The organism is Amycolatopsis sp. NPDC088138 (genome assembly GCF_044741685.1).
GTDB lineage: Bacteria > Actinomycetota > Actinomycetes > Mycobacteriales > Pseudonocardiaceae > Amycolatopsis.
Genome location: NZ_JBIUTB010000003.1, coordinates 870563 through 924072 on the forward strand (window position 1 = coordinate 870563; position 53510 = coordinate 924072).

The window sequence follows — 53510 nt, forward strand, 5'->3', positions numbered from 1 at the left end:
TGAAGCCGGCTGCGGCGGCATCCGCGGCACCACCGGCGAAGCCACCCGCGTCGCCACCGGTGCCAACTGCTGTACCGACCACGCCGGCCGAACCACCGGCACCTGCAGCCGCAGAGTCCGTACCGATTGCCCCGGCAGTCGCGGCGGTCCCTGCGACTGCAGTTGTCCCGCCAACCCCGGCCGTCACCGCCGGCCGGGCGTCATCAGTGGCTGCTCCCCCAGCCACCGGCGCCGCCCAGGCCTGCATCAGTTCCGCGTAGCGGTGCGACCTCACCAGCAGGTCGGCGTGACGGCCCACCGCGGTCTCGCGGCCGTCCATGACCAGGACACGGTCCGCGCGCAGCGCGGACGACAGCCGGTGCGCGATCACCACCAGCACACCACCCCGCGCGGCGAAGGCCCGCTCCGCGCGGGCTTCCGACACCGGGTCGAGATGGGAGGTGGCTTCATCGAGGATCACGAACCGCGCCGAACCGGCGTACACCCTGGCCAGCGCGAGCAACTGCGCTTCGCCCGCGGAGACGCCTTCGCCACCGTGGCCGATCTCGGCGTCGAGACCGCCCAGCCGATGCAGCAGTGCGCCCGCGCCCACTGCCGCGGCGGCGGCGGTGAGCGCGTCGTCCGAGGCTGAAGGGGCGAACAGGGCGACGTTGTCGCGGACCGTTCCCGCGAAGACGTACGCCTCCTGCGGGATCAGCGCGACAAGCTCGTGGCGCAGCGCGGCGGGCACGTCCCGGACCGGGACACCGCCGAGCAGCACCCGGCCTTCCTGCGGCGTGAGCATGCCGGTCAGCAAGCCGGCCAGTGTCGACTTGCCGATTCCGCTCGGGCCGACCACGGCGAGGTGCTCCCCCCGGCGAAGCCCCAGGTCCAGACGACGGACCACGGGTTCGGCCGTCGCGCCCCAGCCGAACGTCAGGGCGCAGACCCGGACGTCGGTGCCGCACGGGGTCGCCGTGCCGTCCTGCTTGTCGGGCAGCTCGGCCGTCTCCGACAGACGGCGGAGCGCGACCAGCAGGCGCAGCACCACGGTGCCGGCCGTGGCTGCGAGGCCGCGCAACGCGGGTTGCATCGTCGTGGCCAGGTAGACCAGCGCGCCCAGCGCCGCGCCCGCGGTCAGCGCACCACTGGCCACCAAGCCTGGGGCGAGCGACAGGGCGAGCAGCAGCGGCACGAACCCGCCGAGCGAGATCACCAGCGACCGGAGGGCACTCGACCGCGCGACCCGCACGGCGGCCGCGGCCTGGGCGTCGACGGCGTCGTACACCGCCAGCGCGGCGATCGGCTCGGCGCCGCAGGCCACGACGTCGCGCATCCCGGCCAGGGACGCGCCGGCCGTCGCGGCCGTGTGCTCGTCGGCCAGGGCCAGCGCGCGCTGGCGGCGCGCCAGCGAAGGAAGGAGACAACCGAACACGACCAGGGAGGCGACCACCGGCACCGCGACCGGGAGCACCAGCGCGCCGGCGACAGTCATCAACCCGGCCAGGGCCGAGGCCGTCGTCACCAGCATGGCGCGGGCCTGCACCAGCAACCCGGCCGTCGCGTCGCGAACGACCTCGACGTGCTGGGTGATCCGGGCGACCCCGCTCGAGTCGGGCTGGTTGCGCGGCGGGGACTCGTCGTGCAGGACGCCACGCACGACGGCCGTCACGAGCGCGTCGCGCAGCGGTTCGACGACCTTGCCGAGCTGGTGCCAGACCATCCGCGAGCCGAACGCGCCCAGGACCGCGGCCAGGCCGAACAGCGCCAGCCAGCCGAGCCCGGTGCCCGGGTCGCCGACGGCGAAACCACGGTCCACGGACAGCTCGACCAGCCGTCCCGAAAAGAAAGCAGGGAGCCCTTCGAGCACCGAACACACGAGCAGCACGACGCCACCACGCCACTGCCCGGTGAGCGCGGACCAGTACAACCGGCGCAGGCTCACTCGTCGTCCTCCGTGAAGACGCCGCGGTACCCCGGCTCCTGCCAGAGGGACGCGTGCGGGGCGACCGCGCGGATCCGGCCCTCCTCCAGCCAGACCACGAGGTCGGCGCGGGCGGCGGTGCCGGCCCGGTGGGTCACGACGACGCGTGTCCGGCCGGGCAGCGCGGCGGCCAGGTCGCGCTCGACCGCGGCCTCGGTGACCGTGTCGAGGCTGGCCGTCGCGTCGTCGAAGATCAGCACGCGCGGGTGGTGCACGATGGCGCGGGCCAGCCCGAGGCGCTGGGCTTCGCCGCCTGACAACGGCGTTTCGGCCAGCGGGGTGCGGTAGCCGTCGGGCAGGCGGACGACGACTTCGTCGACCTGCGCGGTCCGGCAGGCGCCGCGGATCGCGGACTCGCCGGCCCACGTGCCGTAACCGACGGCGTCGGCGACCGTCGCGCCGAGCAGCGCGGGGCGTTCGAACGCGTAGCCGACCACCGCGCGCAGCTCCTCGCGGCGGATCCGGGAAAGGGGACGTCCGTCGAGCAGGACGTTCCCCTCGTCGGGCGTGACCAGCCCGCCGAGCACCCCGGCGAGCACGGACTTCCCGGCGCCCGAACGGCCGACGATCGCGACGCACGTCCCGCCGCGGATGGTCAGGTCGACTTCGGCCAGGGCGCCCGTGACGCCAACCCGGCGCAGGTCCAGCCGGCCGGCGCCGGGCCGCAGCGGGAGCTTGCCGGGCGTGGGTACGGGCTCGTCGAGGACCTCGACGAGCCGTTCGGCGCAGCCGCGCGCCCGCGACAGCATGGTGAGCAGCGGGATCTGGGTGACGAGACCGAGGGCGAGCGCGACGTAGCCGAGCACCGCGACGACGTCGCCGACGCTGAGCCGGCCGGCGAGCACGCCGAAGCCGGCCGTGGCCAGCACGGCCAGCTCGACCGCCGGGGTGAGCAGGCCCGCGCGCCAGACCATGCGGGCCTGCGTGCGCCAGATGCCCATGCCGGCGAGGGTCAGCTTCGGCAGCGGGCGCAGCACTCGTTCGGCTTCGCGGTCGGCGGTGCCGGACGCGGCGATCGTGCGGAGGCCGGCGACGGCGTCGACCATCCGGGCCGCCAGCTCACCGGAAACCTGTTGGTAGGCAAGGACATCGTCGGTCGTGTGCTTCAGGTGGCTGCGGGCGAGCAGCAGTCCGAACGGGATGCTGCCGAGGAACACGAGCGCGAGCCGCCAGTCCAGCAACGCCAGCAGCACCACGGCGCCGGACGAGATGACCAGCATCGAACCGCACTGGACGACGATCGTGACGATGCCACCCGCGCCGACACAGTCGCCGGTGAGCCGGCTGATCGCGTCGCCCTCGGCGATCTTCGAGCGGGTGCCGAGTGTGAAGAGCTTGTCCGAGAGCGTGCGGCGCAGCCACGCGGACGCGGTCGCGGTCACGCGGGTGGTCAGGATGCCGCCGACGACGTCGGCGGCGATCTCCGCGCCGCCGACGATCAGCAGCCAGGAGACCTCGGGACCGCTGGGGCGGCCCGCGACCACGGCGTCCACCGCGGCCGCGAGCGCACTGGGCAGGAGCAGCCCGGCCGCGGTGGCGACCAGGGCCGTGACGACGATGGCGGCGAGTCTCGGTCGATCGAGGCCGGCCACCCGGGCCAGCAGCCGATCGGCGGAGCCGCGCATCTCACTCCTTCGGACGAGGTACCGCGAAGGCGGTTCCGGGGCCAGAATGAACGTGCGGGAGCGGCGCACTTGGCCTGTGCCGCTCCCGCACTGTTCACCTAGGCACTACTTGCGTGCGATCTGCCAGGTCAGTGGCAGGTCAGCAGCGAGAGCGTGCTGTTGGTGCAGGAGGCCAGCAGGCTCAGGTTCGACGGCGCGCCGCCGCCGCCACCGTGACCGCCACCGTTGCCGGCGAGCGCGTCCGGGGTCTCCAGGGCCTGCAGCTCCAGAACGAGTTCCATGGAACATCCTTTCGGTTGTACTTCGATTCCGCCGGTCCTCAGCGACCGGAGGTGTGGGGGGACGGCGTGCCGCCCAGGAAGGGCAGCACCTCCTTGCCGTCCAGGAGAGCGGCGAGCGCGAGGAGGATCCCCGCGCCGCCGGTGGTGACGTCCATCGACAACCGCAGCAGCTGGTTGCCGGGGAAGGCGAGCCCGCCGCGGAACGGCACCGCGTACCAGGCCAGCCGGGCCAGGTGCAGGTCGATCGCGTCGCGGACGCGCTGTTCGGGTGCCGCACCCATGCCGAGCGCGACCGCGAGCCCCAGCCGGCCGTAGAGCAGGCCGGGGTGGATCACGAACTCGCCGCGGCACGACTGGCGCAGCTCGGGCAGGCTCTCGCAGGCGGCGGCTTCGGGCTGGTGCCGCGCCAGCTGCTCGGCGACCACGAGGATCCCCGCGCTGCCGATGCCGGCGTACGGGAGCGTCCGCGTGGCGCCGTCTCGGACCTGCAGTGACGCGTCGTCGGCGAGCACGCATTCTTCGAGGTCCCGGCTGAGCGCCTGGTCGGCGAACGCCAGCCACGCGGGCTCACCGGTGCGCTCGAACAGCCGGATGAACAGCAGCGCCGGGCCGGACCAGCCGGACAGCAGGCCCGCGCGGGCGAACTTCCCGGGTGGCGCGGCGGTTTCGAGCGCCTCGGCCAGCCGGACCGCGGTGGTCAGCGCCTGCCTGCCGAACTCGTTGTCCTGCCGAGCCGCGGCGAAGTGCAGCTGCGTCAGGCCGATACCAGCGAGCCCGCCTTCGAGCGCGTGGTCGGTGGTCTGCTCGACCAGCCGCGCGGACGATGCCAGCAGCCGGCTCGCCTCGTCGTGGTGCCCGAGGTTCTCCAGCACGTAGGCGATGCCGTAACTGCCGTCGTAGAAACCGGGCCGGGTCGGCGGGTCACGGCGGACCGAGTCGATCAGCCAGCGCTCGTGCTCGGGGAACCGCCCGACGCCGGTGACGTCGAGGGCGTGCAGCACGCCCGCGGCACCGACGCCGAAGCAGGCGCCGCCGACCCGGAACTGCTCGATGTCGCCGGGGAACAGCCGGTCCTGACGCTCCGGTGTCGCGCTCGCGAGGATCGCCTCGGCGATCTGCTTGCGGACCAGCGGCCAGTCCGGTTTCTCCTGGTCGAGCTCGGTGTGGACCGGTGCCGGCTCCGTGGACTTCGCACGCGGAGCCAGCACCGAGACTGCGGCGTCGGCGTACCCCTCGGGCAGGCCGAAGCGGCGTTCGACGAAGTCGGCGATGCCGCGCAGCTTCGCCGGCGCCAGCTCCAGCAGCGCGGACAGCGGCAGGAAGATCCACAGCCGCAGCGCCGCCAGGGCGTGCTCGTCGATCTCGAAACCGACCCGGTCGGCCGGCGCGCGGAAGCCCGGGGCGCCGAGCGCGGGCCGCTCGCCGGACTCGACGTCCGCGGCCATCTCGAAGTCGATCAGCGAAACCCGGCTCTCGTCGTCTTCGTCGATCAGGATGTTCAGCGCGTGGAGGTCACCGAAGACGAAGCCGCGGGCGTGGATCGCCTCGATCGTCTCCTCGACCTTCGCCAGCACGGCCAGCGCTCGTTCGGCGTATGCGGTGAGGTCGGCTTCGGTGGTGTCGCGCCTGGTCAGCGGGTAGTTGCGGGCCAGCCAGTTGCCGAGCGACGTGCCGGGCATGTACTCCATGGCGAGGTAGTGGTGTTCCCAGACGGTGAAGGTCTCGATGGCGCGGGGCACCCCGGGGACGCCGGTCAGCCGGTCGAGCACGCTGTGTTCACGGCGCAACCGCTCGACGGCGTCGATCTGTGCCCGGTCCAGGCCGGCGTGCGGCCGCGCCTCCTTGAGGACGACCTGGTCACCGCCCGCTTTCGGGTCGGCGAGGTAGACGCCGCCGCCGTTGGAGAAGTGCAGCGAGCTCGTCACCCGGTAGGGGAACTGAGCCGGGTCGCCGGCCTTACGCGCAGCGATACTGCTCTGCAAACAGGGCGGGATCTTCACCCAGTCGGGCACGGAGAACGTCGGTTCCCGTTTGTCGGGAACGAGCCTGCCGTCCGGCTTGCGGATCGCCAGGACGCGGTTGCCGTCGTGTTCGACCCACTGCTCGGCGAATCCGCCGTAGCGCACATACAGGGGACCGTCCCCATAACGCAAGTCGCTCAGGATATAGGCCCCGTGCTCGCCTTCGAGGCGCACCGACAGATCGTCCAGGACGCGCTTCAGCTCGTCTTCATTCGCCGGATAAATCGTGATCAGTTTCCCACTGCCGTCACGGGGGGCGTATTTCGAGTTCCGGGCGAGCAGGATCAGCGCCGAGCGCAGGTGCTTGTAGGCGACGCGGTACTCGAGACAGTACTCGTGCACCTGCACGAGCACCCGGCGAGCGTTGTCCAGACCGGCGGAGACGTGGATTTTCCAGCCCTGACCGGGTAATTCGCGGCCTTCGGGGTGCAGCACGCGCCACACGCCACGCTGGGCGGTGACCCAGCCGGCGTCCGGCGCCGGCAGCGCCGTCGCGAACTCGCCGACCGACGCACCGATTTCCTGTTGTTCGTCGTAGAACAACGGATCGGCGAAGCAAAATGCTTCGTAGCGCAGGTCCATCGAGATAACCCCTCTGTGCGTTCCCCGGTGCAGCGCGGCCCGGGACGAGGAATATTCCCCCATGCCGGACGGGTCCACGCCAATCCGCCAACCCGGGGGTTCAACTGGGCTATCCGAGGTAGGCAAAAGAGGCACTTACCAGGCGGTAGCCGAACCCAGCGTGATTTCCACGCGGCAACCAACCACCCTGTCGGGGTGTAACACGAAGGTTTTTACGCCATTCCTGCAGGTCCGAACAAGACCCCGCCGGAATAAACCACCGAATTGGCAGAATGCCATCAAGGGCACCTCGTGATCAATTTTCCCGATAGTGCGAGGTCAGGTTGGCCGTCCGGTCCACTGTGGATCACCTCGCGTGGCCCCCGCCACGCCCGCCCCACACGGCCGACGGGCCGTCCGGTACCCCGGGGTAAGTTGACGCCGGCGGACCGGAAGGAGGAACGGGTGATCTTCGGATTCGCCGTGACGGTCGCCGTGGCTGCCACGCTCGTCGCGCTCTGGAGCTTCGTCCAGGCGGCCCGCAACCGGGAACCGGACAACCCGCTCCTGATCGCGCTCGCGGTCATCGAGGTGCTGCTGGTCGTCCAGCTGGTGATCGGGATCGTGCTGCTCGCCGGCGGCGAGCGCCCCGGCAGCCTGGCGACGTTCCTCGCCTACCTGATCGGCTGCCTGGTCGTGCTGCCCGCCGGCGCCGCCTGGGCGCTGGCCGAGCGGAGCCGGTCGAGCACGGTCGTGCTCGGCATCGCCTGCCTGGCCATCCCCGTGATGGTGCTGCGACTGAACGAGGTGTGGAGTGGAGCAACAGCGTAGGACGGCCACCGGCCCCGGACGGGTGCTCGTCGCCGTGTACGCGATCTTCGCGCTGGCCGCGACGTCGCGGGCCGGCGTCCAGATCAGCACGAAGTTCCACGAAGCGCCGCTCGCGTACATCCTCTCGGCGTTCGCCGCGGTCGTGTACATCGTCGCGACGATCGCGCTGGCCCGCCGCGGCGACGGCTGGTGGCGCGTGGCCCTGACGGCCTGCTCGATCGAGCTGCTGGGTGTGCTGACCATCGGCACGCTGAGCATCGTCGACGCGGCCGCGTTCCGGCACCCGACCGTCTGGTCGGTCTACGGCGAGGGCTACCTCTTCATCCCGCTGGTCCTGCCGGTCATCGGCCTGTACTGGCTGCGCAAGACCGCCCCGGCGCGCGTCACCGCCTGACCGCGCAGTCGAGGAGCACCCCGGCCGTGGCGGCGTCCGGCCCGATCCGGGCCGGCGGCACCGGACGGCACTGCTTCGCCTCCCAGCCGATCCGCCGGCTCAGCTCGGCCGCGTCTCCGGCGACGTCGGCACCACGTCCCGTCCCGCCGCTGCGGCCGATCTCGAGGTACACCTGCGGAAGCAGCACGTACCGCAGCTTCCCGGCCGCCACCCAGCCCGGCAAGTCCGCGGCGGCGGGCACCGGATCGAAGCCGAGGTAACCGCCGAGCGGCGCCACGTGCGCGTCCGTGTTCAGCAGGAAAGGGTCAGCGCCGTACGTCCCGCCCTCGACGGCGAGCGTGCTCCCCTTCGCGTACGCGAGCACTTCGCGCTGTCCGGGACTCAGCTCGTACGCGCTGTTCATGAAGCGGATGTACGCGGCTTCGCCACCTTCGCCCGTCTTGGCACCGACGACGCTGCTCATCGCCGACGTCGACGGCGGCCCGGCGCTCGGGTCGGCGGACTCCAGCACACTGACCGGTCGCACCGCGGTCTCGACGACGTAGGCCAGCGGACCGGCGAGGATCGTGGCCAGGCCCGTCACGATCGGCACCACCCGGGACCGCAGCAGGGCCGCGACGACCGTGAGCAGCGCCAGCGCGACGACGGTGTACCGCAGCCACGGCAGCCATTCGGGCGTCCGGTCCAGGATGACGAACGCGAGCGCGGCGGTCGCCAGTACCGCGGCGGGCAACACGAACCAGGCGCTGCGCCACCGCCACGCCGTGACCAGGCCGGCCGCCGAAAGCGCGGCGATCGCCGGCGCGAGCTCGGCGGTGTAGTAACCGTGGAAGATGCCGCCGGTGAACGAGAACACCGCGGCGCCGACGACCAGCCAGCCGCCCCACAGCGCCCAGCCCGCCTTGGTCTCGGGCGCGGCACCGCGGGCCCGGCACGCGGCGACGACCAGCGACCCGAGCGCGAGCGGCAGCAGCCACGCGATCTGCCCGCCGACCTCGGCGTCGAACAGCCGCAGCGGCCCCGGACCGCCGCCGAGGGCCGCGCCGACCGTGGCGCCGTACCCACCGCCGACGCCGGTCGCGCCGCCGACCAGCCGCGTCACGCCGTTGTAGCCGAAGGCCAGCTGCCACACCGAGCCGTCCGTGGTGCTCCCGACGAACGGCTTCGCGCCCGGCCACAGGCTCACGACGACCGGCCAGGACAGCGACACGACCAGCGTCACCACGCCGGCCAGGGCGAGCCTGGGAAGCCGGCGTTCCCGCGCGCCGAAGAAGTATGCCAGCGCGAGCCCTGGCAGCACGATCCACGCGGCGAGCATCTTCGTCAGGAAGCCGAGGCCGACGAACACGCCGGCCCACACCAGCCAGCGCGTCCCGCTCCCTTCGACCGCTCGCGTGACGCAGTACGCGGCGAGCAGCAGGAGGAGCACGAGCAGCGTGTCGGGCACGTTGTCCCGGTTGATCGCCGCGGTGATCGGCGTCAGCGCGAACAGCGCCGCGGCGAGCAACGCCGTCCCCGGGCCGGCCCAGCGGCGGACGACCCGGTGCAGCACGAACACCGCGGCGACGCCCTCGACGGCCTGGACCAGGGCGATCGCCCAGGGGTGGAAGCCGAACACGGTCACGCCGAGCGTCTGCGTCCAGAACGCGAGCGGCGGTTTGTCGACCGAGACGAACCCGGCCGGGTCGAAGCCCGCGAAGAAGAACGCCTCGACGTCCCGGGACATCGAATGCACAGCAGCGGCGTAGTAGGGCTGCAGCGTCCGGCTGCCCAGCGCCCAGCACCAGAGCGTCGCGGCGACGACCAGCACGGCCCCCAACGCGACGCGTTCACTCCTTGCCGTCATGACTCCCCCTCCGGATCCCCGTGTGAAGGACGCTAGGGCGGCGCGACGCCGGAGTCCTCAAGCCCGGGATTGATCCGGGATCTCCACCCATGGGTTGAGCACGGGAACAGTAGGTAGCCCACCTCCCGGCAATAAATGAGGGTTCGCCGGACGACTTTCGTCGGTTCCGGAAATTCGCCTAGTAAACGGACAATCCTCACGTTCGGTCCCCACCGGCTTTTTCCGTGCGGCTGTCCCCGTCGCACCCATAAGGAGTGAGCGTGAAAGTACGCTTCGGCAAATTCGTCCTGCTGGCCGCGAGTACGGCGTTGGCGGTGGTCGGCCTCGCCGGCCCCGCGACGGCCGAGACGTCGATCATCGGCGGCAGCAACGCCTCGAGCGGTCCCTGGGCGGCGCGGCTGTTCGTGAACGGCCAGCAGAACTGCACCGCGACGATCATCGCGCCGCAGTACATCCTGACCGCGAAGCACTGCGTCAGCAGCCCCGGCACGTACACGTTCCGGATCGGCAGCCTGGACCAGACCAGCGGCGGCACGACGGCAACCGGTTCCACGATCACCCGCTACAACGGCCCCGCCGACCTGGCGATCGTCCGGCTGACGACGTCGGTGAGCGCGACGTACTCGCCGCTGGGCAGCGTCGGCGACGTCGCGGTCGGCCAGAACGTCTCGGTCTACGGCTGGGGCGCGACCAGCCGGTGCGGCTCCGAGATCAACTGCCAGTCGCGGTACCTGAAGGTCGCGACGGTCCGGGTGAACTCGATCGGCTGCAGCGACTACACGGGCGGCGTCGCGGTGTGCGCGAACCGCGTCAACGGCATCACGGCAGGCGGCGACTCGGGCGGCCCGATGTTCGCCTCGGGCCGCCAGGTCGGCGTCGCGTCGACGAGCGACCGGTCGAACAACACGGCGTACACGAACATCACGCGTTACCGCAGCTGGATTTCCAGCGTCGCCGGCGTTTAGAAATCCCGAGGACGGAAGAAAGCGGTCAGCTGGGCCCGGTCGAGCCGGGCCCAGCTTCCCGTCATTTCGAATACCGCGACGGCACCGGTCGGGAACGCGTCGATCGCCGTTCTTCCGGCAAGCTGGAAGGTCACCTCACTGACACTGGGCTCATGCCCGACGAGCGCAAGCCTCGTGACGTCGTCCGGCGTCCGACGCGCGATGTCCAGGTAGTCACCACCGTAGAGTTCCCCGTCGTACTCGACCGGCGGCTGCTCTTCGAACTCCCCGGAGACGAGCTGCCAGGTCTCCCGCGCCCGGCGGGCGGTGGAGCAGCGCACGCGCTCGGGCAGGTAGCCGTTTTCCCTCAGCCAGCGACCGGCCTTGGGAGCGTCTTTGAGTCCTCGCGGCCCGAGGGGACGTTCGTGATCGTCGACGCCGTCGGGCCAGGCGGATTTGGCGTGCCGGAGAACGAGGAGCATCCGGGTCTGGTCCACGTCACCACCCCCGCTGCCTCGAAGTCAGCTGAGCAGGCCAGTCGGCCGTCCATCGGTTCCGGTCCACGCGCGAAGCCTCCCACGCAACCGTGCCTACTGGCGACGGGACAGCCGCCGAGCAGGGAGTTCGAGTGGGCCGCCTGGGGCTCGAACCCGGAGCCTACGGATAAAGCCTGCTCCCGACGCCGCGGCAATCAGCTCGCGATCGCATTGCCAGCGGCTTCTACCAGCAATTTTAGGCCTGCAGAGTTCACCGTAACGTGAGCTTTCAGCAACTCTGGGCTCCGTTCGTCCAGCTGTGCTCACGACGAGCCCGCCGCTTGTCATCGGCGATCGATTCCTCCACACTCGGTGAGCACTGAACGTGTTCGAGGGGTTGGTTTCAGTAGTGGACGGTCCTGGGTTCCACGTCGACGTCGGCAAAGTCGAGGAAGCCGCGAACGGCATCAAGCGAAGCGTGACCGACCAGTCAAGCTTCGAACTGCGCGACCTGTGTGGCGACACCGGCCTGTACGGCCACGACGGCATCCACAACTCGCTGATGAACTTTTGTGTCCGCTGGAGTGACGGACTCGACGTCTTGACCGACGACGCCGACGCAATCGGCGACGTCCTCACTAAGGCAGCCGCCGCGTACCGAGCTACGGACTCCGCCGCTGCCGGCTCGCTCACCACCGACCCGGGCCAGGGGCCAGTGGACGATGGCTGAACTCGGAGACACCACCGACCCAACAGCCCTCGTCCCAGGCAAGCCCGAGGCGATCGAGGAGAACGCCCGCGTACTCAACGCCCGCGGCAACCTCGCCGGTCAAGCCGCCGACGGGCTCAAAGCCATCGACACCGGAGCCTGGGAAGGTCCCGCCGCCCGCGCGTTCCACGACAAGTTCAGCTACGAACCGAACAAGTGGTTCGATGCCGCCGACGCCCTGCACCGGGGCGGGTCACTGCTGACCGACTACGCGCGCACGCTCCGCTGGGCCCAGACCCAAGCTGGCGAAGCCGTCGCCCAATGGAACAACGCTCAAGCCGCCACCCAACAGGCCAAAACCCGGCATGACGCCAGCGCAGCCGAAGCGCAGGCCAACAACCAGCCTCCACCACCGTTCACCGATCCCGGTGAAGCCGGGCGGCAAGCCGCCCGCGAGACTCTGAACCGCGCCCGGGCACAGCTGACCGAGGCTGGAAACTCCATCGCCGGCATGCTCGACACCGAAGCGGACGTAGCACCACAAGAGTCCAGCTGGCTCGACGACGCCGGCAACTTCCTCGCCGACCTCGGCACCCACGCCGCGAACAGCCTCGCCTCGTTCGGCAACGCCATGCTCAACCACCCCGTCGACACCGCTGCCGCGGTCGGCGGGATGGCGCTGACCGCGATCAGCTCGGCAGGCGAAGGCGCGGGCATCGCACTCGACGCCACCGGCGTCGGCGCCATCGCCGGCGTGCCCCTCAACGTCGTATCCGCAGCCGGCATCGCCGTCGGCGGAACGATGACCGTCGGCGCCGTCGGCGACCTCGCCCGTCACGCCGCTACCGACGACCACGTCGAACCCGTCAAGCCGCGTTCCAACCCGACCAAGCCCACCAAGACGGACCGGCTCAAGGAACACCTGACCGACAAGGACCTCGACGGAGCCCGCCGCGAACTGAACGGCGAAGTCGTCGCCCGCAAGGGTGACGGCACACCTTGGGACCACGTCACAGAAGTCAGAGAGGCTCAAAACGGCCTCTCGAACCAGATCAACCGGCTGAAACGCCAGCTCAGCGACTCGCGACTGTCGCCTGAAGATCGCCCTGCCGTCGAGGCCGAGCTATCCGAGGCAAGCCGGCTGCTCGACTACAGTGAGCAGTGGGTACCACGCGGATAGCAAGAAGCACCAACAGTTGACACGAGGAGCCATGGGGACCAGTCCTGACGTCGACGAATCGCTGACCCTCGAGCAGATCGAAGACCGCCGCTGGGGCAACCCACCAGCCGACGCGACCCGGCTGATCAAGACCGTCTACGAACTCCGGCACAAACCGGTCGGCGACATGGACACCGAAGACCTCCGCGTCCTGCTGCTCCAGCAAGAGAGCCTCGACGTGCTGGTCCCCATCGCGCTGACCCACCTCGAGCAGAACCCACTCGCCGAAGGCGACTTCTACCCCGGCGACCTGCTCACAGCCGCGCTGAAGACCCCGCAGACGTACTGGCAGCAGCACCCCGATCAACGCCGCCACGCTTCAACCGTGATCGCAGCAGTCGAGGCCCTCGGCAACCTCGATGACCACGACGCACCACACGACACCATTTGGCAACAGATCAACACGTTCCGCGGCTGACAACAGCCTGAACTACTTTGAATTGATGGTGATCGACGAGGCACCGATCGGTGTTCGCGAAGTACGGCACAGTCTTTGACTGGTTCGACAGCCTGCTGCTCGGCCTGATCGTCACACCCAAGAACGACGTCAACCGGAGTGAGGTCAAAGCGCGGCATGGGCGAACACCAATGCCGAGATGCCTTCCTCGACGACAACCGCCCGGCCGCCGTCCTCGGCTTCGTCCCTGGCCTGGTCAGACTTGCGCTTGCGGCGCATCAAGGCGCGCATCACCGGTCTAGCTCCCGCAACTGGAATTCGATCCGCGCTCGGCAGGGCAGCTGTTCGCAGTCGGGAAATACCCGATCGAAGGGTTCGACATAGGGCGAGGGCCGCCGCCGGTCCTTGACCTTGTCGAGGTTGGCAACGGCGACGTCGTCCAGGTCAGGCGGCGCCGTTGTTTCTTGCACTCCGTGGCGAACGTGGAGAGACATCGTCTCTGCTGCGGGATTAATAGATCTTGAGAAGGACGCTGCACAGAAAGGCCACAGCGCAAACGTGGACTTCGGCGAGCCATACAAGAGGCTGCTTAACCTCCGCCCGGCCGAACGCGACGCTCGCCAGGCTTGCTGACCAAGGTAGCCATGGAACTCGGCCGCCACGCACCTGAAGGCCAACCCGGCCCGTCACAGCCCACCTCTGACTTTCCGAGCCGGTGACCCGCGACACAGCCGCCGGGCACTCGGATGCGGTACCTCAGTCGTCCAGATAACCCATCAGCGCCCAACCCGGGGACAACCCGGGGAGCCGATCTTGACTGGTCGTCCGCTGACCAGGGAGTTTGAGTGGGCCGCCTGGGGCTCGAACCCAGAACCTACGGATTAAAAGTCCGCAGCTCTACCAATTGAGCTAACGGCCCGTGTGCTCAGCTTAGCCGGGACCCGGCCGGCGGCCGTCCGCGGGTGGATCAGCCCGCTGTGAAGGTCAAGACTGGTCTTGCCCCGGCCGGCCTGCCCATGATGACGTCCATGCCTGACGAAACCGGTTCGCTGCTGATCCTCACCGGGCCGCCCGGGGCTGGGAAGTCCACCGTCGCCCGGTCGGTCGCCGAAGGGGCGGCGCGGCCGACCGTTCACCTGCACACCGACAGCTTCTACGTCTGGATCCGGACCGGCTTCGTGCCGCCGTACCTGCCCGCGGCCGCTCAGCAGAACGAGGTCGTGCTGGGGGTGCTCGCGGAAGCCGCGTGCGGGTACGCCCGCGGGGGTTACGACGTGGTGCTCGACGGCATCGTCGGGCCCTGGGCGCTGCAGCCGTTCCGCGACGCCGCGAAGCGGGACGGCCTGGACCTGTTCTACGTCGTACTGCGGCCGAGTCTCGAGGTGACGCTCGCCCGCGGGACCGCTCGCGAAGGCCGGGAACTCACCGAGATCGAGCCCATCAAGGGGATGCACGGGGCGTTCGCCGCCTTGGGTGAGCTCGAGCAGTACGTGCTCGACACCTCGGAGCAGAGCGCCGAAGAGACCGCGTCCGCCGTGCGGCTTCGGGGCCGCACGGCGGACTTCGCGCTCTGACGCTCCCTTATGGACGGATCAGCACGTCACGTAAAGACCTGTGTACGCCGTGCACTTCTTCGACGCCGCGTCGTTCGCGGCGTTCGGGTCGGCCGGGGTGCTCGCCGCGCGCTGGGCGGTGGTCGTGAACGCGCCCCAGGCGAGGATGCCGCCCTCGGACGTGAACTTCGCCGTCGCCGAAGCGCCCGCGGCCAGGGTGCCGACCGTGCAGCTCAGCGTCGCGCCGGACTTGGTGCAGCCGGTCGTCGAGGTGACCGTGCGGTTCGAACCCGGGTTGACCGTCACGCGGACGCCGGTCGCCGAGGCCGGGCCGGTGTTCGACACCGTGACCACGTAGTCGACCCGGGCGAACACGCCGATGCGCGGGGTGGCCGCCAGCGCGACCTTGACGTCGGCCTTCTGCGCCGCCGTGATCGTGACGGCCGGGCCGTCCTCGACACCGAACGCGTAGTTGTCGCCCGCGAACTGGTGCTGCAGCGTGTACTGGCCGCCGATGGCGTCTTCCTTGACGCGGAAGGTGAACGTCACCGTCGCGCTGTCGCCGGGGGCAAGGTCGCCGACCCCGCCGCGGAAGCTGCTCAGGTACTGCGCGCACGGCACGATCGAGCCGGTGCACGACACGAGGTCGACCAGGTCGACGATCGGCGATTCCTTGGCGTAGACCGCGGCCTTCGCTCCGGTGATCGTGAAGTCCGTCGGGTTGTAGAGCTGCTCGGTGACCGTGAACGTGTCGCCGGCGCCGAGGGTGGTGTCGCTGACGTCGAGGTCGCTGGCGGGCGGGGCCGCGGACGCGACAGCGGGCGCCGCCATGAGGACCGCGGCGGTGAGGGCGGCCAGAACGGCGGCTCTTCGACCGGTTCGCTTCATAGTTCGTTCTCCTGTTTCCGAACCGAGGGTGCCGCTCCGACCGGTGGGGACTGGTGCTGCGCAGCAGGTGACGAAGATCAGATCGCCGCTCCCGAAGATTCGTTACCGGGTCCGCCAAACCGTGTCTGAACTGGGGTTATCGCCCGTTGCCCGGTCACCGGGCGGCGCCGCGAACCGAAATTGTCGTACCCCTGTGACACGCTCCGCGCATGACCGAACACATCGTCTACGGGCCGCGGCTCAGCGGTGAGCGCGCCGAGCTGACCCAGGTCGCGAGCGAGCTGCAGGCGCTGACCGAGACCGTCGACTACTACCGGCGCACGTTCGAGCTGAAGTGCGCCGGCCTGACGCCTGCGCAGCTTTCGGAGCGCTCGGTATCACCGTCGTCGCTGTCACTGCACGGGCTGCTGCGGCACCTCACCGGCGTCGAACGGTGGTGGTTCCGGATCCAGTTCGCGGGCGAGGACGTCCCGAACCTCTACACGTCCGACGACGACCCGGACTTCGAGTTCACGGTGCTGGACGGGGAAGTCGAGGAGGCGTTTGCCTTGTGGCACGCCGAATGCGAGCGGTCACGGGCGATCGTCGCGGCGAGCACGCTGGATTCGACCGGCACCCGGATCAGCACCGGCACGCCGTTCACCCTGCGCTGGCTCATGTTGCGGATGATCGGCGAGTACGCGCGCCACTGTGGACAAGCCGACCTGATCCGCGAACGGGTCGACGGCGTGACGGGCGAGTGAATCAGTCCTTTCAGTCCTTGCGGAACCGAAGGAGGAGACCGGAGACGAGCGGAATGACGATCCAGCAGGCGTAAGCCCAGCTCGTGAAGAACGCGACCGGGATCGACACGGCGAAGGCGGCGATCATCACGCCGGACCCGCGGTAAGTCTTGCCGAAGAGCTCCGGCGGGGTGTCCGCGCGGTACAGGTGGTGGCGCTGGATCTGCCAGACCATCAGGGCGAACACGCTCATCGCGACGACCTGCACGATGGCGTAGAAGACGAAGCGGAATTCGAACGAGCCTTCTTCGCCGAGCACCTTCGTGGCGAAGGGCATGATCACCTGCATCAGCAGCCAGACGAAGCTGAGCCTGATCAGGCCGCCGGTCACCCTGGTGACGTGCTCGAAGAGACGGTGGTGCGCGCGCCAGTGCCCGCCGATGACGGCGAAACTGATGAGGAAGGAGATGTATTCGGATCTGTGATCGCCGAGTGAGTGCAGCAGCTCGGTGGCGGAGGGCCCCTCCGGCACCGACAGCTCGAGGGCGAGCAGGGTGATGGCGATGGCCACGACGGCGTCCGAGAAGAAGACGAGCCGCTCGGCGGCGAACAACCGTTCCTCGGATGCGGCGGCGGTGTCTTCGCCGGGCGTGGCGTCAGTCATGGTCGGAAAGGGTGCCAGACGCGATCGGGTGACCGAAGCCGAGGTCGCCTGGCGTGGCTCAGCAGGCTTGGTTCAGCAGGCGCCGGCTGAGCGGCCGCGGTCAGACTCTGGCGGGTGACTGCTCAGCCGTGGCCGAGGCCAGGTGCGTGCGATGCTGAGGCCATGACCGTCGACCCTGATTCCGGGCTGTTGTCCCCGGTGCGGGCCGGGACCCCGGCCGAGTCTTCGACCGGTGATGAGGCCTGGTTGCGCGCCATGCTCGACGCCGAAGCTGCGCTCGCGAGAGCGCAGGCCCGGCTCGGCACGGTGCCTTCGGCCGCGGCGGACGCGATCACCGAGGCCGCGGGTAGCGCGCGGATCGATGTCGTCGAGCTGGCGCGGGGGTCACGGGCGACCGCGAACCCGGTTGTCGGGCTGGTCAAGGCGCTGACGTCGGCCGTCGGCGCGATCGCGCCCGAGGCTGCCGAGTACGTGCATCGCGGCTCGACCAGCCAGGACATCTTCGACACCGCGATGATGCTGGTCGCCGTCCGGACGCTGCGGCCGCTCGTCGACGACCTCGACGCCACCGCCGAAGCGTTGGCCGAGCTGGCGCGCGAGCACCGGGACACGGTCATGGCCGGCCGGACGCTCACGGCGCACGCCGTGCCGACGACGTTCGGGCTCAAGGCCGCGGGCTGGCGGCAGCTGGTCCTGGACGCGGCCGTGCGGGTCCGCCGGGTGCTGGACGGCGGCCTGCCGGTCTCCCTGGGCGGTGCGGCCGGAACGCTGGCGGCGTACATCGAGTACGCGCGCCTCGCCGACGCTGGGCCGGGTGAGACTGCGCGTGCGGACGCTGGGCCCAAGGTTGAGAGCGCCGGGCCGGTCGACATTGGGGCTGCGGGCGCCGGGCCTGCGGAGGGCGGAGCAACAAGCGCCGGGCCTGCGGGGGCCGGGCCGGTCGACGCCGGGTATGCGGAGCGGTTGACCGCTGCCTTTGCCGAGGAGACCGGGCTGGCCGCGCCGGTGCTGCCGTGGCACTCGCTGCGGACGCCGGTCGTGGACCTCGTCGGCGCGCTCGCGTTCGCTGCTGGTGCGCTTGGCAAGCTGGCGGTCGACGTCGTCACGCTCACGCGGACCGAGCTGGGTGAGGTCACCGAGCCGGCCGCTGAGGGACGGGGTGGGTCGTCGGCGATGCCGCACAAGCGCAACCCCGTGCTGGCGACGCTGGTGCGCTCGGCCGCGCTGCAGGTGCCCGTGCTGGCCGCGGGGGTCACGCAGTCGATGCTGACCGAGGACGAGCGGTCGGCCGGGGTCTGGCACGCCGAGTGGCAGCTCGTCCGGGAATGTCTGCGGCTGACCGGTGGGGCCGCGTACACGGCCGTCGAGCTGACGCGGGGGTTGACCGCTCATCCCGGCCGGATGCGGAACAACCTGGCCTCGACGCACGGGCTGATCGTCTCCGAGCGGCTGTCGGCCGTCCTCTCGCCGCTGCTCGGCAAGGCGAAGGCCAAGGAGCTGCTCGGGGAGGCGTCCCGGCGGGCGGTGCACGAAGACCGTCCGCTGCGCGACGTGCTCGACGAGGTTTCCGCGGTCACCGACGTATTGACCCCGGCTGCGCTCGACGCTCTGCTGGACCCTGCCGGGTACACCGGCGCGGCGCGCACGCTGGTCGATCGCGCTCTCGGTGACGGCACCGCGGCCGGCGGAGAGCGCCCCGACCTGGGCTGAAGGGTCCGCGAAAATTCTTTGAACCGCCTTCGCCGAGTGTCCGTGTAGTGGGTATCAGGCAGCCGCACCGAGCGGCGGAAATCCCTACGGACACAAGGAGAACTTCCATGCTTCGCACGCGCATCGCCGTCTCCGTCGCCGCTGTGGCAGCCGGGCTGGCAGTGCTCACCGCTTGCTCGGGCGCCGAAACCGCACAGCCCGTCGTCGCTCCGGCGGCGGCCGGTGGTACCGGCGGCGGCCAGCAGCTGGGCAACGCAGCCCCGGCGTCGAACGAGTCGAAACTCGTCGTCGCCGATGTCGCCAGCGTGGGCCAGGTGCTCACCGACCAGAACGGCATGACCCTCTACCGGTTCGACAAGGACACGGCCAAGCCGCCGAAGTCCAATTGCGACGGTGACTGCGCCAAGGCCTGGCCGCCGATGCTGGCCACCGGGGACGTTCAGGTCCAGGGCGTCGACAAGAGCCTCGTCGGCAAGGTGACCCGGACCGACGGGACCGAGCAGATCACCGTCGGCGGGTGGGCGCTCTACCGCTACGCCAAGGACACCAAGGCCGGCGACGCGACCGGCCAGGGCGTCAGTGGCGCCTGGTACGCCGCGAACGCCAAGGGTGGCAAGGCCGGGCAGGCCGCGACCGAAGCCGGTGTCGTCAAGCTCAGCGCCACCAAGATCGACGGCCTCGGTGACGCGATCACCGACCAGAACGGCATGACCCTCTACCTGTTCACCAAGGACACCAAGAAGGCCAAGACCTCCGCCTGCAACGGTGACTGCCAGAAGACCTGGCCGCCGGTGCTCTCGAACGGCAAGGTCGAACTGCAGGGCATCGACTCGAAGCTGCTCGGCAGCATCAAGCGCGCGGACGGCACCGAGCAGGTCACCATCGGCGGCTGGCCCGTCTACACCTTCTCGAAGGACCTGAAGCCGGGCGACGCGAACGGCATGGGCGTCAACGGCACCTGGTTCGTCATCGAGCCGGCCGGCTGCAAGCTCGGCACCAACCCCGCGACCGCCGCCACCAGCCAGGCTCCGGCCAGCAGCGGCGGTACGGGAAGCAGCAGCTCCAGCGACTCGGGTGGCTACAGCTACTGACCACCCGAACCCACTGATCTAGTGCGCGAGGCCCGGCGGACGCTCTTCACGAGCGGCCTCCGGGCCTTGCTCGTTGTGGTCGCGACGCAGGAACGGACGGCGACGCCGGGGCGCCTCGGTGTCCGCGACGGCGACGCGGTCGCGGTCGGCAACCGAGCGGTCGGCAGCGGCACCGTCGACGACCGGGACGCGCTCCGTGTGGTCGTTGTCGACGACACGATCGCGGTCGGTGCGCTGCTCGACGACGGTGGGCTCGTCGACCACCTCGTCTTCTTCAGGCACGAGAATCGTGCGGCGGGCCGGGAAAACGGCGATCAGCAGACCGAGCGCGGCGACACCGAGGTGCAGCCAGGTGTCGGCGGGGCCGAGGTCCATCGGGTTGCCGGCGGTGGCGAACGGGTTGTTCGAGATGAGGCCGTCGATCATCAGGCCCCAGACGAACAGGGCACCGTAACCGATGAACAGCAGCCAGCCGAACGTCCGGGCGCGGCCCGAACCGAACGCGAGCAGCAGGCCGACCACGCCGGTCACGACGCGGACGAGGCTGGTCAGTGGATTGCTCGAGAACCGCCACAACCCGGCGTCGTGGTGGCCGGCGAAGTTCCCGATGCCGGTCCTCGTGAATCCGATGATGCCGACGATGATGAACGCGATCCCGGCCAGTCCGGCCAGTACCTGCGCCGGCTGCAGGCCGCGAACCCGGATGCGTGCGCCTTTCGCGTGAGCCATGACTCCAGTCCTTCCCAGCATGTGGTGACGACTGTCACCGCACCCAGGTACCCCGCGACCACTGTGCGCGAAACGAGGCGAAAACCCCCAGACGTCCGATCACTGGCACCGCACCGATGACAACGATGTCGGAAATCGCCCGACCATCCACAAAGGACTGGCGAATGGCCTACTGGGCCGTGTCGGCCAGCGCGCCGTGCGCGCCCGAGCGCGGCAACGGCCACGGCTGGACGCCGCCGGTGGTCTCGACCTGTCGGACGGCCGGCGCCGGGGCCGTGCTGTGCGCGCCGATCCAGGTGAGGATGTCGGGGATCTGGGACTTGAAGGTGTTCATGTTGTGCCCGGCGTCCGGGATGCGCCACGACGAAAACCGCAGTGGCGGACGCACCGCGAGGCGGATTTGGTCGATGGCAAAGCTTTCGTAGCTCTCTTTGTCACCCGCGATGGCGAGGATGTCCACCGGCGACGGGTGCAGGCGGACGTTGAGCCGGACGTTGTTGGCGTCGTTGATGTCCTGCCGGCCGTGGAAGAGGTCCTCGGTCTCGGCGTCGACCTGCGCCTTGTCGTAACCGCTGACGCTGACCGCCTGCCCGTACCACTGCGGGTGCCGGGTCACCAGGTTCATCGCGCAGTACCCGCCGGACGACCAGCCCGCGATCGTCCAGGCGCGGCGGTCCGGGGCCGCGCCGAGCTTCTGCAGCGCCCAGTCCCGCAGGTCCGCGCTCAGGTAGGTGTCGTTCGCGGTGCCGTTGACCTCGTCGACGCACTCGGTGTCGTGGCCGACCTTCGGGACGCCCGTCGGGTCCGGCACGATCACCACGGTCGGGGCCAGCACGCGCTTGCCGATCGCCGCGTCCAGCTGCTCCGGCAGGTGGTAGCCGCCGGTGACGACCTCGGGGCCGGACGGGTAGTTCGGGATCCACTCGACCACCGGGAACCTGAGGTCCTTGAACGTGGGGTCGAAGTACTGCGGCGGCAGGTAGACGGTGACGTCGCGGGTGAGCTGGGTGCGCCGCCCGGTCACCTTCATGTGGACGACGGTGCCCTTGCCCTCACGGGCGTGCGCCACGGCCGTGTCACGCAGCTTCTCGAGGTCCTCGCCGTTCTGCGACGCCTCGGCGTCGGTGCCCTGCGCGGAGTAGACGCCGGTGCCGAGCAGCGAGCCGACCGTCGGGAAGAACCCGCCGATCATGTTGCCCCCCATGCCGACGGAGACGACCAGGAAGACGACCGCGAGCAGGATCGTCGCGCTGCGCCACAGGCGCTTGCGCTTCCAGCGGTCCCAGAACCACGGCACCGCGACGATCGCGAGCAGCGTCAGCACGACCACGATGATCATGTTGACCGGCGAGTCCAGCCGGATGCTGCTGAGATGCATGGGACGGGTCCTTCCAGGGCGGGCAAAACGCGCGCCCGATGACGGGACTCGCGTATATAGCACGTTTGACCCACCACCTGCGTTGCGGCCCTGTGAGTTCCGTCATAGGGCCGCAACGCGGGACTCGCTCAGCGCTCTCTCAGGAATTCACCTCGCGAAAGCGCGCTTCAGCACCGTGATCGCCTGCGTGATCGCGGCTTCGGCGGCGTGGGTTTCGCGCATCGAGTTCACCATCACGAAGTCGTGGATGGTGCCCTGGTACCGCACGGCCGTGACGGGCACGCCGGCCTGGCGCAGCTTCGCCGCGTACGCCTCACCCTCGTCGCGGAGGACGTCGGCCTCGCCGGTGATCACCAGGGCCGGCGGCAGGCCGGAAAGCTCTTCCAGCGACGCGCGCAGCGGGGACGCGGTGATCTCCGCGCGCTGGGCGGGGTCGGTCGTGTACTGGTCCCAGAACCACTTCATGCCCTCGCGGCCGAGGAAGTAGCCCTCGGCGAACTTCGTGTACGACTCGGTGTCGAAGTTCGCGTCGGTGACCGGGTAGAAGAGCACCTGCTGGAGGAAGGTGACGTCGCCGCGCTGCTTGGCGAGGATCGTCAGCGCCGCGGTCATGTTCCCGCCGACCGAGTCGCCCGCGACGGCGATGCGCGAGGTGTCCAGACCCTTCTCGGCGCCGTGCTCGGCGACCCACTTCGCCACGGCGTAGCTCTGCTCGATGGCAACCGGGTAGCGCGCCTCCGGCGAGCGGTCGTACTCCGGGAAGACGACGGCGGCACCGGTACCGGCGGCCAGCTCGCGCACCAGGCGCTGGTGGGTGTGGAAGTCGCCGAACACCCAGCCCGCACCGTGGACGTAGACGATCACCGGCAGCGGCCCGGAAACACCCGCGGGGCGGACGATCCGGGTCTCGACCTCGCCGGTCGGGCCACCCGGCACGTTCAGCACCTCGATCTCGGCGTCGGCCATGGCGACCTCGCCGTCCTGGACACCGTCGACGGCCTTGCGCCCTTCCTCCGGCGGCAGCTGGAACAGGTACGGCGGCTGGTCGGTGGCCTCGGCGAACGCCTGCGCGGCCGGTTCCAGAGCGAGGTTGTGCGGGTTGGCGGTCATGTCGTCCTCCTCGGGGGCGGTGAAGCTGACAGCACTGAAGGTAGCTCGCAACTTAATTGTGCACAACTTAATGACGTCCAATGAGATTAAGGGCACTTAGGTTGCATCGCCGCATCGAGGACGGGACGATGGAGAGTTACGAGAGAGGAGCACGCCATGGCATCGCTGCGGCTGGACGACCAGCTCTGCTTCGGGCTGTACTCGGCGTCGCGCGCGGTGACCGCGCTCTACCGGGTCGTCCTGGAGGACCTCGACCTGACCTACCCCCAGTACCTGGTCATGCTGGCGCTCTGGGAGCGGGACGACCGGCTCGTGAAGGACCTGGGCGCCGAGCTGAGCCTTGACTCGGGGACGTTGTCGCCGCTGCTCAAGCGGCTGCACGCGGCCGGCCTGGTCGAGCGGAACCGGCAGGCCGACGACGAGCGCGCGGTCATGGTCAGCCTCAGCGAGACCGGCAAGGCGTTGCGCGAGAAGGCCGAGCGCATCCCGGACGTCATCGGTACCGCGATGGGGCTGGACGAGGACGGCGTCGCCCGGATGCGGGCCGAGCTGGACCGCCTGACCGAGTCGGTGAACGCCTACCGAGAGGCTCGGTCCCCTGCATGATCAACCACGACGACGCGCTCAAGGCCGTCGAGAGCAGCCTCGACCGGCCGTCGGCGGCCCGGATCTACGACTACTTCATCGGCGGGAACACGAACTACGCGATCGACCGCGCGTTCGCCGAGAAGGTCCGCGCCCGGCTGCCGCTCATGGGCGACTACTGCCTGACCAGCCGCCAGTTCCTCGGCCGCGCCGTGCGCGAGTGCGTGCGCGCCGGGATCCGGCAGTTCGTCGACATCGGCTCCGGCCTGCCGACCGCGGGCAACGTCCACGAGGTCGCCGACGAGACGCGCGAAGAACTCGACACGCGGGTGCTCTACATCGACAACGAGCCGATCGCCCTCGCGCACTCGACGCTGCTGCTCGCCGACACCGCCGACCCGCAGCGCCACCACGCGATCGCCGCGGACTTCCTGCAGCCGGCCGACCTCTGGGACCGCGTGACCGCTTCGGACATCATCAACGTGCGCGAGCCGGTCGCGCTGGTGATCAACGCCGTCATGCACTTCATCAAGGACGACCAGAACCCCGACCGGCTGCTCGCCTTCTACCGCCGGAAGCTCGCCCCCGGGTCATTGCTGGTGCTGTCGCAGATGACCAACGAGAACCCGGTCAACGACGACGAGCGGCAGGCGCTGATCGACCTGCTCGAGTACTACGAGACCACGACCAACCCGGGTTTCCTGCGCACGATGGCCGAGTTCGGACGCTTCTTCGGCGGCTGGCCGATGCTGGAGCCCGGGCTCGTCTACGCGCCGGCGTGGCACCCGGACGCCCACACCGTGTTCGCCGGTTCGCCGTCCGAGTCGCGGGTGATCGGCGGCGTCGCCCGCAAGCCCTGATCCACCTGGCTTCCACCCCCGGGTTGACGTTCCGGGCCGCCGGAGCGAGCACCGTGGTGTCCACGCACCGCGGAAGGGAACGCTCGTGAACAGCTCGGTCAACATCCTCATCGGACTCGTCGTCGTGGCCTGGATCCTCTGGCGCCAGACGCAGAAGCGCCCGGTCCGCGAGGACCGCAAGCCGACCGTGCTGCTGATCCTGCTGGTGCTCGGGGTCCTCCAGCTGAGCACGTTCTTCAAGAACGCGTCGTCGTCGGGCCTGGTGATCGGCCTGCTCGTCGGCAGCCTGGTGCTGGCCGCGGGCTTCGGCGTGGTCCGCGGGTACACCGTGCGGCTCTGGCGCCAGGACGGGCAGCTGTTCCGCCAGGGCACCTGGCTCACGATCGTGCTGTGGCTGGCCGGCATCGGTGTCCACATCGGACTCGACGCGCTGATCGACAGCAGCGCGAAGGGCCTGGGCACCGCGTCGATCGTGCTCTACCTGGCCGTCACGCTGGGCACGCAGCGGCTGGTCGTCCAGTCGCGCGCGAACCACGCCGTGCACGTCTAGGACGCTTCGCGCAGGCCTTCCAGCACGTCGAGGACGGCGCTCTTGCCCAGGTCGACGGCCTTGCGCAGCACCTCGGGATCACGTTCCAGCACGGCCACGTCCGGCGAGCCCATCGGCGGCCGGACGCTGAGGATGCGCGGGTCGCTCGCGAGGATCTCCTCGTCTTCGACGTCCCGGCGGTAGGTGTCGTGCCAGGCGGCGATCGTGCCCGGCGCCTGGCGGCGCAGGAACCGCGGGACGACGACGTCCTGCACCCGCGGCGGCCGCAGCGGCAGCTCGTCGGCGCGGCGGGTGCGCAGCACCAGGACATCCGTGGCGTCCTGGGCGAGCGCGGTGCGGAACGGGATCGGCTCGGCCACCCCGGCGTCGACGAACCGGCGCCCGGCCATCGGGATCGGCGGCCCGGCCAGCACCGGCATGCAGGACGACGCGGCGAGCGACACCTTGATCGCGTCGACGTCGTCGATGAACGGGTGCAGGTCGGTGGACTCGCCGGTGTCGGCGTCGGTGGCCAGCGGGTGGAACGTCACCGGGTTGGCCAGGATCGCCGGGAAGTCCATCGGCTCCAGCACCGAATAGACCTGGTGGACGAGGTATTCGAGGTCGATCACCGCACGGCCGCGCAGGGTGTGCAGCGGGTTGATGATCCGGCGCATGACGACCGGGTTCCACCAGGTCCGCACGCCGGTCGAGGAGCGGCCGCAGAGCAGCCAGGCGCCGTTCAGCGCGCCCGCCGACGAGCCGTAGACGGCGTCGAGCACGGGGGTGACGCCCAGTTCGTCCAGCGCCAGGACCATGCCGCTGGAGTAGGTGCCGCGGCTGCTCCCGCCTTCGATGGCCAGCGCGAGGCGCCGGCCGTCCGTGCGTTCGCCCGGGACACTGCCGGTCGCCATCCGTTCGGAGATCAGTTCGAGTACCGGGTGCACTCCTCCCATCCTGGTCTTTTACGCCGATTCGTCGACCCGTTTTGCCTCACTCGGCAGGGTGAAGTGATGCGCGCCTCGTTGCACTGCACCTAGTTGCATAGGACCCTCGAACCATGGCTTTGGAGCACGCGATCCTCGTTTCGCTGTCCGAGCGCACCGGCTCGGGCTATGAGCTGACGCGCCGCTTCGAGAAGTCGATCGGGCTCTTCTGGAGCGCCACCCACCAGCAGATCTACCGCGTGCTGAAGCGGATGGAAGAGGCCGGCTGGGTGGCCGTCGACGTCGTCGCGCAGTCGGGGCGGCCGGACAAGAAGGTCTACACGGTCAGCGAAGGCGGACGCGCCGAGCTCGTCCGCTGGCTCGCCGAGCCGGACCCGTCGGCCGGGCCGGTCGAACTCGCCGTGAAGATCCGCGGCGCGACCTTCGGCGATCCCGGCGCCGTCGCGGCCGAGATCGTCCGGCACCGCGCGGCGCACGCCGAGCGCCTCGACGTCTACCGGCAGATCGAGAAGCGCGACTTCCCCGCCCCGGCCGGTCTCGAAGGCCGGCACCTGCACCAGTACCTGGTCCTGCGCGGCGGCATCCGCGTCGAGGAGGGCCAGGTCGAGTGGTTCGACGAAGTGCTCGCCGCCCTCCACCACGAGAAGGACGCCCGATGAGCGAATACCCGAACTTGCTGGCCCCGCTGGACCTCGGCTTCACGACCCTGCGCAACCGGGTGATCATGGGGTCGATGCACACCGGCCTCGAGGACAAGGCCGCGCACTTCCCCGAGCTGGCCGAGTACTACGCCGAGCGCGCCCGCGGTGGGGTCGGGCTGATCGTCACCGGCGGGTTCGCGCCGAACCGCACCGGCTGGCTGCTGCCGCTCGCGTCGAAGCTGACCACGTCCGCCGAGGCGCGGCAGCACCGGCAGCTCACCGCGCCGGTGCACGAGGCGGGCGGCAAGATCGCGCTGCAGATCCTGCACGCGGGCCGCTACGCCTACCACCCGCTGAGTGTCTCCGCGTCGAGCCGCAAGGCGCCGATCAACCCGTTCCGGCCGCGCGCGCTGACCGGTTACGGCGTGCACCAGCAGATCCGCGCCTTCGCCGACTGCGCCGCTCTCGCCCGGGACGCGGGCTACGACGGCGTCGAGATCATGGGGTCCGAGGGCTACCTGATCAACCAGTTCCTGGCCGAGCGCACCAACAAACGCACCGACGACTGGGGTGGCAGCCCGGAGAACCGCCGCCGGTTCGCCGTCGAGATCGTGCGGCGGACGCGGGAGAAGGTCGGCGACGACTTCGTCATCATCTACCGGCTTTCGATGCTCGACCTCGTGCCGGGTGGCCAGCGCTGGGAGGACGTCGTCGCGCTCGCGAAGGACGTCGAGGCCGCCGGGGCGACGATCATCAACACCGGCATCGGCTGGCACGAGGCCCGGGTGCCGACGATCGTCACGTCGGTGCCGCGCGCCGCGTTCACCTGGGTCACCGGGAAGCTCAAGCCGCACGTCGGGATCCCGGTGGTGACGTCGAACCGGATCAACATGCCGCAGGTGGCCGAGGAGGCCCTGGCGAGCGGCGACGCCGACCTCGTGTCGATGGCCCGGCCGTTCCTCGCCGATCCCGAGTGGATCCGGAAGGCCGAGAGCGGGCGTGAGGACGAGATCAACACCTGCATCGCGTGCAACCAGGCCTGTCTCGACCACGCCTTCAAGCGCAAGCCGGTGTCCTGCATGGTGAATCCGCGCGCCGGCCACGAAACGACGTTGACGCTCGCCCCGACCCGCCGCTCGAAGCACGTCGCCGTCGTCGGCGCCGGGCCGGCCGGGCTGTCGTCCGCCACCGCGCTCGCCGAACGCGGCCACCGCGTCGAGCTGTTCGAAGCGGACGACGAGATCGGCGGCCAGTTCGGCATCGCGCGGAAGATCCCCGGCAAGGAGGAGTTCGCCGAGACCATCCGCTACTACCAGCGGCGGCTCGAGGTGACCGGCGTGAAGCTGCACCTCGGCACCCGCGTCACCGCGGCGGACCTGACGGACTTCGACGAGGTCGTGGTGGCCACCGGCGTCGCGCCGCGGGTGCCGTCGCTGCCCGGCATCGACCACCCGAAGGTGCTGTCGTACGTGGACGTCGTCCGGCACGGGAAGCCGGTCGGCGACCGGGTCGCGGTGATCGGCGCCGGCGGGATCGGCGTCGACGTCAGCGAGTTCCTGACGCACACGGACTCCCCCGCGCTGAACCTCGACGCGTGGATGGCCGAGTGGGGCGTCACCGATCCCGAGCAGGCGCCCGGCGGGCTCGCCGAGCCGAAGCCCGAGCCGTCGCCGCGGCAGGTCTACCTGCTGCAGCGCAAGAAGTCCGGGATCGGCGCCGGGCTCGGCAAGACGTCCGGCTGGGTGCACCGCGCCGCGCTGAAGGCGAAGGGCGTCGAGCGGATTCCCGGCGTCACCTACGACCGGATCGACGACGCCGGCCTGCACCTCACCGTCGACGGCCGGGCGCGGCTGCTCGAAGTCGACACCGTCGTCGTCTGCGCCGGTCAGGAGCCCGTGCGGGACCTGGCCGACGAGCTGACGGCGGCCGGGCGGCCGGTGCACGTGATCGGCGGGGCCGACGTCGCCGCCGAACTCGACGCGAAACGCGCGATCGACCAGGGAACGCGGCTCGCGGCCGCGCTGTAGCCCGGGATGCCTCCCGCACTGGCAGGATGAACCCCGTGCGAGACGTATGCGTGATCGGGCTCGGGCTGATCGGCGGGTCGTTGCTGCGCGCGGCGGCCGCGAGCGGCCGCACGGCGTGGGGAGCGGCGATTTCCGAAGTGGACGCCGACGCGGCGAGCAGAGCGGGTTTCGACGTCACGACGGACGTCGAAGCGGCTTTGCACCGGGCAGCCGCGGACGACGCGCTGGTGGTCATGGCCGTCCCGCTGCCGGCCGTCGAGGACCTGCTGCGCCTGGTCGCCCAGCACGCGTCGCACTGCCTGCTCACCGACGTCACCAGCGTGAAGGCGCCGGTGCTGGACGCCGTCCGCCGCCGGGTGCCGTACACGCGGTACGTCGGCGGGCACCCGATGGCCGGGACGTCGCACTCGGGCTGGCTGGCCAGTGACGCTTCGCTGTTCCGGGGCGCCGCGTGGGTCGTCGCCGTCGAAGAGGACACCGATCTCGAAGCCTGGGCCGAGGTCGCCCAGCTGGTGCTCGACCTCGGCGCGCACGTCGTGCCGCTGCCCGCGGAGTCGCACGACGAGGCCGTCGCGCGGATCTCGCACCTGCCGCACCTGTTCGCCGCGATCCTCGCCACCATCGGCGCCGAAGGTGGCCCGCTGGCGATGTCGCTGGCGGCCGGGTCCTACCGCGACGGGACGCGCGTCGCCGGGTCGAACCCGCACCTCGTGCGCGCGATGACCGAAGGTAACCGGGACGCGCTGCTCCCGATCGTCGACGAGGCACTCGGCCGGCTCGGCGCCGCGCGCGGTTCGCTGGCGTCGACCGGCGGCCTGGCGGCGACGATCAACGCGGGACACGAAGGCGCGCAAGCGCTTGCGGCCAGCCTCGACGTCGAGCGGGCGGGCGTCCGGATCAGCCTGTCCGCCCCGGACGCACGCGACGGCCTGATCGCGCTCGGCGAGCGCGGCGGCCGGATCACCGGCCTCGCGGACGGGATCGCGACCGGCGAAGTCCAGTAGTCCGTGAAGGCCACCTTGAGGGACTCAGAGTCCCTCAAGGTGGCCTTCACGGACTTGGGAACCTACTGGGCCGGCGGAGCGGGCGGGGCGGGCGGCGGGTTGTCCGGGGTGTCGTCGAACTTGTTGAGGAAGTCCTTCGCCTTCTCGACGCCGCCGTCGATCTGCGAGTCGTGGCCGGCGAACTTCGACTTCGCGAAGTCGGCCGCCTTGTCGAGCCCCTGCTCGATCTTGTCGTTGTGCTCGCGCAGGGCCTCTTCGGCCTTGCCCTTCAACGCGTCGAAGTCGATTCCCATGAGTGCATTGAACCGCACTCGTGTCACGTACGCCGGTGATAGGGCAGAAACCGCCTGACCAGCCGCAACGGCGTGTGTTCGACCAGGTCCGGCCCGCGGACCGCGTCGAACGCCGACTCGAGCTGGTCGACCACCCCGGCCAGCTGGTCGCTGTCCGGCAGTGGCAACGAGTCCGGCGCCCGCTGCTCGCGGATCGACGACGCCAGCTCGTCGAGCGCGGTGGTGATCAGCTCGACGTCGGCCGGGGCCGGTGGGGTCACCCCTCGCCCGATCGTCACGCCGACCTCCGTCACGGCGTCGGCGACCCGTTCCTGCGCGGCGATGACCGGCCACCACGCCACCGCCTGGCGGCCGTTGGCCGACGGCTCGACGACCACCTGCTGGAACGCCGTCCGCAGGTCGGCCAGCGACCGGTAGGCACCGCGCCGGGCCCGGGACCGCGCCAGCCGCGCGTCCCCCGAAGACGCCTCGACCAGCGCGCACTCGACGTACTTCGCGACGGCGTCCAGCCCGTCGGCCAGCCGGCCGCCGACCTGGGGACGGCGGCTGCCGGGCCACAGCAGGTACCCGAAGACCAGGACGATCACGCAGCCCAGCACCGTGTCGACCAGCCGCGCGACGACGACGTCCCAGCTCCCGGTGTTCGCCAGGTCCATCTGCAGGATGATCAACGGCGTCACGAACGCGCTGAGGATGCCGTAGTTGCGCACCTTCCCGACCGCGACGCCGCCGGCGAAGATCGCGATCAGCGCCACCAGGATCCAGCCGCGCCCGCCCGCGGCGAGCACCACGGCACCGATCCCGACGCCGACGACCGTGCCGATCCCGCGCAGCACCGCGCGGCCGAAGACCGAGCCGAAGTCCGGCTTGAGCACGATCCCGACGGTCAGGGTGATCCAGTACGAGCGTTCCAGCGGCACGAGCAGCCCGACGACCTCGGCGATCGCGACGCACAGCGTCAGCCGGGCCGCGGCGATCCAGGTCAGCGGGCCGGACGCGAGCGAGCCCGCCCACGTGCGCAGGCGCCGGTACCAGGGGGTCGGCTCGCGGCGCTTCCGGTCGTCACCCTTCCCGATCCGGACCAGCCCGGCGTACAGCGCGGCCCGCAGCGGGTCGGCGTCGTCGTCGGGTTCCGGTGGCGGTTCGGGCAGCGGCTGGCTCGCCAGCACGGCCGCCGACAGCGCGACGAAGTGGTCGATGACGTCGCCGGACACGCGACGCCCGGCGTTGACCATCGCCACCGACGCCTCGACCGCGGGGGTCGTCGCCGAGAGCAGGTTGAGCAGCTGGCGGTACGCGGCGTCGCGGCCGGACAGCCACGAGCGCGCGGTGAGCAGCTGGTCGTAGGCGGTGTTCATGGCCGTGGTCAGCCGGTGGCGGGCCACCCGCGAGACGGCCTCGTCGGTCGCCGAGAGCATCGCGGCCAGCTCGACGTAGACGTGCGCGACGGCGCTGCGCTCGGCGCTGGTCGCGCGGACCGTCCAGGTGACGAGCGCGACCAGCAGGCTCCAGACCGCGCCGATGCAGAAGTAGCCGAGCAGGATCTCGACGCGCACGCCGGTCGCGTGCTGGCCGGTGCCGAGCACGCAGAACACGAACATCTGCAGCCCGGCGACCGAGGCGTTGCTGCCGGCCGCGCTGATCAGCGCGGACACCGCGGCGACCAGGATCACCGCGGGCACGGACAGCGCGGGCGTGCCGCCGGTGAGCAGGCCGACGACGTAGCCGGCGGTCGCGGCGAGCGTCGCGCCGCCGAGGCGTCGCGCGCGGTAGCGGTACGGGCCCGCCGACTCGGACAGGACGGCGGGCAGGGCACCGGTGGAGATCAGGGCGCCCACGGCGATGTCGCCCATCGCGTAGCCCACGGCCAGCGGGACGGCGAGCGCGATCACGGCCCGGGCGACCATGTTCCAGGGCACCGGGACCGGCTTGCTCCGCAACAGCTGGACCAGCCAGTGCGGCGCGGCGATGTCGGGGCGCGGCGTGCTCACGCCCCCATCTTGACCTACGCTGCCGGGAACGCTTAATTATCAACCTGTCAACAACGTGGGAGGTTCCGGTGGGCCGCAAGTACTCCTTCGAGGTCAACCGCACGAGCACCGCGCCGCCGTCGGCGTTGTTCGCGCGCGAAGCCGACGGCCCGCGCTGGGCGGAGTGGGGAAAACCACTGATCATCCAGGCGAGCTGGGTCCGGCAGGGCACCGAGGAGCCGAACGGCGTCGGCGCCGTCCGCGCGGTCGGCCTGTGGCCGGTGCTGATCAAGGAGGAGACGGTCGAGTACGAGCAGGACCGCCGGCACGTCTACACGTTCTTCGGGCCCAACCCGATCAAGGACTACCGGGCCGAGGTGTTCTTCACCCCGACCGTCGACGGCGGCACGCACCTGCGCTGGACCGGCTCGTTCACCGAGCCCGTGCGCGGCAGCGGCCCGATCGTGGCCGCCGGTCTCAAGAGCGCCATCCGGCTGTTCTCGGCGAAGCTGGTCAAGGCGGCCGAAACCGGGCACTGACCTGGGTGCCCCAGGCCACACAAGATCGTTCTGACGCAACTCCGCGCCCCACCCCCGCGTCACCCTTTCGGGTAGTCCTCGACTACCGCTCGGAAGGGGGACGTGGGGATGTTCAGCAAGAAGCGACACGGACGAGTGACAGCGGTGGTGGCCGCGGCGGTCTTGGCCCTCACGGCGTGTTCGAGCGCCCAGCCGGCGCCGCCCGAGCCGAGCCAGCCGAACCCGGCCCCCGGCGGCCGCGCCGGCACGACGCCGCCCGGGCCGTACGCGTTCGGCACCGTGCAGCAGAAGGCGCCCGCCGTGGCGAACGGCGAGGTCCAGGTCGTCCGCAAGATCACCACGGACAAGCCGTACGTCTTCCTCACGATGGACGACGGCGCGGTCAAGGACCCGGACGCGCTCAAGCTGATGCAGCAGTCCGGCACGCACCCGGTGCTGTTCCTGAACCAGAAGTACGTGAAGGGCCACGAGGCCTACTTCAAGCAGATCCTCGACGCGACCGGCGCGACGCTCGGCGACCACACGGTCGACCACCCGAACCTCAAGGGCAAGCCGTTCGAGTTCCAGCGCAAGGAGATCTGCGACGACGCCGACGACTTCCAGAAGGGTCTCGGCGTGCGGCCGTCGATCTTCCGGCCGCCGTTCGGCAACTACGACCACACCACGCTGCGCGCGGCGGCCGCGTGCGGGATGCGCGTCGCGGTGCTGTGGACGGCCGCGGTCAACGACGGGCACGTCCAGTTCCAGGCCGGCGACAAGCTGAAGCCGGGCGACATCGTGCTGATGCACTTCCGGAAGACCTTCAAAGAGGACTACACGGCGTTCGTCGAGCAGGCGAAGAAGGACGGGCTCACGCCCGTCCCCCTCGCCGACTTCCTGGGCTGATCGCTAAAGCACCACGGTTGGCGTGACAACGGTCCGGCGGCACGTCACGTCACCCAGGTGCACCAGGATCTGCGTGGTCCCGCGGGGCACGTTGTCGAGCACGAACCGGCCGCCTTCGTCGGCGGTCGTGGACGTCGTCCCGTGCTCGGCGACCCGCACCTCGACGCCGTACTGCCCGGCCGGCACCAGCCAGCCGTCGATGCGGTGCTGCTTGCCGATCTTGGTCAGGTTGATCATCACGGTCAGGTCGCTGACGGTGAAGGTGATCGTGCCGGTACCACTGCCGCGCACGCCGGCCAGGGTGTCGAGCCGTTCCCAGCGGGCGACCTCGACGTCGAGGTCCTCCAGCGCGAGCGCGAACTGGACCCGCTGCACCAGGTCGTCCGGCACGGGATCGAGCTCGTCGAGCAGGCGGCCGATGTCGGCCAGCAGGATTTCGTCGTCCGCGGAGGCCGTGCCTCCCGGTGCCCCGACTTCGTTCATCGGCTGCCCCCTTCACTGGCGAGGAGATCGCGCATCTGGTCGAGGCAGCGCCCTCTGGTCGGTCCGACGCTGCCGCGCGGCATCCGCAACGCTTCGGCGACGAGCTGGTACTCCGCGCGGCCCGCGAGAACGGTCAGCCGGAGCAACTCCTGACAGCGGTGGGGCAGCCGGACGAAGGCGCGCCAGACCCGGCGGTCGCGGTCGGCGCGGACGGCTTCGTCTTCGGGAGCCGGTTGGGTGCTGGGCATGGCTTCGGCCACCTCGTCGCTCAGCGGGACGGGTTGCATGCGGCGGCCGTGGGGGTGGGTGGCCTCACGCCGGGTCGTGGTGATCAACCAGGCGGCGAGGGCCTTGGGATCACGCAGCTTCCCGAGCTGGCTGAAGAGCGCGAGCCACACGGTCTGGACGACGTCCTCGGCGACCGAGCGGTCGAGCCCGTTCGCCCGGGCCACGTGCCAGACGAGCGGGGTGAGCTCGTCGACCAGGCGGGCCATCGCCTGACGGTCGCCTTCTCTGGCCGCGTGCATGCAGGCGGCATGCAGCTCGGCGCCGGTCAGGCCCTCCCAAGGAGGATCAACCTCTGCGGTTTGCACGTCGGTCACCGTATCTGCCCCTCTTCGGAAACGTCTTCGAGTCGGCTTCGGCAGTATCGCGGGTCCTTCGGGGGGAAGGAGCGTGCAGGTGGATCTGGGATACATCAAGTCTCTTAGTTCGTCGGTCGCTCTCGGTCAACGGCTTCGTGGGAGGTACCGGCCGACGCGTGGACGCGCGCCGACCGGTACTCCCCTCCCTCACGGGCCCGCTCCCCAACGGGCCCCGCCGGATGACCCCTCCCCCGAAGGGCACCCGGCCGACGGTGTCCGGGGGCCCCCTCGGCTCCCGGCCACCGCGTTTTCCTCCGAACCCGGCAACCCCCTGCCCGATCCGATCTCCGTGCTTGGCTGCTCCACAGGACGCAGTGGGGGGACCCCCAGATACACGAATGCCGAAGTTTTTTCGAAGCTCGACGGAACGCGGCTACTTGATCACCGAGAGTGCGGCGGCAAGCGTTTGTGCCCATCGGGCGTAACCCGCCGGGCCGGGGTGGAACCGGTCCGACGCGAAGGCCGCGGGGTCGAGGAGGTCGGGAGCCATCGGCACGTGGGTGACGCCGGGGCCGCGCGCCACGGCGGCCGCCGCCGCGTCGAGCGCGGTGGACCGGGCGGCGAGGACGTCCCGTAGCGGCCGCGGGAGTGACGGGAACCGGGACATCGGCGGCACCCCGGCGAGGACGACGTCGACCGGGCCGAGCCGGCGTCGCAGGTCGACGACCAGGGCCAGCAGGTCACGGCGGTAACCCGCGGCGGTCCGCAGCTCGATCGTGTCGTTGACGCCGAGCGCGACCACGACGAGGTCGGCAGGCCGTACCTCCGGCGCCAGCTCGGCGCGCACGGTCCGGGCGTTGGCCCCGGTCCGGCCGACGGCCTGCCAGCGCACGGCCCGGCCGTCCTTCGCGAGTTCACGGGCGAGGCAGCCGGTCAGCGCTTCTTCGTGGGTGGCCGCACCGACGCCGTCCACAGTGGATTCGCCGAGCACGGCCAGCCGGAAGGGCTCACCGGGGCCGTCGACGAGGCCCTCGGCCGGCCCGGCGGCGCCAGGCAGCCGTGGCGTTGTCCGTTTGACGTACAGGGCTTGAGCGGCGAGAAGGAGGATCACGCCTCGACGTTAGTTGGCGCCGTTCTTCGCTTCGCGGAGCTTGTGCCAGCGCTCGTACATGCCGTTGAGCTCTTCGAGCATGAACGACAGGAAGTCCCGCATCTCGGCGAGCCGTTCGCCGGCGGGTGAGCCCTCGCCGAGGGCCTCGATGCCGTTCTCGGCGGCGTCCCGCCACATGATGATCATGCGGTCGCGCTTGAGGAACGTGGCGTACCAGAGGTCGTCGAAGAGGCGGTAGTGGTCACGGCGCTCGCCGGGCTCGCGCTCCTTGGCGACCAGGCCGATCTGCTCGAGGAACCGCACGGCGCCGGAGACGGCCGCCGGGCTGACCGACAGCTGCGAGGCCAGGTCGGCCGCGGTCAGCCGGCCTTCGTCGGTGGTCATCAGGGCCGCGAACACCCGCGCGGACATGCGCTGCATCCCGATCTGCGAAAGGACGAGCGCGAGGCTCTCGACGTACCGGCGGACGGCGTCTTCATCTCTCTTCGTGTCAGGCGTCGTCATCGGCCCATCCTCCCGTACCGGTCCGTCAAGATCACTCCATCCAGACATTTTCTTAACTTCACAACTTCGTGAAATCAGTGTAGCTTCCGAAGCATGGAAAATGCCATCGCGATCTCCGGCTTGCACAAGTCGTTCGGCCGGACCAAGGCCTTGGACGGCCTCGATCTGCAGGTACCTACTGGGGAAGTACACGGTTTTCTCGGCCCGAACGGCGCCGGGAAGTCGACCACCGTCCGGGTCCTGCTGGGTCTGCTCCACGCGGATTCGGGGGACGTCCGGCTGCTCGGCGGCGACCCCTGGAAGGACGCGGCGAGCCTGCACCGCCGCCTGGCCTACGTGCCCGGCGACGTCAACCTCTGGCCCAACCTCTCCGGCGGCGAGGTGATCGACCTGCTCGGCCGGCTGCGCGGCGGGCTCGACGAGAAGCGCCGCGCCGACCTCGTCGAGCGGTTCGACCTCGACCCGAAGAAGAAGGGGCGGACGTACTCCAAGGGCAACCGGCAGAAGGTGGCCATCGTCGCCGCGCTGGCGTCCCGGGTCGACCTGCTGATCCTCGACGAGCCGACGTCCGGCCTCGACCCGCTGATGGAGGCGACGTTCCAGTACGCCATCCAGGAAGAGCGCGAACAGGGCCGCACCGTGCTGCTCTCCAGCCACATCCTCGCCGAGGTCGAGGCGCTCTGCGACAAGGTCAGCATCATCCGCAACGGCCGCACGGTCGAGTCGGGCACGCTCGCCGAGCTGCGGCACCTGACCCGGACGTCGATCACCGCCGAGCTGGCCGGGCCGCCCAACGGGCTGGCGAAGCTGGAGAACGTCCACGACCTGAAGGTCGACGGCAACCGCGTCCGGTTCGACGTCGAAACCCGCTCGCTCGACGAAGCGCTGCGCCAGCTGACCCAGGTCGGCGTGCGGAGCCTGGTCAGCCAGCCGCCGACGCTGGAAGAGCTGTTCCTGCGCCACTACACCACCGAGGCGAGCGCGAAATGACCGCGACCCTCTCCCGCGAAGCCGAGACCGCGCCCGCGCACGAACTGGCCGGCACCTGGCACCTGACGCGCCTCGCGCTGCGCCGCGACCGCGTGATCCTGCCGATCTGGATCGTGCTGCTGAGCATCGTCCCGGCCAGCACCGTCAAGACGTTCGCGCAGTTCTACCCGACGGCCGCCGACCGGGCCGGCCTGCAGGCGGGCGCGACCGCCAACCCGTCGTACGCGCTGCTCTACGGGCCGCCGTTCGACCTGACCACCGCCGGCGGGTTCATCGCCTGGCGCATGTGCGGGTTCCTGGCGCTGCTGATCGGGCTGATGGCGGTCTTCACCGTCACCCGGCACACCCGCGCCGAGGAGGACACCGGGCGTGCCGAGCTGCTCGCGTCCGCGGTCGTCGGCCGGTACGCGGCGCTGACCGCCGGCGTGCTGGTGTCCGCCGGGGCGAGCGTGCTGATCGGCCTGATCCAGGTCGGCTCGATGATCGGCGCGGGCCTGCCCGCGGCCGGTTCGCTCGCCTTCGGCGCGTCGATCGCGCTGGCCGGGCTGGTGTTCACCGCCGTCGCGGCGGTCGCCGTCCAGCTCGCCGAGTACTCGCGCACGGCCAACGGGATCGGCACGGCCGTGGTCGGCGCCGCGTTCCTGCTGCGCGGCGCCGGTGACTCCACTGTGGACGCTCGCTGGCTGTCGTGGCTCTCGCCGATCGGCTGGGTGCAGCAGATCCGCGCGTTCGCCGTCGAACGCTGGTGGGTGCTGCTGCTGCCGGTGGCGCTGGCCATGGTGATCGGCGCGGCGGCGTACTGGCTGCTCCCCCGCCGTGACGTCGGGGTCGGCATCCTGCCGCCGCGGCCGGGCCCGCCGCGCGCGGCCGCGAGCCTGCGGTCCCCGCTCGCGCTGGCGTGGCGGCTGCACCGCGGCCCGCTGCTCGGCTGGACGATCGGGATGGCCGTCGTCGGCGCGGTGTTCGGCTCGATCGCCAGCGGCATCGGCGGCCTGGTCGGCTCGAGCCCGCAGGCGCTGCAGATCATGGAACGGCTCGGCGGCGCGCACAGCCTCACGCAGGCGTTCCTCGCCACGATGGCCGGCATGTTCGCCATGGTCGCGTCGCTGTACGGCATCCAGGCGGTACTGAGGATGCGCGGCGAGGAGACGGCGATCCGGCTCGAACCGGTGCTGGCGACCAGCGTCGGCCGGCTGCGCTGGGCCGCGGGCCACCTGCTGTTCGCCTTCTTCGGCACGGCGCTGCTCCTGCTGGCCGGCGGCCTGTTCCTGGGGCTGGCCAACGGCCTGCGCACCCACGACGTCGGCGGCTCGGTCGGCGACATGCTGAGCGGGATGCTGGTCCAGCTGCCCGCGACGTGGGTGGTGATCGCGCTGGCGGTGACGATCTTCGGCCTGCTGCCGGCCTACTCGGCCGCGGCCTGGGGCGTCGGCGCGCTGGCCCTGCTGATCAGCCTGCTCGGCCCGATCCTCGACCTGCCGCAGGGCGCGCTGGACGTCTCGCCGTTCCAGCACCCGCCGAAGATCCCGGGCCACGCGTTCGTGGCGACGCCGTTGGTCTGGCTCCTGGTGGTCGCGGCCGTCGCGCTGGGCGCGGGGCTGGCGGGCTGGCGCCGCCGCGACGTCGGTTAGCGCTCAGTCCTGGCTCGTTGTGACCACCAGCGAGGTCGACGTCGGGGTGGGGGTGGTCGTCGACGGCGTCGGCGCCACCGTCACCTCGACGAGGCTGGTCGACGTGGTCGGCGGCGCGGTTTCGACGGCGGTGACCGTCGACGCCGGTGGCGCGGGAGCCGTGACGGTGACGGGCCGGACGGGAGCGGACGACGTCGGCGTCGGCTGGCTGAACTCGGCGGGCCGCGAGGCCGGGCGGCCCGCGACGAGCAGTGCGGCCACCAGCAGTCCGGTGGCGAAGCCCGCCAGCCCGATCACGACGGCGGAGCCCCAGCTGGGTCGGGTGGACATCCGGGCACCCCCTCGCAACGCGAAGCGCAGGTACGAGGAAACTCGCGTCGATCTTAGCTCTTGTTACACACTGTTCGCATTGAGCGTATTTGACTCAACTTTCTTGCATCCGATGCGCTCATGTGCCAGGTTCACGATCATGGGGGCGTTGAAGAACCGGGATTTCCGGCGACTGTGGCTGGCCGACCTGGTGAGCCAGCTCGGCAGCCGGATCGACGTACTGGCCGTGCCGCTGCTCGCGACCACCGTGCTCGGCGCGTCGGTCTTCGAGGTCTCGCTGCTGCGGACCGCCGAGACCCTCCCCTACCTGGTGCTCGGCCTGCAGGCCGGCGCCTGGTGCGACCGCGTGCGCCACCGCCCGGTGCTGATCGCCGCGGACTTCGGCCGGGCCGCGCTGATCGGCTCGATCCCGGTCGCGGCGCTGTTCGGCGTCCTCGGGCTGCCGCAGCTGCTGGCGGTCGTCTTCGGCGTCGGCTTCCTGACGATGTTCTTCGACATCGCCCACCAGACGTACCTGCCGCGGCTGGTGACGCGCGAGCAGCTGCCGGACGCCAACGCCCGGCTCGCGACGAACCTGTCGATGGCCGCGGTGGCGGGCCCGAGCGCGGCCGGGTTCATCGTGCAGGTCCTGGGCAACGCGACGGCACTGGCCGCCGACGCCCTCAGCTACCTGTGGTCAGCGCTCTGGCTGCGCCGGATCAAGACGCCCGACGTGCGGCCGGAGCCCCGGGAGCGGCACCTGCTGCGCGAGATCGGCGAAGGCCTCCGGGTGGTCCGCGGCCACCCGATCCTGCGGGCCATCAGCGCGTACTACGCGTTCACGAGCTTCTTCCAGTCGATGCACCTGGCCATCGTGATCGTCTTCCTCAGCCGCGAGGTCGGCCTCGCGCCCTGGGTGATCGGCCTGCTCAGCACGTCCTCGCTGACCGGCGCGCTCGCGGCGGGGCTCACCGCGCGCCGGCTCGGCGACGGCGTCGGCGCGGTGCGCGCCTTCTTGAGCGGCTCTCTGCTGTTCGGCCTGGCGTACCAGCTCTACCCGTTCACGGATCGCGGCTGGGCGCTCGGGTGCTACGTCGTCGCCGGGTTCTGCGCGAGTTACGGCGTGATCGTCAAGAGCGTCTTCGGCACCAGCTTCCAGCAGGCGATCACGCCGCCGGAGCTGCTGGGCCGGGTCAACTCGATCACCCGCACGCTGATCTCCGGCGTCATCCCGCTCGGCAGCCTCGCCGGCGGCGGACTGGCGGGACTGCTCGGCATGCGGGCCACGCTGCACGTCGCGGCCGCCGGGATCCTCGTGTCGGTCGTGCTCCTGGTGCCGCTGCGGAAGCTGCGCGACCTGCCGGTCATGGCGTCCTGAGGCCGTCGACGACCACGCGGACCAGGTGCGCGCTCCCCGGCGAATACCGCTCGACGGCCAGGCAGCCGACGATGAGCGCGCGCAGGTCGTCCCCGTCGATGTCCGCGCGGACGGCACCGGCGGCCTGGGCGCGTTCGAGCAGGACTGCGAAGGCGACGCGGAAGTCGTCACCCGCGTCGGCCTTGAAGCCGGTGCCGGTGGACTCGGTGAGGGCGTCGCAGAGGGCGCGGTTGAGCGAGGCCTGCGTGATGACGCGGGCGAAGTAGTCGAAGAACACCTCGCCGGGGTCGTCGGCGGCGGCGAGCGCGCGCGCCTCCTCGGCGAACTGGTCGATGCGTTCGAGGACGACGGCCTGGAAGAGCGCTTCCTTGCTGGGGAAGTGCCGGTAGACGGTGCCGGCCCCGACCCCGGCCAGCCGCGCGATGTCGTCGAGGGGCACCGCCAGCCCCTCGGCGGCGAACGCCTCTTCGGCGGCAGCCAGGACCTTCGCCCGGTTGCGCCGCGCGTCCGCGCGCAGGCCGGTTTTCTCCATCAAGATCCTCCTCGTTGACAAACGGAACGATGGCTCCGTATTGTCGTAAGCGGGTGCACCGTTCCGATTCAACGCCCATCCTCCCAGGAGAATTCCGATGCCACGTACCGTGCCCGAAATCGTCGAAGTCGTCCGCCACGCCATGGAGACGGTCGACGCCTCGGCGCTCTCGGACGTCTTCGCCGAAGACGCCGTCTACGAGCTGCCGTTCCGGTCCGAACGCATCGAGGGCCGCGACGCGATCCTGGCGGCCCTGACCGCGGGCGGCGTCCGCGGTCGCGCGCTGGGCTTGGAGAAGACCGAGGTCACCGTGACTTCGTCGGCGACGGGCTTCGTGCTGGAGCTGGTCGCCGTCGGCCGCACGTTCCGGTTCCCGTCGTCGGTGGGCATCGTGACGGTGGTGGACGGCGAGATCACCTCGTACCGCGACTACCCGAACGTCGCGGGCGCGTCCTCGGCGGCGCGGGCCGTGTTCGACGCGTTCCTGGCAGCGTCCATCGAGAACCGCTGGGACGACCTCGCCGATCTGTACGCCGAGGACGTCGTGATCGAGATGCCCTTCACCCCGGCCGGGGTCGAGCGCTTCACGAAGGGCCGCGAGGAGCTACGCCGCCGGTTCCGGGCCGCGGCCGCGGTCCGGCGGATCGTCAAGGCGGACAACGTGATCGTGCACGAGACGTCCGACCCGGCGGTGCTGGTGGCGGAGTTCGACCTGCACCAGGAAATGGGCGGCGAGACCTTCGTCTCGACGTACGTGATGGTCATGACGGTCGACGGCGGCCGGATCACGTACTCCCGCGACTACGCGGACACCGCCGCGTCGGCGGAGCGGATCCGCCGGTTCAGGGAGTCGTCGCCTGCTGACTCGTGACCACCCGGCCGACCGCAGTCCGGCAGCGCTGACCAGCCTGGCCGCACCCGGGCCGACCGAACCAGGCGCCGACCGAGTCCGTGAATGTCGCATTGAGGGACTTAGAGTCCCTCAATGCGACATTCACGGACTTCGGCTTACGTCGTCAGGGAGTCGTCGCCTGCTGGCTCGTCGGCGGGATGAACAGCCGCTGGAACGTGCTGCTCGTGTACTGCCACACCCCGGGGATCAGCAGCACGCCCGCCAGCGCGAACACCGGGAAGATCAGCCGCTTCTCGACCTTCTTGCCCGTCCGGAAACGCAGGGCGCGCGGGGGCCGGATCTCGTACCAGGTCTCGCCCGCGATGGGCACCGGGAACAGGAACGGGCAGCCGGCCTCCGTCAGGGCGTCGCCGAGGCAGTGGGTCAGGCAGCCCGCCGCCACCGCGATGCCCAGCCAGCCGGTGATCGACTCCAGCTCGCCCGCGCGATCCGGTGGGGCGGTGAAGAACCACCACGCCACCGCCGCGCCGCTCACCGGCAGCAGCCAGTCGCCCAGTGCGCCTTCCGCCAGCATCAACCCGAAGATCACCACGCCGACGACGGCCCACGGGCCGCCCGTTTCGGTGGCCCACGACGTCAGCGCGCCGAGGCCGGCCGCGAACAGGACCGTGTGGGAGAGGTGGCGGTGCTTGCCCGTGACGTTCTCGTCGCGGGGACCCTTCGTCAGGGCGTAGATGCCCGCCGAGACGCGGCGCAGCACCCACGAAAGGGCGCCGGTCAACCAGCCCAGCAGGCGGGACGCGCTGGCGCCGGGGTGATCCAGGTCGGGCAGCAGGGCGAAACCCGCCGTCGTCGCGGCGAAGATCACCGCTTGGTGCACCGAACCCGCGCCGACCGCGGGCGCGATGGCCAGTCCCGCGCACCACCCGGTCAGGGCATGCGTGCGCCCCATCATCGTGCCGCCCCCAGAGTCCGCGAACCGATCAGTCCGCAGGACCGTAGCGGGGGATCAGGCTTGCGGGTCCTCCGACACGCTCAGGTGTTCGGCCACGCCGGTGAGCTCGATCACCCGGCTGACCGCCGGGCTCGGGACCACCGCGAGCTGGACGTCCTGCTCGCCGGCCTGGCGCTGGGCGCGGAGCACCACGTTCAGCGCGGAGGAATCGAAGAAGGTCACCCCGGTCAGATCGGCCACGACCCGCTGCGCACGCTTGTCCGCGATCAGGCCGGCCAAGGCCTCCTGCAGCTGCGGACTGGTGAGCAGGTCGAGCTCGCCGGTGACCACCACCCGGGGCTCCGTCGCTTCGGTGTCCAGCGTGATGCCGAACCCGGGCGGGGTGGCGTTCTGGTCGGCTGCGGGCATGCAGTTTCTCCTCGTCAGGCGCTGCTCCTGCGCCGGGTACGCGCCTGTTGTCTCAAGCGGCAACCGTGTCACCGTGCCTTCCACGGCCCGGGGCAGGACCCCGGCGCAACGCGAGGATCGACCCCGCACCGGACACGGTCAAGGCAACTCCGGGGCCAACCCTAACCCAGTGAGCGACCGAGCCCGCCACGGCCGCCACCCTTTCGCGCGGAGTGCTCACGTGCGATCCGATCCTGCCTGTTCAGCGTGCTGCCGGGAGCCTTCTTCAGTGCGCACCGACGGCCTTCCTGGCCGCCCTGCGCTGACGGAGGAACAGCTGCCGCCGTTCGATCTCACCGAGGCCACCCCAGATGCCGTAGGGCTCCTGTACGGTCATCGCGTGCGCACGGCACTGGGCCAGCACCGGGCAGGCCTGGCAGATGGCCTTCGCCCGCGCCTCACGCCGCTCCCGCGCCGAACCCCGCTCGTTGTCCGTGTGGAAGAAGAGGCTGCTGTCGGCACCCCGGCAAGAGCCGTTCAGCTGCCATTCCCACTCTTCAGCAACCACATTGGGCAGCCGGCTCACGTCAGCCATCTCGTCCCTGCCTTTCCCAGGATCAGCACGTCGACCGCTATGTGCCCGCCGGTGGAGCGGATCAAACCCGGGTTTGGTTTGCTCACCCCACGGGCATCTCGCTGACCGGGCGTGAGGGACACCGCCAGTCACCCAGCGCGAGTGCGGAGAAAGGAACAAACGTGGAGGACAACGCCCCGCTCGTGCCGGAGGGCGCACAGGTCATCGAGGTGCGGACGGCCGCGATCCCGCACGTCGTGCCGACGCTGCGGACCATCGTGGCCGACATCGCGATGCGCCAGGACTTCGACCTCGACGCCGTCGAGGACCTGCGGATGGCGGTGGACGAGGCCTGCTCGCTGCTGCTCCCCGCCAGTGCGGACGGCAAGCTCACCTGTGTCTTCTCGTGGCGCGGGCCGCGCATCGAGGTCTCGGTGTCCGTCCTGTCGGATTCGCCCGAACACGGCGACGACACCGGACTGTCCTGGCAGCTGCTGACGGCGCTCGCGACGTCGGCCGAGCGCACCGTGACCCCCGAGGACGGGCGCTACCTGTCCCGGGTCGACCTCGTCCGGGAGAGCCAGGCGGCCGGCTCGTGACCGATCCCGCCGGGAGCAGCGGGAACGACCTCGACGTCGGTGCGCTGTTCACCCAACTCGCCGGTCTGCCGGCGGACTCCCCGCAACGGGAGCGCATCCGGGACACCCTGGTGCGGAACCACCTCGAACTGGCGCGGAACCTGGCGCGCAAGTTCCGCAACCGCGACGAAGCGATGGAGGACCTGGTCCAGATCGCCACGGTCGGGCTGATCCACGCCGTCGACCGGTTCGATCCGGCGCAGGGCACGGACTTCCTGGCGTTCGCGGTGCCGACGATCTCCGGCGAGCTGCGGCACCACTTCCGGGACAACAGCTGGTCGGTGCGGGTGCCGCGGCGGCTCAAGGAGCTGAACGCGAACATCTCGGCCACGCGCGAAGAACTCACCGTGCAGCTCTCGCGCGCGCCGCGGCCGAGTGAGATCGCGTCCCGGCTGGGGGTGCCCATCGAGGACGTCTACGAGGGCCTTCGCGCCGGTCAGGGCCGCTACGGCGCGTCGCTCGACCACTTGCTGGAGAACGCGGCGCACACGCGGTTCGGGGCGCCGGACGCCGAGCTGGGCCAGGCCGAGCTGCGGGAGGCGCTGCGGCCGATGCTGGAGAGCCTGCCGGACCGGGAGCGCAAGATCGTGGCGCTGCGGTTCGGCTCGGGGATGAGCCAGTCGGACATCGCGCGCCGCGTCGGGGTCTCCCAGATGCAGGTGTCGCGGTTGCTGGCTGCGACCTTGAAGAAGCTGCGTTCGGGCCTGGACGAATCCGAGCTGGCCGACGGCACCTGATTAGCTGTTCGCGAGCTTGGGTACTTCGCGGACAGTACCGAAACTCACTGGGAGGGGGACCCGATGACGACGTCCAAGATGCCGCAGCGCATGGCTGTGCAGGCTGCCCCGCTGACGGTGCTTCTCCCGGCCGATGTCACCGCCCCGGCGCTGGCCCGCCGCGAGGTCCGCACGGCCATGCTCGGCTTCGGCCTGTGCGAAGCGCAGCTGGACGACGTCCTGCTGGCGGCTTCGGAGCTGGTCACCAACGCCTTCGAGCACGGCGAGCGCCCGGAGCGGATGGAGCTGGATTACACCGACGGCCGGCTGACGCTGCGGGTGTACGACGTCGGCCGGAGGCTGCCCGAGCTGCGGGCGCCGTCGCCGGCCAAGGCCCGCAGCCGCGGGCTCGTGCTGGTCCAGGCGCTGTCCGAGGACTGGGGCTTCGAGCGCTGTGACGGCGGCAAGTACGTCTGGGCGGTCTTCCGGATCCCGGAAGTCTCCTAGGGCATCACAGCAGTTCGCGGGCGGCTTCGGTCTCCCCGATCCGCTGCCGGAACGGCTTGCGGTCGAGCGCGTCGACGATCTCGTCCAGCAGGGCGCGCAGCGAATACGGCAGCTCGGCTTCGAGCGTGTCCCACGCTTCGTTCGTCGCGGTCCACTCCCCCTCCAGCACGGGCAGCAGGTCGCGGGTCTTCGGCGTGAGCGAGACGATCCGCTGCCGCGCGTCGGCGCCGGGTTCGAGGACGACCAGGCCGGCTCGGCTCATCTGCGCGACGGTCTGGCTGGCCGCCGAGTGCGTCACGCGCATCTCGGCGGCGAGGTCGCGGATGGCCAGCGGCCCCTTCGCCAGCAGCGCGCGGACGACCGCCGAGTACCGCGGCCGGTAGTCCTCGACGCCGAGGTCGGCGAGGAACGTCGCGACGTCGCCGTCGAGCAGCTCGAGGACGTGCCGCAGCCGGGTCCCCAGCCCGTCCGGACCCGAAGTCATGGCCATGACGGCCGATCATAGGTGTGCTTGGATCGCGGCATGGAGAACCGGAAGATCACCCGTCTCGGCCGTGAGGTCTCGGTCGTCGGGCTCGGCTGCTGGCAGCTCGGCGCGGACTGGGGCGAGGTCGACGAGAACGACGCCCTCGCCGTGCTGCACGCGGCGGCCGACGCGGGCGTCACCTTCTTCGACACCGCGGACGTCTACGGCGACGGCCGCAGCGAGCGGCTGGTCGGCCGCTTCCGCGCGGACCACCCGGACGTCTTCGTGGCGACCAAGATGGGCCGCCGGGTCGAGCAGGTGCCGGAGAACTACGTCGCCGCGCACTTCCGCGAGTGGAACGACCGGTCGCGCCGCAACCTGGGCATGGACACCCTGGACCTGGTCCAGCTGCACTGCCCGCCGACGCCGGTGTACTCCACGGACGCCGTTTACGACGCCCTCGACGCGATGGTCGACGAGGGCCGGATCAAGGCATACGGCGTGAGCGTCGAGACCTGCGACGAGGCGCTGGCCGCGCTGGCGCGGCCGAACGTCGCGTCGGTGCAGATCATCCTCAACTGCCTGCGGCTCAAGCCGCTGGAGCGGGTGCTGCCGGCGGCGTCGGACGCGGGCGCCGGGATCATCGCGCGGGTGCCGCTGGCGTCCGGGCTGTTGTCCGGGCGCTACACGGCGAGCACGACGTTCGCCGCGGACGACCACCGGAACTTCAACCGGAACGGTGAAGCCTTCGACGTCGGCGAGACCTTCGCCGGCGTGCCCTACGACGTCGGGCTGGAGGCCGTCGAGCGGCTGCGCGGGCTGGTCCCGGAAGGGCAGACGCTGGCGCAGTTCGCGCTGCGCTGGATCCTCGACCAGCCGGGCCTGAGCACGGTCATCCCGGGCGCGCGCAACGCTTCGCAGGCCACGGCGAACACCGCGGCGGCCGCGCTGGCGCCGTTGCCCGAGGAAGCGGCGGCCGGGGTCCGCGCGACGTACGAGGAGCTCATCCGGCCGCTGGTGCACGATCGCTGGTAGGCCCGGCATGATGGGCCGATGATGACGCCCGAAGAGCTCCTGACGACGACCAGGACGGTCCGCAAACGGCTCGACCTCGACCGGCCGGTGCCGATCGACCTGGTGAAGCACTGCATACAGGTGGCGTTGCAGGCACCGAGCGGCTCGAACACCCAGCGCTGGCAGTGGCTGGTCGTCACCGACGCGGACCAGCGGGCGGCGCTCGGCTCGATCTACGGCCGCGCCTGCAACGAGTACCTGGAATCGGGCAACGCGGCGGGCAAGCTGTTCGCGGACGACCCCGAGCGGGCGCCGGTGCAGCAGCGGGTCGGCTCCAGCGTCGCGTACCTGGCCGACAAGATGGGCGACGTCCCGGTCCTGGTGATCCCCTGCCTGGAGACGGCGTCGGACGAGCTGCCGGCGGGCAACCAGGCGGGCATGTGGGCGTCCCTGCTGCCCGCGGTGTGGAGCTTCATGCTGGCCGCCCGTTCGGTGACGCTGGGCACGGCGTGGACGACGCTGCACCTGAAGTACGAGCAGGAGGCGGCGGAGGTACTGGGGCTGCCGAAGAACGTGCACCAGGCGGCCCTGATCCCGACGGCGTTCTACACGGGCGAGACGTTCAAGCCGGCGGCGCGGCAGCCGCTGGAGGAGGTCCTGCACGTCGATCGCTGGTGAGCCATGAAGGCCTCCTTGCCGGGACGAAGGGGGACGTCGGCAAGGAGGCCGTCACGGCCTTTCGGCGGTCGGGTGGCTCTCGTGCTCAGCCGGTGTACGCCTTGAAGATGGTCGTGAACTCGTACGCCGACTGGGAAATCCCCGAGCAGTAGGCGACCGCGCCGCCGCCGGGGCAGCTGCCGTTGTCGCGGCCCGCCGACCAGAAGCCGATGCTCGCCACGTGGTTCGACTGGGCGTAGGCCAGCAGCTGCCGGGCCGCGGCCTGGTCGGTGACCGAGCCCGTGTCGTTGCGGCCGATCATCGGCGTCAAGCCGAGCAGTGCCTTGATCTGCGCGTCCGACTTCGACGGCCAGATCGTCTTCAGCTGCGCCAGGGTCGCGTTGGCCGCGGAGATCAGCGCGTCACCCCACGAGCCGCTGTACCCGAAGTCCATCAGCATCGGGTTGACGACCACGTTCAGCCCGCGCGACGCCGCGTCCTGCAGGATCGACACCGAGAACGGGTCCATCCCGTAGTCCTGGCCCTGGATCCGCATCGTGTAGCTGATGTGCGTGCCGCGTTGCTGCTGCAGCCGCAGGAGCGCCTGGTTGACCGTCGCCGTCGGGATCGACGCCTCGACGTCGACGTCCAGGCTGTTGCTGCCCACCGCGTCCAGCGTCTTCACGTACGCGTTGTAGAGCGCGTCCACCGAGCCGCAGACGTTCTCCAGGTACGGGCCCAGCGCGCCGCCCGAAGCGACCGTCACGCCGCCGCCGATACCGCGCAACGCGTTGACGTCGTTGATGATCCGCGCGTCCAGCAGCGGAACCGTGCCGCCCCACTGCGGGTCGCAGCCGAGACTGCTGCCGAGTGCGAAGGCGAGCGTGAAGTTCTTCTGGCCGGTCGTGTTGGCCACCGAGACCAGTGACGGCGTCGCCATCGTGATGTCGATGTACGGCGACACACGCGCGCTGCCCCCACCCGGCGGCGGCGTGGTGGTCGTCGTCGGAGGTGTGGTCGGGGTTGTCGGTGTCGTGGTCGGTGTGGTGGTGCCGCCGCACGGCTGGCCGTTCAGCTTGCAGTTCGCGGGCAGACCGCTGCCACTGACCAGGAACCCGAAGCTCGCCGACGCCCCGGCAGCGACGTTCCCGTTGTACTCGCGGTTGGCGAACGAGTGGTGCGAGCCGCTGGCGGTGTCGAGCGCGTCCCAATAGGACCCGAGCGTAGAGCCGGCCGGCAGGTCGAACTCCAGCTTCCAGCTCGTCAGCGCGGCCGAGCCCGCGCTGATCGTGTACTTGGCCTGGTAACCGGAACCCCAGTTCGAGTCGGTGGAGAACACCGCGGACGGGGAGGTGGCGGCCGTCGCGGGTGAGACGACGAGCAGGGCCGCCGCCGGGAGCACGACGGCCGCGAGCGCGGCGAGGGCGAGTTTCGACTTCACGGCTTCTCCGCTCAGCGCACGGTCAGGGTGAGACGCTGGATGCCCCAGGCGTCGGCCTGGGAGCCGGGCAGCCAGACGTCGACGATGTCGTCCTTGATCCAGCTGCCGATGTCCGCGGCGTAGCACTCGCCGTAGCCCGGGACGGAGAACCTGGTGCCCCACGGGATGTTCCGCGCGTCGACGGCGCAGAACCCGGGCCCGGCGCTGTACCCGAGCGCGGTCTGCGCGACGTCGTTGTAAGAAGTGACGCGGTAGCTGAGCGTCGTGCCCGCCGGGATCCGGTAGGTCGCGAGCCGGTTGCCGCCGTCGAGACGGTAGGCGGTGGAGATCTGGCCGAGCGAGCCGGGTGAGTTGTCCTCGGCCGTCATCGCGTAGAGCTGGTAGTTCGCGTTCTGGCACGGGCTCGCGTCGGTGACCGTGAGCGTCGGCTGGCCCCAGTCGCTGATCCACTGCAGGGCCTGGCCGTTGCGGAACGCGCGGTAGGCCTTGGCGCCGCTGACCCGGGCGAAGGTGAAGGTCACCTTGCCGTCGGCGCCGAGGCCGCCGCTGACCGAACCGGGCGCGGGCAGCCGGTTGGTCACGTCGACGGCGCCGACGAGCGTGCCGGGGCCGTGGCCGCCGGTGACCGGGCGGTCGGGGATCGTGCCGGTGTAGAAGTGCTGGCACGCGGGCAAAGCCGCGGCGGACGCCGGGGCGGCGGGAACGACGAGCAGGCTGCCGGCGGCGAAGGCCGTCAAGGCGAGGAGCCGGGAAAAGCGCATGACGGGAGACCTCCATGGCGGGGACCGGGGCGGAGGTGACGCAGGTGGGAGGCGCGGGTTCGCCGCGAAACCGACGTTAAGTGGCCTGGACCACACAGTCAATAGGTCTAGACCTTTTAAGGTTCCCGGTAGCCCGAACGGCTCAGAGGTAGGCGACCAGCAGATCGGCGATCGCCGCGGGGTGACTCAGTGGGGCGCAGTGCGGGCCGTCGACCTCGTCCGGTGTGAGGCCGAGCCGCTCGCCCGCGATCCGGCGCTGGAAGTCCGGTGTGAAGAACCGGTCGCCGCGGCAGAGCACCACCCGGGTCGGGACGTCCGGGTGCGCGGGCAGCGGCCACGGCTCGTCCCACTCCTTGCTCACCTGGTCCCGCACCCGCTTCTGGCACTCTTCGGCCAGCGAGGGTGAGACGCCGTTGAAGTACGTCTCGGCTTCGCTCAGCCCGGTCGGCGCCGCGAAACCCGTGTTCCCCCACCACTGTCCCGGCTGCTCCCCCGGCGCCGGGATCATCCCGGCCAGGTACACCAGCACCCGCGCCCGCACCTTCGCCGCGACCAGCGGCGCGGTGAACCCGCCGTACGAATGCCCGACGACGGCGACGTCCGTGCGGTCGCCCAGCGCGGCCAGCACGGTCTCGGTGAACTCCGCGAGCCCGGCCGCCGGGTCGGTGATCGGCAGGTCCGGGGTGACCGCGTCGTGGCCGCGGGCCTCGAGCTCGGGCACCAGCCGGTGGAAGTCCCAGCCGCTGCCACCGCCGCCGTGGATCAACGCGAACGTCGTCATGCCGGCCAGCTCAGCAGCGGCGGAGCATGTCCGTCAAGGCGGTCTTCTCGCCCTGCGTCACGGTCAGGCCGTAGTAGTGCTTCACGACGATCCAGTCGGTCGCGTAGGTGCACCAGAACGCCACGAGCGGCGGCTTCCACTGGTCCGGCGCCTTGTCGCTCTTCTGCTGGTTCAGGTTGTCGGTGACGGCGAACAGCTGCGGCCGGGTCAGGTCGTTGGCGAACTGCCCGCGCTTCTCGGTCGTCCACGACTTCGCGCCGCTCGCCCAGGCCTGCCCGAGCGGGACCATGTGGTCGATGTCGAGGTCGGTCGGCTTGGTCCACGTCTCGTCGTCGTAAACGCTTTTCCAGGTACCGGCCGTCGCCCGGCATTCCTTGTCCGTCTTGACGTCCACGCCGTCGCGCTTCAGCACGACTTCCCGGGTGTCACAGCTTGACCCCTGGCTCGCCCAGTGCGGGAACTTCTCACGGGAGTAGCCGTCCATGGACGTGCGCGCGGCGATGGTCAGCTCACCGAGCTGCTTCTGCGCGTCGGCGGCACCCACCGGAACGGGGCCCGCGGGCGCGGAAGACGTCGATGACGCCGACGGGGTAGCGCCGGCACCTCTGCTCGTCACCCAGTACCCGAAGAGCGCGACCGCCAGGATCGCGACTACCAGCAGGATCCGCTGCGTCACGCTGAGCCGAAAGCTGCGGGTCGCCAAGATTTTCTCCTCTCACCTGGGGGTCCGCGCGGCGTAGTCTCGCTGCTGTCGACGAGGGACAACCGCGCCGACACGACGACCTGGCACGAATGTGACCTCGCCCACCCATGGCGGGGATGTCACATCGAGCCCATGAACTGCGACTACCGGAGCAGGACGAGCCGGAGGGAGCAGGCCGATGCCCGGTCGGCTGAAGAAGTGGAACTCGAACTTCGACGACTACCTGCAGCGCAAGGCCGCCGAAGGCGGCAACGTCGTCGCCATGGCCCGGATGGGCGCGGCGATGCGCGAGCGCGGGGACGTCGACGAGGCCGAGTCGTGGTTCCGCAAGGCCGCGATGGGCGGTGACCGCACGTCGATGACGGCGTTGGCGCACCTGCTCCACGAGCGTGGCCTGCTGGAAGACGCCGAGCGCTGGTTCCACGAGGCGGCGCTCGCCGGCGACCCCCACGGCATGTTGAACCTCGCGCGGTCCTACGAGCGGCGGGGCAAGCGCGACGACGCCCAGCACTGGTTCGGCGAGGCCGCGCGCACCGGCGACCTGTCGTCGATGGCCGCGCTGGGGCACCTGCTGCGCGAGCAGGGCAAGACCGACGAGGCCGAGTCGTGGCTGCGGCAGGCCGCCGACGCGGGCTTCACCGGCGCGATGATCGACCTGGGCATCCTGCTGCGCGACCGCGGTCAGGCGGCGGAGGCCGCCCGCTGGTGGCGCGCGGCCGTGCTGGCCGGCGACCTCGGTGGCGCGTGCCAGCTGGGCAGGCAGGCCGAACGGATGGGCCGTCCCGGCGACGCCGAGACCTGGTACCGGCAGGGCGCGACCGGCGGCAACGTCGAGGCCGTCGTCCGGCTCGGGCTGCTGCTGCACCGCCGCGGTGACATCGAGGAGGCCGAGAGCTGGTACCTCGACGCCGCCGAGCACGGCGACCCGGCCGCGATGACCAACCTCGGTGTCCTGGCCCGCAACCGCGGCGACGAAGGCGAGGCCGCGGCCTGGTACCGCAAGGCCGCCGAGCACGGCAGCGTGCCCGCGCTGACCAACCTCGGGCACCTCGCCGAGCACCGGGACGACCTCTCCGAGGCCGAGCACTGGTTCCGCCGCGCCGCCGAAACCGGCGACGTCCAGGGCATGCTGAGCCTGGCCCGGATGCTGCGGTCCCGGGGCTCCGCCCATGAGGCCGAGCTGTGGCTAGCCCGCGCGGAGCACGCCCAGGGAGACCACGAGCACCAGCACTGAATCCGGATGAACGAGCGGAAAGTGACGCTCTGCTGACCCGAACGGACGACGAATCACCCGACTAGATCTATTGTGTGATCCAACTCACACCTCTAGCCTGGGATGGCTCCCACCACCGAGCAGCCCCCGAGGAAGTGCCGCGATGCCGTGGTCACCGAATCACCCCGACTCCGTCGACGCTCTCTTCGAGCGCCGCCGGGCGCCGGTCCTCGCGCTGGCCGAAGACGCCAGGACGGTCGCGGAAGCCTGCCACGGGATGTCCCGGCGCTTCCACCGCGGCGGCAAGCTCGTCGTCTTCGGGAACGGCGGCCCGAGCACCGACGCCCAGCACGTGGCCGTGGAGTTCGTGCACCCGGTGATCGTCGGCAAGCGCGCGCTGCCGGCCATTTCGCTGACCGCCGACGTCGCGACCGTCACCGGTGTCGCCAACCGCGTCGGCCTCGCGGACGTCTTCGCCCACCAGCTGCGGATCCTCGGCGAGCCCGCCGACATCGCGCTGGGTATCTCCACCGACGGCGAGTGCGTGAATGTCCGACGCGCCCTCGAAACCGCCCGTGACCTCGGTTTGCTCACGGTCGCCCTGACGGGTGGTAACGGCGGCGCGATTGCCGCGACTACTGGGCTGGACCACGTCTTCATCGCTCGCTCGGGTGATCCCCGGGTCGTCAAGGAGGTGCACGTGACCACCTACCACGTGTTGTGGGAGCTGGTGCACGTCTTCTTCGAGCAACCCGGTGTCCTGACCCCGGAGGTGGCGTCGTGAGCGCCCGTGACGCCGACAGAGTCGCCACCCCCGTCTGCCACGACGGGGTGTGCATCACCTGCTCCGACACCGCGGTCGAGGTGACCGTGGTCGAACTCCTGGACCTCGGGTTCGCAGTCGTGGAAACCGGCTCCGGCCGGGAAGAG

At 70.6% G+C, this 53510-nt stretch carries 60 protein-coding genes and 1 tRNA gene (1 of these 61 cut by a window edge); 30 read left to right on the plus strand and 31 right to left on the minus strand.

Going from position 1 to position 53510, the window contains the following annotated elements; genetic code table 11:
- The 4 genes from ACIOD2_RS19275 to lanKC all read right to left on the minus strand — a co-directional run.
- Nucleotides 1–1924, minus strand: a 1924-nt coding sequence (locus ACIOD2_RS19275) for an ATP-binding cassette domain-containing protein (protein WP_400539599.1), incomplete at its 3' end; no start/stop codon positions are given.
- Nucleotides 1921–3588: an ABC transporter ATP-binding protein gene (locus ACIOD2_RS19280; RefSeq protein WP_400539602.1), complete on the minus strand. Its 1668-nt coding sequence runs from the start codon at nt 3586–3588 to the stop codon at nt 1921–1923. The genes ACIOD2_RS19275 and ACIOD2_RS19280, both read right to left, overlap by 4 nt.
- A 128-nt stretch (nt 3589–3716) precedes the next feature.
- On the minus strand, nt 3717–3869 hold the full coding sequence (locus ACIOD2_RS19285; protein ID WP_400539604.1) for a SapB/AmfS family lanthipeptide: 153 nt from the start codon (nt 3867–3869) through the stop codon (nt 3717–3719).
- Between the two features lie 38 nt (nt 3870–3907).
- A complete protein-coding gene (lanKC, locus tag ACIOD2_RS19290) occupies nt 3908–6472 on the minus strand; it encodes a class III lanthionine synthetase LanKC (protein WP_400539607.1) in 2565 nt (854 codons plus the stop codon).
- A 444-nt stretch (nt 6473–6916) separates the two neighbouring features.
- On the opposite strand from lanKC, the gene ACIOD2_RS19295 reads away from it, so the two are divergent.
- Together ACIOD2_RS19295 and ACIOD2_RS19300 are read left to right on the plus strand one after the other, a co-directional pair.
- On the plus strand, nt 6917–7282 hold the full coding sequence (locus ACIOD2_RS19295; protein WP_323329136.1) for a hypothetical protein: 366 nt from the start codon (nt 6917–6919) through the stop codon (nt 7280–7282).
- 22 nt (nt 7283–7304) lie between these two features.
- Nucleotides 7305–7676, plus strand: coding sequence for a hypothetical protein (locus tag ACIOD2_RS19300; protein WP_323329724.1), 372 nt, complete (start codon nt 7305–7307; stop codon nt 7674–7676).
- Here the strand turns inward: ACIOD2_RS19300 and ACIOD2_RS19305 are convergent.
- On the minus strand, nt 7666–9522 hold the full coding sequence (locus ACIOD2_RS19305) for an ArnT family glycosyltransferase (RefSeq protein WP_400539611.1): 1857 nt from the start codon (nt 9520–9522) through the stop codon (nt 7666–7668). The genes ACIOD2_RS19300 and ACIOD2_RS19305 overlap by 11 nt on opposite strands.
- A gap of 260 nt (nt 9523–9782) precedes the next feature.
- On the opposite strand from ACIOD2_RS19305, the gene ACIOD2_RS19310 reads away from it, so the two are divergent.
- Entirely contained in the window at nt 9783–10487 is a 705-nt protein-coding gene (locus tag ACIOD2_RS19310) for a S1 family peptidase (RefSeq protein ID WP_400539614.1), read from the plus strand.
- Here the strand turns inward: ACIOD2_RS19310 and ACIOD2_RS19315 are convergent.
- Entirely contained in the window at nt 10484–10963 is a 480-nt protein-coding gene (locus ACIOD2_RS19315; RefSeq protein ID WP_400539617.1) for a SixA phosphatase family protein, read from the minus strand. The two genes, ACIOD2_RS19310 and ACIOD2_RS19315, sit on opposite strands and share 4 nt — an antisense overlap.
- Nucleotides 10964–11327: 364 nt before the next feature.
- Between ACIOD2_RS19315 and ACIOD2_RS19320 the strand changes: the two genes are divergently transcribed.
- From ACIOD2_RS19320 to ACIOD2_RS19330, 3 genes are read left to right on the plus strand one after another with little or no spacing between them, the layout of a single operon-like run.
- Nucleotides 11328–11672 (plus strand): WXG100 family type VII secretion target, encoded by a 345-nt coding sequence (locus ACIOD2_RS19320; RefSeq protein ID WP_400539620.1) that lies wholly within the window; start codon nt 11328–11330, stop codon nt 11670–11672.
- Nucleotides 11665–12831, plus strand: a complete 1167-nt coding sequence (locus ACIOD2_RS19325; RefSeq protein WP_400539623.1) for a putative T7SS-secreted protein — start codon at nt 11665–11667, stop codon at nt 12829–12831. Before ACIOD2_RS19320 ends, ACIOD2_RS19325 begins: the two co-directional genes overlap by 8 nt.
- A gap of 31 nt (nt 12832–12862) precedes the next feature.
- Nucleotides 12863–13288, plus strand: a complete 426-nt coding sequence (locus ACIOD2_RS19330) for a contact-dependent growth inhibition system immunity protein (protein WP_400539626.1) — start codon at nt 12863–12865, stop codon at nt 13286–13288.
- A gap of 144 nt (nt 13289–13432) precedes the next feature.
- Here ACIOD2_RS19330 and ACIOD2_RS19335 read toward each other — a convergent pair whose 3' ends face one another.
- The 3 genes from ACIOD2_RS19335 to ACIOD2_RS19345 all read right to left on the minus strand — a co-directional run bounded on the left by ACIOD2_RS19335 (nt 13433) and on the right by ACIOD2_RS19345 (nt 14186).
- Nucleotides 13433–13558, minus strand: coding sequence for a hypothetical protein (locus ACIOD2_RS19335; protein ID WP_400540411.1), 126 nt, complete (start codon nt 13556–13558; stop codon nt 13433–13435).
- Nucleotides 13558–13761, minus strand: coding sequence for a hypothetical protein (locus ACIOD2_RS19340; protein ID WP_400539629.1), 204 nt, complete (start codon nt 13759–13761; stop codon nt 13558–13560). Before ACIOD2_RS19340 ends, ACIOD2_RS19335 begins: the two co-directional genes overlap by 1 nt.
- Nucleotides 13762–14113: 352 nt before the next feature.
- Nucleotides 14114–14186: transfer RNA gene (locus ACIOD2_RS19345), tRNA-Lys, on the minus strand.
- 109 nt (nt 14187–14295) lie between these two features.
- Here ACIOD2_RS19345 and ACIOD2_RS19350 point away from each other — a divergent pair.
- Complete coding sequence (locus tag ACIOD2_RS19350) at nt 14296–14841, plus strand: AAA family ATPase (RefSeq protein ID WP_400539632.1); 546 nt, start codon at nt 14296–14298, stop codon at nt 14839–14841.
- A gap of 18 nt (nt 14842–14859) precedes the next feature.
- On the opposite strand, the gene ACIOD2_RS19355 is transcribed toward ACIOD2_RS19350, so the two are convergent.
- Nucleotides 14860–15708 (minus strand): hypothetical protein, encoded by an 849-nt coding sequence (locus tag ACIOD2_RS19355; RefSeq protein ID WP_400539635.1) that lies wholly within the window; start codon nt 15706–15708, stop codon nt 14860–14862.
- A gap of 209 nt (nt 15709–15917) precedes the next feature.
- Here ACIOD2_RS19355 and ACIOD2_RS19360 point away from each other — a divergent pair, with 209 nt between their 5' ends.
- Complete coding sequence (locus tag ACIOD2_RS19360) at nt 15918–16451, plus strand: DinB family protein (protein WP_400539638.1); 534 nt, start codon at nt 15918–15920, stop codon at nt 16449–16451.
- A 10-nt stretch (nt 16452–16461) separates the two neighbouring features.
- Here ACIOD2_RS19360 and ACIOD2_RS19365 read toward each other — a convergent pair whose 3' ends face one another.
- The gene (locus ACIOD2_RS19365) at nt 16462–17094 is read right to left on the minus strand and encodes a TMEM175 family protein (RefSeq protein WP_400539641.1); all 633 of its coding nucleotides are present in this window, start codon (nt 17092–17094) and stop codon (nt 16462–16464) included.
- Nucleotides 17095–17256: 162 nt separating this feature from the next.
- Between ACIOD2_RS19365 and ACIOD2_RS19370 the strand changes: the two genes are divergently transcribed.
- Both ACIOD2_RS19370 and ACIOD2_RS19375 read left to right on the plus strand, forming a co-directional pair.
- Nucleotides 17257–18804 (plus strand): lyase family protein, encoded by a 1548-nt coding sequence (locus tag ACIOD2_RS19370; protein WP_400539644.1) that lies wholly within the window; start codon nt 17257–17259, stop codon nt 18802–18804.
- 107 nt (nt 18805–18911) lie between these two features.
- Nucleotides 18912–19895 carry an SCO0930 family lipoprotein gene (locus ACIOD2_RS19375; protein WP_400539647.1) on the plus strand — a complete coding sequence of 328 codons (984 nt, stop codon included), beginning with the start codon at nt 18912–18914 and terminating at the stop codon, nt 19893–19895.
- A gap of 18 nt (nt 19896–19913) precedes the next feature.
- On the opposite strand, the gene ACIOD2_RS19380 is transcribed toward ACIOD2_RS19375, so the two are convergent.
- The 3 genes from ACIOD2_RS19380 to ACIOD2_RS19390 all read right to left on the minus strand — a co-directional run bounded on the left by ACIOD2_RS19380 (nt 19914) and on the right by ACIOD2_RS19390 (nt 23112).
- A complete protein-coding gene (locus tag ACIOD2_RS19380; protein WP_400539650.1) occupies nt 19914–20624 on the minus strand; it encodes a DUF4383 domain-containing protein in 711 nt (236 codons plus the stop codon).
- A 169-nt stretch (nt 20625–20793) separates the two neighbouring features.
- A complete protein-coding gene (locus ACIOD2_RS19385) occupies nt 20794–22002 on the minus strand; it encodes an alpha/beta hydrolase-fold protein (RefSeq protein WP_400539652.1) in 1209 nt (402 codons plus the stop codon).
- Between the two features lie 147 nt (nt 22003–22149).
- The gene (locus ACIOD2_RS19390; RefSeq protein ID WP_400539655.1) at nt 22150–23112 is read right to left on the minus strand and encodes an alpha/beta hydrolase; all 963 of its coding nucleotides are present in this window, start codon (nt 23110–23112) and stop codon (nt 22150–22152) included.
- Between the two features lie 156 nt (nt 23113–23268).
- On the opposite strand from ACIOD2_RS19390, the gene ACIOD2_RS19395 reads away from it, so the two are divergent.
- The 3 genes from ACIOD2_RS19395 (at nt 23269) to ACIOD2_RS19405 (ending at nt 25107) form a co-directional block, all read left to right on the plus strand.
- The gene (locus ACIOD2_RS19395; RefSeq protein WP_400539658.1) at nt 23269–23718 is read left to right on the plus strand and encodes a MarR family winged helix-turn-helix transcriptional regulator; all 450 of its coding nucleotides are present in this window, start codon (nt 23269–23271) and stop codon (nt 23716–23718) included.
- The gene (locus tag ACIOD2_RS19400) at nt 23715–24557 is read left to right on the plus strand and encodes an SAM-dependent methyltransferase (RefSeq protein ID WP_400539660.1); all 843 of its coding nucleotides are present in this window, start codon (nt 23715–23717) and stop codon (nt 24555–24557) included. The genes ACIOD2_RS19395 and ACIOD2_RS19400 overlap by 4 nt, the downstream gene beginning before the upstream one ends.
- 85 nt (nt 24558–24642) lie before the next feature.
- On the plus strand, nt 24643–25107 hold the full coding sequence (locus tag ACIOD2_RS19405; RefSeq protein WP_400539663.1) for a hypothetical protein: 465 nt from the start codon (nt 24643–24645) through the stop codon (nt 25105–25107).
- Here ACIOD2_RS19405 and ACIOD2_RS19410 read toward each other — a convergent pair.
- A complete protein-coding gene (locus ACIOD2_RS19410; protein ID WP_400539666.1) occupies nt 25104–26033 on the minus strand; it encodes a patatin family protein in 930 nt (309 codons plus the stop codon). The two genes, ACIOD2_RS19405 and ACIOD2_RS19410, sit on opposite strands and share 4 nt — an antisense overlap.
- A 113-nt stretch (nt 26034–26146) precedes the next feature.
- Here ACIOD2_RS19410 and ACIOD2_RS19415 point away from each other — a divergent pair, with 113 nt between their 5' ends.
- The 3 genes from ACIOD2_RS19415 to ACIOD2_RS19425 are packed head-to-tail and all read left to right on the plus strand — an operon-like array spanning nt 26147 to nt 29705.
- Nucleotides 26147–26692: a PadR family transcriptional regulator gene (locus ACIOD2_RS19415; RefSeq protein ID WP_400539668.1), complete on the plus strand. Its 546-nt coding sequence runs from the start codon at nt 26147–26149 to the stop codon at nt 26690–26692.
- Nucleotides 26689–28701 (plus strand): FAD-dependent oxidoreductase, encoded by a 2013-nt coding sequence (locus ACIOD2_RS19420; protein ID WP_400539671.1) that lies wholly within the window; start codon nt 26689–26691, stop codon nt 28699–28701. The genes ACIOD2_RS19415 and ACIOD2_RS19420 overlap by 4 nt, the downstream gene beginning before the upstream one ends.
- A 26-nt stretch (nt 28702–28727) precedes the next feature.
- On the plus strand, nt 28728–29705 hold the full coding sequence (locus ACIOD2_RS19425; RefSeq protein WP_400539674.1) for a prephenate dehydrogenase: 978 nt from the start codon (nt 28728–28730) through the stop codon (nt 29703–29705).
- Nucleotides 29706–29767: 62 nt separating this feature from the next.
- On the opposite strand, the gene ACIOD2_RS19430 is transcribed toward ACIOD2_RS19425, so the two are convergent.
- Nucleotides 29768–29998: an antitoxin gene (locus ACIOD2_RS19430; protein WP_400539677.1), complete on the minus strand. Its 231-nt coding sequence runs from the start codon at nt 29996–29998 to the stop codon at nt 29768–29770.
- 23 nt (nt 29999–30021) lie between these two features.
- A complete protein-coding gene (locus ACIOD2_RS19435; protein WP_400539679.1) occupies nt 30022–31989 on the minus strand; it encodes an FUSC family protein in 1968 nt (655 codons plus the stop codon).
- A 68-nt stretch (nt 31990–32057) separates the two neighbouring features.
- Between ACIOD2_RS19435 and ACIOD2_RS19440 the strand changes: the two genes are divergently transcribed.
- Nucleotides 32058–32507, plus strand: coding sequence for an SRPBCC family protein (locus tag ACIOD2_RS19440; RefSeq protein ID WP_400539682.1), 450 nt, complete (start codon nt 32058–32060; stop codon nt 32505–32507).
- A 144-nt stretch (nt 32508–32651) separates the two neighbouring features.
- The gene (locus tag ACIOD2_RS19445; RefSeq protein WP_400540413.1) at nt 32652–33392 is read left to right on the plus strand and encodes a polysaccharide deacetylase family protein; all 741 of its coding nucleotides are present in this window, start codon (nt 32652–32654) and stop codon (nt 33390–33392) included.
- Between the two features lie 3 nt (nt 33393–33395).
- On the opposite strand, the gene ACIOD2_RS19450 is transcribed toward ACIOD2_RS19445, so the two are convergent.
- The 4 genes from ACIOD2_RS19450 to ACIOD2_RS19465 form a co-directional block, all read right to left on the minus strand.
- Nucleotides 33396–33875, minus strand: coding sequence for a carboxypeptidase regulatory-like domain-containing protein (locus ACIOD2_RS19450; RefSeq protein ID WP_400539685.1), 480 nt, complete (start codon nt 33873–33875; stop codon nt 33396–33398).
- Nucleotides 33872–34477 (minus strand): sigma-70 family RNA polymerase sigma factor, encoded by a 606-nt coding sequence (locus tag ACIOD2_RS19455; RefSeq protein WP_323329089.1) that lies wholly within the window; start codon nt 34475–34477, stop codon nt 33872–33874. The genes ACIOD2_RS19450 and ACIOD2_RS19455 overlap by 4 nt, the downstream gene beginning before the upstream one ends.
- A 415-nt stretch (nt 34478–34892) precedes the next feature.
- Complete coding sequence (locus ACIOD2_RS19460) at nt 34893–35570, minus strand: SGNH/GDSL hydrolase family protein (RefSeq protein ID WP_400539689.1); 678 nt, start codon at nt 35568–35570, stop codon at nt 34893–34895.
- A 9-nt stretch (nt 35571–35579) separates the two neighbouring features.
- Nucleotides 35580–36074, minus strand: a complete 495-nt coding sequence (locus ACIOD2_RS19465) for a GbsR/MarR family transcriptional regulator (RefSeq protein WP_400539691.1) — start codon at nt 36072–36074, stop codon at nt 35580–35582.
- Between the two features lie 93 nt (nt 36075–36167).
- On the opposite strand from ACIOD2_RS19465, the gene ACIOD2_RS19470 reads away from it, so the two are divergent.
- On the plus strand, nt 36168–37064 hold the full coding sequence (locus ACIOD2_RS19470; protein ID WP_400539694.1) for an ATP-binding cassette domain-containing protein: 897 nt from the start codon (nt 36168–36170) through the stop codon (nt 37062–37064).
- Entirely contained in the window at nt 37061–38695 is a 1635-nt protein-coding gene (locus ACIOD2_RS19475; protein WP_400539697.1) for an ABC transporter permease, read from the plus strand. The genes ACIOD2_RS19470 and ACIOD2_RS19475 overlap by 4 nt, the downstream gene beginning before the upstream one ends.
- Before the next feature lie 3 nt (nt 38696–38698).
- Here ACIOD2_RS19475 and ACIOD2_RS19480 read toward each other — a convergent pair whose 3' ends face one another.
- On the minus strand, nt 38699–39025 hold the full coding sequence (locus ACIOD2_RS19480; protein WP_400539700.1) for a hypothetical protein: 327 nt from the start codon (nt 39023–39025) through the stop codon (nt 38699–38701).
- Nucleotides 39026–39164: 139 nt separating this feature from the next.
- Between ACIOD2_RS19480 and ACIOD2_RS19485 the strand changes: the two genes are divergently transcribed.
- Nucleotides 39165–40382, plus strand: a complete 1218-nt coding sequence (locus ACIOD2_RS19485) for an MFS transporter (protein WP_400539703.1) — start codon at nt 39165–39167, stop codon at nt 40380–40382.
- Here ACIOD2_RS19485 and ACIOD2_RS19490 read toward each other — a convergent pair.
- Nucleotides 40369–40914 (minus strand): TetR/AcrR family transcriptional regulator, encoded by a 546-nt coding sequence (locus ACIOD2_RS19490; RefSeq protein ID WP_400539706.1) that lies wholly within the window; start codon nt 40912–40914, stop codon nt 40369–40371. The genes ACIOD2_RS19485 and ACIOD2_RS19490 overlap by 14 nt on opposite strands.
- A gap of 97 nt (nt 40915–41011) precedes the next feature.
- Here ACIOD2_RS19490 and ACIOD2_RS19495 point away from each other — a divergent pair, with 97 nt between their 5' ends.
- Entirely contained in the window at nt 41012–41785 is a 774-nt protein-coding gene (locus ACIOD2_RS19495) for a nuclear transport factor 2 family protein (protein ID WP_400539709.1), read from the plus strand.
- 145 nt (nt 41786–41930) lie between these two features.
- Here the strand turns inward: ACIOD2_RS19495 and ACIOD2_RS19500 are convergent, their stop codons facing one another.
- The 3 genes from ACIOD2_RS19500 to ACIOD2_RS19510 form a co-directional block, all read right to left on the minus strand.
- On the minus strand, nt 41931–42719 hold the full coding sequence (locus tag ACIOD2_RS19500; protein WP_400540415.1) for a metal-dependent hydrolase: 789 nt from the start codon (nt 42717–42719) through the stop codon (nt 41931–41933).
- 57 nt (nt 42720–42776) lie between these two features.
- Nucleotides 42777–43130 (minus strand): STAS domain-containing protein, encoded by a 354-nt coding sequence (locus ACIOD2_RS19505; RefSeq protein WP_247060053.1) that lies wholly within the window; start codon nt 43128–43130, stop codon nt 42777–42779.
- Between the two features lie 265 nt (nt 43131–43395).
- Nucleotides 43396–43704: a WhiB family transcriptional regulator gene (locus ACIOD2_RS19510; protein ID WP_400539712.1), complete on the minus strand. Its 309-nt coding sequence runs from the start codon at nt 43702–43704 to the stop codon at nt 43396–43398.
- Between the two features lie 161 nt (nt 43705–43865).
- On the opposite strand from ACIOD2_RS19510, the gene ACIOD2_RS19515 reads away from it, so the two are divergent.
- The 3 genes from ACIOD2_RS19515 (at nt 43866) to ACIOD2_RS19525 (ending at nt 45544) form a co-directional block, all read left to right on the plus strand.
- Nucleotides 43866–44282: an anti-sigma factor gene (locus ACIOD2_RS19515; protein ID WP_392757963.1), complete on the plus strand. Its 417-nt coding sequence runs from the start codon at nt 43866–43868 to the stop codon at nt 44280–44282.
- Entirely contained in the window at nt 44279–45058 is a 780-nt protein-coding gene (locus tag ACIOD2_RS19520) for a SigB/SigF/SigG family RNA polymerase sigma factor (RefSeq protein WP_400539714.1), read from the plus strand. The genes ACIOD2_RS19515 and ACIOD2_RS19520 overlap by 4 nt, the downstream gene beginning before the upstream one ends.
- A gap of 63 nt (nt 45059–45121) precedes the next feature.
- Nucleotides 45122–45544, plus strand: coding sequence for an ATP-binding protein (locus tag ACIOD2_RS19525; RefSeq protein ID WP_400539716.1), 423 nt, complete (start codon nt 45122–45124; stop codon nt 45542–45544).
- A 4-nt stretch (nt 45545–45548) separates the two neighbouring features.
- Here the strand turns inward: ACIOD2_RS19525 and ACIOD2_RS19530 are convergent, their stop codons facing one another.
- Nucleotides 45549–46034, minus strand: a complete 486-nt coding sequence (locus ACIOD2_RS19530; RefSeq protein WP_400539718.1) for a MarR family winged helix-turn-helix transcriptional regulator — start codon at nt 46032–46034, stop codon at nt 45549–45551.
- Between the two features lie 33 nt (nt 46035–46067).
- On the opposite strand from ACIOD2_RS19530, the gene ACIOD2_RS19535 reads away from it, so the two are divergent.
- Nucleotides 46068–47045, plus strand: coding sequence for an aldo/keto reductase (locus ACIOD2_RS19535; protein ID WP_400539720.1), 978 nt, complete (start codon nt 46068–46070; stop codon nt 47043–47045).
- 18 nt (nt 47046–47063) lie between these two features.
- The gene (locus ACIOD2_RS19540; protein WP_400539722.1) at nt 47064–47702 is read left to right on the plus strand and encodes a nitroreductase family protein; all 639 of its coding nucleotides are present in this window, start codon (nt 47064–47066) and stop codon (nt 47700–47702) included.
- Nucleotides 47703–47787: 85 nt separating this feature from the next.
- Here ACIOD2_RS19540 and ACIOD2_RS19545 read toward each other — a convergent pair whose 3' ends face one another.
- The 4 genes from ACIOD2_RS19545 to ACIOD2_RS19560 all read right to left on the minus strand — a co-directional run bounded on the left by ACIOD2_RS19545 (nt 47788) and on the right by ACIOD2_RS19560 (nt 51367).
- The gene (locus ACIOD2_RS19545) at nt 47788–49122 is read right to left on the minus strand and encodes a cellulose binding domain-containing protein (RefSeq protein WP_400539724.1); all 1335 of its coding nucleotides are present in this window, start codon (nt 49120–49122) and stop codon (nt 47788–47790) included.
- A gap of 11 nt (nt 49123–49133) precedes the next feature.
- Entirely contained in the window at nt 49134–49883 is a 750-nt protein-coding gene (locus ACIOD2_RS19550; RefSeq protein ID WP_400539726.1) for a 3D domain-containing protein, read from the minus strand.
- Nucleotides 49884–50025: 142 nt separating this feature from the next.
- Nucleotides 50026–50664 carry an alpha/beta fold hydrolase gene (locus ACIOD2_RS19555; RefSeq protein ID WP_400539728.1) on the minus strand — a complete coding sequence of 213 codons (639 nt, stop codon included), beginning with the start codon at nt 50662–50664 and terminating at the stop codon, nt 50026–50028.
- A gap of 10 nt (nt 50665–50674) precedes the next feature.
- Complete coding sequence (locus tag ACIOD2_RS19560) at nt 50675–51367, minus strand: HNH endonuclease family protein (protein ID WP_400539730.1); 693 nt, start codon at nt 51365–51367, stop codon at nt 50675–50677.
- A 178-nt stretch (nt 51368–51545) separates the two neighbouring features.
- Here ACIOD2_RS19560 and ACIOD2_RS19565 point away from each other — a divergent pair, with 178 nt between their 5' ends.
- The 3 genes from ACIOD2_RS19565 to ACIOD2_RS19575 all read left to right on the plus strand — a co-directional run.
- Nucleotides 51546–52601 carry a tetratricopeptide repeat protein gene (locus tag ACIOD2_RS19565; protein WP_400539732.1) on the plus strand — a complete coding sequence of 352 codons (1056 nt, stop codon included), beginning with the start codon at nt 51546–51548 and terminating at the stop codon, nt 52599–52601.
- A 142-nt stretch (nt 52602–52743) separates the two neighbouring features.
- Complete coding sequence (locus tag ACIOD2_RS19570; protein ID WP_400539734.1) at nt 52744–53364, plus strand: SIS domain-containing protein; 621 nt, start codon at nt 52744–52746, stop codon at nt 53362–53364.
- A protein-coding gene (locus tag ACIOD2_RS19575; protein ID WP_400539736.1) for a HypC/HybG/HupF family hydrogenase formation chaperone crosses the window boundary here: on the plus strand, nt 53361–53510 show its 5' portion. Its footprint extends 87 nt past the window's final position; 150 of the gene's 237 nt are visible here — the first part of the coding sequence; its start codon is at nt 53361–53363; its stop codon lies off the right edge, out of view. Before ACIOD2_RS19570 ends, ACIOD2_RS19575 begins: the two co-directional genes overlap by 4 nt.

Bases quoted from the DNA above. Each gene is read 5' to 3' on its own strand.
- ACIOD2_RS19280 (WP_400539602.1), bottom strand. From the start codon at position 3,588: ATGCGCGGCTCCGCCGATCGGCTGCTGGCCCGGGTGGCCGGCCTCGAT.
- ACIOD2_RS19285 (WP_400539604.1), bottom strand. From the start codon at position 3,869: ATGGAACTCGTTCTGGAGCTGCAGGCCCTGGAGACCCCGGACGCGCTC.
- lanKC (WP_400539607.1), bottom strand. From the start codon at position 6,472: ATGGACCTGCGCTACGAAGCATTTTGCTTCGCCGATCCGTTGTTCTAC.
- ACIOD2_RS19305 (WP_400539611.1), bottom strand. From the start codon at position 9,522: ATGACGGCAAGGAGTGAACGCGTCGCGTTGGGGGCCGTGCTGGTCGTC.
- ACIOD2_RS19325 (WP_400539623.1), top strand. From the start codon at position 11,665: ATGGCTGAACTCGGAGACACCACCGACCCAACAGCCCTCGTCCCAGGC.
- ACIOD2_RS19330 (WP_400539626.1), top strand. From the start codon at position 12,863: ATGGGGACCAGTCCTGACGTCGACGAATCGCTGACCCTCGAGCAGATC.
- ACIOD2_RS19335 (WP_400540411.1), bottom strand. From the start codon at position 13,558: ATGCGCGCCTTGATGCGCCGCAAGCGCAAGTCTGACCAGGCCAGGGAC.
- ACIOD2_RS19340 (WP_400539629.1), bottom strand. From the start codon at position 13,761: ATGTCTCTCCACGTTCGCCACGGAGTGCAAGAAACAACGGCGCCGCCT.
- ACIOD2_RS19350 (WP_400539632.1), top strand. From the start codon at position 14,296: ATGCCTGACGAAACCGGTTCGCTGCTGATCCTCACCGGGCCGCCCGGG.
- ACIOD2_RS19355 (WP_400539635.1), bottom strand. From the start codon at position 15,708: ATGAAGCGAACCGGTCGAAGAGCCGCCGTTCTGGCCGCCCTCACCGCC.
- ACIOD2_RS19360 (WP_400539638.1), top strand. From the start codon at position 15,918: ATGACCGAACACATCGTCTACGGGCCGCGGCTCAGCGGTGAGCGCGCC.
- ACIOD2_RS19365 (WP_400539641.1), bottom strand. From the start codon at position 17,094: ATGACTGACGCCACGCCCGGCGAAGACACCGCCGCCGCATCCGAGGAA.
- ACIOD2_RS19370 (WP_400539644.1), top strand. From the start codon at position 17,257: ATGACCGTCGACCCTGATTCCGGGCTGTTGTCCCCGGTGCGGGCCGGG.
- ACIOD2_RS19375 (WP_400539647.1), top strand. From the start codon at position 18,912: ATGCTTCGCACGCGCATCGCCGTCTCCGTCGCCGCTGTGGCAGCCGGG.
- ACIOD2_RS19380 (WP_400539650.1), bottom strand. From the start codon at position 20,624: ATGGCTCACGCGAAAGGCGCACGCATCCGGGTTCGCGGCCTGCAGCCG.
- ACIOD2_RS19385 (WP_400539652.1), bottom strand. From the start codon at position 22,002: ATGCATCTCAGCAGCATCCGGCTGGACTCGCCGGTCAACATGATCATC.
- ACIOD2_RS19390 (WP_400539655.1), bottom strand. From the start codon at position 23,112: ATGACCGCCAACCCGCACAACCTCGCTCTGGAACCGGCCGCGCAGGCG.
- ACIOD2_RS19395 (WP_400539658.1), top strand. From the start codon at position 23,269: ATGGCATCGCTGCGGCTGGACGACCAGCTCTGCTTCGGGCTGTACTCG.
- ACIOD2_RS19400 (WP_400539660.1), top strand. From the start codon at position 23,715: ATGATCAACCACGACGACGCGCTCAAGGCCGTCGAGAGCAGCCTCGAC.
- ACIOD2_RS19415 (WP_400539668.1), top strand. From the start codon at position 26,147: ATGGCTTTGGAGCACGCGATCCTCGTTTCGCTGTCCGAGCGCACCGGC.
- ACIOD2_RS19420 (WP_400539671.1), top strand. From the start codon at position 26,689: ATGAGCGAATACCCGAACTTGCTGGCCCCGCTGGACCTCGGCTTCACG.
- ACIOD2_RS19425 (WP_400539674.1), top strand. From the start codon at position 28,728: ATGAACCCCGTGCGAGACGTATGCGTGATCGGGCTCGGGCTGATCGGC.
- ACIOD2_RS19430 (WP_400539677.1), bottom strand. From the start codon at position 29,998: ATGGGAATCGACTTCGACGCGTTGAAGGGCAAGGCCGAAGAGGCCCTG.
- ACIOD2_RS19450 (WP_400539685.1), bottom strand. From the start codon at position 33,875: ATGAACGAAGTCGGGGCACCGGGAGGCACGGCCTCCGCGGACGACGAA.
- ACIOD2_RS19465 (WP_400539691.1), bottom strand. From the start codon at position 36,074: ATGACGACGCCTGACACGAAGAGAGATGAAGACGCCGTCCGCCGGTAC.
- ACIOD2_RS19470 (WP_400539694.1), top strand. From the start codon at position 36,168: ATGGAAAATGCCATCGCGATCTCCGGCTTGCACAAGTCGTTCGGCCGG.
- ACIOD2_RS19475 (WP_400539697.1), top strand. From the start codon at position 37,061: ATGACCGCGACCCTCTCCCGCGAAGCCGAGACCGCGCCCGCGCACGAA.
- ACIOD2_RS19480 (WP_400539700.1), bottom strand. From the start codon at position 39,025: ATGTCCACCCGACCCAGCTGGGGCTCCGCCGTCGTGATCGGGCTGGCG.
- ACIOD2_RS19485 (WP_400539703.1), top strand. From the start codon at position 39,165: ATGGGGGCGTTGAAGAACCGGGATTTCCGGCGACTGTGGCTGGCCGAC.
- ACIOD2_RS19490 (WP_400539706.1), bottom strand. From the start codon at position 40,914: ATGGAGAAAACCGGCCTGCGCGCGGACGCGCGGCGCAACCGGGCGAAG.
- ACIOD2_RS19495 (WP_400539709.1), top strand. From the start codon at position 41,012: ATGCCACGTACCGTGCCCGAAATCGTCGAAGTCGTCCGCCACGCCATG.
- ACIOD2_RS19500 (WP_400540415.1), bottom strand. From the start codon at position 42,719: ATGGGGCGCACGCATGCCCTGACCGGGTGGTGCGCGGGACTGGCCATC.
- ACIOD2_RS19505 (WP_247060053.1), bottom strand. From the start codon at position 43,130: ATGCCCGCAGCCGACCAGAACGCCACCCCGCCCGGGTTCGGCATCACG.
- ACIOD2_RS19510 (WP_400539712.1), bottom strand. From the start codon at position 43,704: ATGGCTGACGTGAGCCGGCTGCCCAATGTGGTTGCTGAAGAGTGGGAA.
- ACIOD2_RS19525 (WP_400539716.1), top strand. From the start codon at position 45,122: ATGACGACGTCCAAGATGCCGCAGCGCATGGCTGTGCAGGCTGCCCCG.
- ACIOD2_RS19530 (WP_400539718.1), bottom strand. From the start codon at position 46,034: ATGGCCATGACTTCGGGTCCGGACGGGCTGGGGACCCGGCTGCGGCAC.
- ACIOD2_RS19535 (WP_400539720.1), top strand. From the start codon at position 46,068: ATGGAGAACCGGAAGATCACCCGTCTCGGCCGTGAGGTCTCGGTCGTC.
- ACIOD2_RS19540 (WP_400539722.1), top strand. From the start codon at position 47,064: ATGATGACGCCCGAAGAGCTCCTGACGACGACCAGGACGGTCCGCAAA.
- ACIOD2_RS19550 (WP_400539726.1), bottom strand. From the start codon at position 49,883: ATGCGCTTTTCCCGGCTCCTCGCCTTGACGGCCTTCGCCGCCGGCAGC.
- ACIOD2_RS19555 (WP_400539728.1), bottom strand. From the start codon at position 50,664: ATGACGACGTTCGCGTTGATCCACGGCGGCGGTGGCAGCGGCTGGGAC.
- ACIOD2_RS19565 (WP_400539732.1), top strand. From the start codon at position 51,546: ATGCCCGGTCGGCTGAAGAAGTGGAACTCGAACTTCGACGACTACCTG.
- ACIOD2_RS19570 (WP_400539734.1), top strand. From the start codon at position 52,744: ATGCCGTGGTCACCGAATCACCCCGACTCCGTCGACGCTCTCTTCGAG.